Genomic DNA, 55275 nt, shown 5'->3' with positions numbered 1-55275 from the left:
CGACCGGCGAACAGCATTCTCACCGGCGGCGGGCGGACCGCGTCCTCATCAGCGGCCGAATCGCCGGCCGGCCCGCGAGCCGCGGTAAGCGGCGCGGCGGATGGCGGACAGCGCGGGGCCGGGGGTGAAGTCGCGCGCTTCGTGGGCGTAGATGTCGAAGTCAGCGCTCTCCGTGGGGCGTACGGGCAGCGGCGTGTGGACAGTCAGTACGGCGAACTCGCGCCAGCGCCGGTCGTCGGTCGCCTCGGCGCAGAGGTCGAAGACGAGCGGTCCGGCGCTCAGGGCCCGGCTCAGGCTCGCCGGGTCGCCATGCACGGGAGCATCGCGAGCCCCGCGAGCGTCGCGTGAACGACGGGGGAAGGCTGCCAGGACGGATGGACGGCCGGCGATCCGGTAGGAGAGGAGGCTGGAGTACGGTCCGCCCAGGGCGTCGGCGCGTGGCAGCGGCAGGTGCCGGGTCAGCCGGCCCCGGCCGCTGCTCGTGAGCAGCAGATCGAGGACGTTGCCCGGGCCGTCGGCCTGCTCCACGCGCACCGCGAGACCCAGCCCGTCGGGCAGCCGCCGGGGCAGGCCGGCCGCTCGGGACAGACGTACCGTCGCCTCGTAGCGACCCGGTGTGTCCAGCCACGGCACGTCCCAGCGTTCGCCGCCGTCCATGACTCGCAGCTCGGCCGCGCACGTCAGCCCGTCCGGATGCAGGGCCGGAGCCCCGCGCAGGCGAGCGAGCAGGCGGAAAGCCGCCTCGACCGCTCTGACGTGCCGTGATTCCGCCGGTGTCGCGGACCGGGCCGTCCGCACCAGGCCCCTCACCGGCCGCACCCGCACGCCTGCCTGCGGGACGGTGTCCCTTTCGGGCCGGTGGTGCGCAGCCAGGCAGCGATCCAGCCTGCCTGCATCACGGCGTCCAGCAGGTACGTGGGCCGGATCCGGCCTTTCGGCACATAGGTCAGATCGACGGCCAGCAGGGTCAGCGCGGTGCCCAGGCCGATGCGGCGGGCATGCGAAGGGCCCTGTGGGTCCGCCGCCGCGGCGAGCTGCGCGAGACCCGCGGAGGCGAGCAGTCCGCCCGTCGTCATCTGCAGCCACACATCGGTCTTCGGTCCGAAGACCCACTCGAAACTGCGCAGGTGCGCGAGCGGCCACAGCCCGCCCACGGTGTTGAAGGCACCGTGCGCGACCGCGACGCCGCGCGCGGGCTCCCGTAGTGTCGTGCCGCCCATGGCGCCTCCCTTCCACTCCACGGCTCGCCGGGTACCCCTCGGACCGGCTCCCTTCACTCCGCTTCGAGCGCCACCGTCGTGGTGACCCGGACGAGCGCGGGTCGCCTCGGCACGGAACCGAAGCCGAAGCGCACGGGCGGTTCGACGATCGCCATGACACCGAGGTCGGCGCCCGCGAAGGACGCGGAGACGGCCCGGATCGGCCGCAGGTCCTGTGCGCCGTACCACTCGCGGCGGCCCGCGCGCGCACTGCCGCGGGTCCGCACTCCGGGCAGCAGCAGGCGGGCCGGCCAGTACGTGAACGCGCTCCACGCCGGACGGCGGGCGAGCGCGCCCGGCACGGTCCGCAGCAGGCAGCCCAGGGGCCCTCGCCGCCCGGTGAGGAAGCGCAGCTCGAGCGGGCCCGCGGTGACGGTCCAGGTGCGGTCCGCGACGCCGACCCGCACGGGGACGACGCGGACCGTCTCGAAGACGTAGGTGCCGCCGATGAAGTCGGCCGTCTCCTGTGTGGGGGCCAGCAGCAGCCGTTCCCCGTCGGCCCGTTCCAGCATGACGTCGCTGAACGGGCCGAACGGTGTCCGCTGCCAGTGGCCGAGTACGACCCGCGTACCGGACGAGGTGCCCAGGCCGGCGATCCAGCCCTCGAAGCGCAGTTCCGGGCGCCGTACGGCCGGCTCGGGAACCGGCGGCACCGGCGGCCGTACCCGCTGCTCCGCTCCGTGCTCCGCCACAGGCGGCGAGTCCCCCTCGCCCGGGAGCCGGAAACGGGCGGGGCGGGCAGGCGTCGGCGGCACATGGCCCCGGCGCGGATCGGCGGGGCTGAACAGCCGAAGGGGCTGCTCGAACGGAGGGCATGTCCCGGCGTCCGGGCGTGTGAGGTGGCCGCGGTGGCGGGCCGGCTGAAACATGACGGGCGTGCCCCGGCGCCGCCACGCAGTGCGGCGACGGAGGCACTTCGCCCGCCCGGCCGTCACGAGGAGCGCTCCCCCCATGACCTTCAATCCTCTGGAGCAGCGGGGCATCCCGCTGGACCGTCAGCTGCGCAACTGGCGAGAGATGAACGTTCAGCCGATCGATCCGGACCGCTGCGACCCCTACACCCGCTGCCGCGTCATCACGATGAACGGCATCGAGGTGGAGGCGATCCTCTTCAGCCACCAGCTCGCCCGCAACACGGTCGACCCCGAGGTCAAGCGGCAACTGGCGCGTACCCGCTACATCGAGGCCCAGCAGCAGAAGGTCGTCAACTGGCTGCTGCCCGGTGTGTCCTCGGTGCTGGAGACGACGATCGCCTACGAGCAGGTGGCGGTGGACCTGACGTCGTGGGTCGCGCGCATGGAGCCGGACCCGTACCTGAAGCAGGCGTACGAGTTCGGTGTGCTGGAGGACTTCGACCACCTGTACCGGTACGCGAACCTGTACGAGATGATCGAGCACCGCAAGGCGGAGTCGATCGTCGACGGGCTGACGGAGGTCATGCCCGGCCGGCCGACGAAGTTCCACCACCGGGACCCGTACGACAACGTGCGCGACCCGTACGCCAAGGACGAGACGAACCCGCTGTCCAAGCTGCACGCGCTGACGATCATGTCCGCGGAGCAGCAGACCATGAACTTCTACATGAACACCGGCCCCACCTACATGGAGCCGATCGCCCGGCAGCTCTACCAGGAGATCGGGCTCATCGAGGAGGAGCACGTCACCCACTACGAGTCCCTTGTCGACCCGGGTGAGACGTGGTGGGAGCAACTGGTCAACCACGAGTACAACGAGTGCTACCTCTACTACTCCTTCATGGAGCAGGAGAGCGATCCCAAGGTGAAGGCGATCTGGGAGCTGCATCTGAACATGGAGCTGGAGCACCTGCACACCGCCTGCGACCTGATGCGCCGCCACGACGGCCGGGACCCGCAGGAGGTCTTGGCGCCGGAGCTGCCGAACGTGCTCACCTTCGAGCCGAACAAGCAGTACCTGCGGGAGCTGCTGGACACGCAGATGGACCTGACCACGCTGGGTGCCGGTTACGTCCGCGAGGCCCACGAGCGGTTCGAGAAGATGCAGGAGCAGATCCATGGCGGCGAGCAGCCGCCCAGCGAGCGGGTCATGGCGGAGCACGACGAGATGTTCGGCCGCGAGTACCGCGTGCAGTCCGAGGGTGAGCACCCCGACCCCGCCATGCGCGAGAAGTGAGGGGCCGAGATGAGCGAGCTGCGCACCCCGCAGGCCGGAGACGACCGGGCGAGGGACATCGACGTGGTGGCGCTGCTGATGCGCCAGCACGGTGACATCCGGAATCTGTTCGACGAGGTCGAGGCCTCAACCGGTGAGGAGCGCCGCGACGCCTTCCGCCGGCTCGTGCGGCTGCTGGCCGTGCACGAGACCGCCGAGGAGGAAGTCGTCCACCCCTTCGCGCGGCGGGCGACCTCCGGTGGCGGGCAGGTCGTCGAGGACCGCCTCGCCGAGGAACGCGCGGCGAAGGAGACGCTGGCCGCCCTGGACGAGCTCGACACCGACGACCCCACGTTCATGCCGCGGCTGATGAAGCTGCGCACGGACGTCCAGGAGCACGCGCGGGCGGAGGAGCGCTACGAGTTCACGCACATCCGCCGGAGCACCGACGTCACCAACCTCGCCGCGATGGCCCAGGCCGTGAAGGCCGCCGAAGCCATGGCGCCCACCCGCCCGCACCCGGGTGTCGAGTCGGCAGCGGCGAACGTGGCGGTCGGGCCGATCGCCGCTCTCATGGACCGCACCAAGGACACCGTGCGCAAGGCCATGGGCAAGGACGGCTGACAGGCGGGCGGCAGCCCGGTCGTCCGGCCTGGGCTGCCGCTGGGGCTGCCGCTAGGTCTGCCGCTCGGTCTGCCGCCGGGGCTCCGCGACGGTTTTGCGAAGCGGTGACCGTGGCACTCGGGGCTCGCCGAGCGAAGGGCGAGCGATGGCGACGGTCGGCGTGGAAGAGGAATACCTGCTGGTCGATCCGGTCACCGGCATTCCGGTGCCGTATTCGGAGAAGGTGCGCATAGCCGCTGACCTGGCCTGTCACATGAGCGGGCGGGAAGTGCAGTGCGAACTGCTCCAGTCGCAGGTGGAGGTCGCCACGCCGGTGTGCGACACCCTCGACGAGGTCGGAGGGCACCTTCTGCGGCTGCGGCATGCCCTGGCGACCGGCGCGGGGGCACATGGCTGCCGTATCGCGGCCGTCGCGACTCCGCCGCTGCGCGACACGGATCATCCGGTGGCCGTCACCGACCACGCCCGTTACCGGGCCATGCTCGCCCAGGCACCCCAGCTGGTGGCGGAGCAGGTGGTGAACGGCATGCACGTGCACGTGGCCGTGCCCAGCCGCGAGGCCGGCGTGCAGGTGCTCAACAGGCTGCGGCCGTGGCTGCCCACGCTGACGGCGATGTCGGCGAACTCCCCGCTGTGGGACGGCCACGACACCGGCTTCGCCAGCTGGCGCACCGTGATCTTCGGCCGCTGGCCGGTCGCCGGTCTGCCCCCGGTCTTCCAGGACGTCGAGGACTACGAGCGGCGCGTGCGGCGGCTGCTGGACTGCGGTCTGATCTCGGACACCGGCCAGCTGTACTGGCAGGCCCGGCTGTCGGACCGGTACCCCACCGTCGAGGTGCGCTGCCCGGACGTACAGCTGCGGGTCGACGGCGCGGTCATGTTCGCCGGTGTCGTCCGGGCGCTGGTGGAGACGGCGCTCGCCGAGGCGGCCACGGACGCGCCCCCGCCGGACTGCGCCCCGGAGTTCCTGCGAGCCGTCATGTGGCACGCGAGCCGTCACGGCCTGACCGGCACCCTGATCGACCCCAGCGGCACCGTGCGGAGCGCCGGCGACATGGTGCGCGCGCTGCTGCGGCACATCGCAGCCGCGCTGGAGGCGTCCGGCGACACGAGCAAGGTCACCGCCCTGGTGAACCGGCTCCTGCGGCAGGGCACCGGCGCGGACCGGCAGCGCGCCGCCCTGGCCGCGGGCGGTGAGCGAGCGGTGATCGACCTGATCGTCGGCGAGAGCACCGCTGGCTGAACCGAGTGCCGGATCGGCGGCCGGGTACTCGCGCTGTACCGGTCTCGGGACCGTCCCTCGGCGTCGGGCGTGCGCACACAGGCGGCGGAGAGAGACGATGAGAGGACCGGGGCACGGAACCGGGCTGCCGTTCCGCGGACGGCATGCCGGATCGGCGGCCGGAAGGAGCCGGGAATCATGGGTGCGACCGAACCCTTCCGGGACGATCCCGGCACGTCGGAAGTGGTTCCGTCCAGCCCCGGCGGCCTGCTGGACGTGCTGAACGTGGCCGCCGTCCTCGTCGACGCCCAGGGGAAGATCGATCTCTGGAGCCCGCAGGCCGAGATCCTTTTCGGCTACAGCGCCGAGGAGGCGCTGGGCCGGTACGCGGCCCAGCTGCTGATCGACAAGGAGCACCTGGACTCGGTGCTGGCGCTGTTCGCCCAGGTCATGGAGGACGGCGAGAGCTGGGCCGGGGTCTTCCCCATCCGGCACAAGGACGGCAGCACGCGCATGGTCGAGTTCCGCAACATGCGGCTGCAGGACGACCAGCGCGAGTACTGGGCGCTGGGGCTGGCCACGGACCAGGTCACGCTGCGCCAGGTCGAGCGGAACCTGTCGCTGTCCGCCCAGCTGGTGTCCCAGTCACCGATCGGGCTGGGCATGCTGGACACCGATCTCCGGTACGTCTCCGTCAACCCCGCGGAGGAACGGATGAACGGCGTGCCGGCCGCCGAGCACATCGGCCGCCACGCCCACGAGGTGCTGCCCTTCCTGGACGATTCGTTCGAAGCCGCCATGCGCGAGGTCCTGACCACCGGCGTGCCGATCCTGGACCACTACATCGTTGGCCGCACGGCGGCCGACCCGGACAACGATCACGCCTGGTCGATGTCGTTCTACCGGCTCGAAGCGTCCAACGGGAAGGTGCTGGGAGTGGCCACCTCCAGCGTCGACGTCACCGACCGGCACCGCGCCGTGGAAGAGCAGCGCCGCACCGCCCTCACCCTGCAGCGCAGCCTGCTGCCCCACCCGCCGCCGCGGCGACCGGGCCTCGACATCGCCTTCCGCTACCGCCCCGCGCAGGCGACCATCGAGATCGGCGGCGACTGGTTCGACGTCATCCCCCTGGCCGGCGACAAGACCGCCCTGGTCGTCGGCGACGTGATGGGCAGCGGCGTCACCGCCGCGGCCGCCATGGGACAGCTGCGCACCGCCGCCAGGACCCTGGCCGACCTCGACCTGACCCCCGCCCAGGTCCTGCACCACCTCGACCACATCACCGACGGCCTCGAGACCATCGCCACATGTGTCTACGCCGTCTACGACCCGCACGCCGCACAGTGCCGGGTGGCCCTCGCCGGGCACCTGCCGCCCGTCTTCCTGGGCCCGGACGGCGACAGCCGGCTGCTCGACCTGCCGACCGGCGCGCCCCTGGGCGGCTGCGGCGTCGCCTTCGACTCCACGACCATCGGCTTCGGCCCGGGCGACCAGCTCGTCCTCTACACCGACGGCCTCGTCGAGACCCGCGATCAGCCGATCGAGACCCGCCTGAACTTTCTCGTCGACATTCTCGACGGCTCCGACCCCTCACTGGACGCCACCTGCGACCGGCTTCTGAACACCCTGCGCTCCGAGGGCGACCACGACGACGTGGCACTGCTCATCGCGCAGGCCGCCCACATCCCCGCGGAGGAAGCGCTCACCGGGGCCGAGAACGCGGGTGGAACCGCGCAGGGCCTCCGTCGAGCCGCGCCCGGCTGGGGTCCTGACCGGCCATGACGGCAGCCCCGGAACCGGTCCACAGACGGGAGGTTGCTCACCATATGCCTGAGTACTCTGGCTTTGTGGAGCCGTATCCGACGCCTCCGGGCAGCGATGACGGCGACCGGTCGCTGCCGATCGCCGGACTGCGTCCGGAGATTCTCGCTTCCTGGGAGCGCTCACTCTCTCTCGGCATCGACCGCGAGGGGGCGGCCCTGCCGATCGAGAGCGACCTGGATCCCGACTCCCGGCTGATCAGGGCTGCCACGCCGGTGCTCGACCGCCTGTGTGAACGGTTCGCGGGCCTATCGGTGACCGTGGCTCTGGCCGACTCACGGGCGAATCTCGTGGGCCGGTGGGGCGATCCGGCGGGGCTGAGTCTGATGGACGCCGCCTCCCTGGTGCCGGGCGCCAATGTCGACGAGCGGTTCATGGGGACCAGCAGCGTCAGCATGGTGCTGAGCACCAGGGCGCCGTTCGTGGTCGTCGGCCACGAACACTTCCTGCACGGCCTCAAGGAGCTGACCTGCATGGCCGCGCCGGTACGCGACCCGGTGGGCGGCACGGTGCGGGGCGCGGTCAACCTCGCCGTGCCCCGGGCGCTGGCCGACCCCGGCATGGCGCTGGTCCTCCAGGACGCCACCGAACGCATCGGGGAACGCCTGCTGGAGCTGAGCACGGCCCGCGAACGTGAGCTGATGCGCTCCTTCCGCCAGGCCAGGGAGCGCGGCGGGCATGCCGAGCTGAACCTCGGCTCGGGAGAGCTGTCCCGGCTCGGCGGACCAGCGCCCCCGCTGGCCTCGCAGGAGCGGCTGACACTGCTGGAGCGTGCCGTCGAGTTGATCTCCTCGACCGGTGAGACGTTCGCCGAGGTGCCGCTCGCGGGCAGTCGCGTGGCCCTGCTGCGCCGCCGAGAGCTGCACCACGGCGACGCGGAGGGCGCGGCGGTCGAGGTCAGCTTCGAGGAGGCCGGTGGCACGCGGACACCGGGCCCCGCCACCGTCTCCGCCCCCGACGGCCGGCATGTGCCGCTCCTGAACTATCCCGCCGCGGCGGCGGAGGCGAGTACGCCCGACGCGACGGCGGAACCGGACCCCACCGCACCGACCGACGCGTGGCTGCTGCTGGTGGGCGAGCCCGGCGTCGGCCGGCTCGCCGCGGAGGCGCGCGGGCGGCTGTCCCTGCTGAACGAGGCGGGCGGCCGGCTCGGCACCACCCTGGACATGTGGCGCACCGCCGAGGAACTGGCGGAGATCGCCGTGCCGCGCTTCGCCGACCTGGTCGTCGTCGACCTGGTGGAGAGCGTCCTGGCGGGCGAGGAGCCACCGCCGGGACGGGTGCGCCCCGACGTGGCACTGCGCCGGGTGGCCGCCCGGACGAGCCTGGCCCGGACGGACGAGGCCCGGACGGACGAGGACTCCCGTGGCGCCGACTTCGGCGGCGTGAACGAGCCGGTCGGCTATCCCGCCGGTACGCCCCAGGCCCGCTGTCTGGATTCCGGGCAGCCGGTCATGGACTCGGTGCTGACCACCGCCCTGGCCGGACACCCCGCCGACAAGGTGCACCCCGTCGACCTGCTCGGCGAGGGCGTGCACTCCTACCTGGGCGCTCCGCTGTCCGCGCGGGGCTCCGTGCTCGGCATGGCGGGGTTCTACCGCCGTGGCAGGACGCGGCCGTACGAGGAGGACGACCTGACGCTGGCGGGTGAGCTGGCGGCCCGGGCCGCGATCAGCGTGGACAACACCCGCCGCTACTACCGTGAGCATCACGCCTCCCTCACCCTGCAGCGCAGCCTGCTGCCGCATGTCCTGCCCCAGCTGAGCACCGTCGATCTCGCCTCCCGCTATCTGCCCGCGGACGCCAGGGCGGGTGTGGGCGGGGACTGGTTCGACGCGATCCCGCTGTCCGGGATGCGCGTGGCGCTGGTCGTCGGGGACGTGCCCGGCACCGGTCTGCAGGCGGCGGCGACCATGGGCCGGCTGCGTACTGCGGTGCGGACGCTGGCCGGGCTGGACCTGCTGCCCGAGGAGGTGCTGGCCCATCTGGACGACCTGGTCAGCCGCACCCCCGACGAATCGGCCGACGAAGAGGACCCCGCGACGGGGACGACCTGCCTGTACGCGATCTACGACCCGGTGTCGTGCCGCTGTACGGCCGCCCGGGCCGGTCATCCGCCGCCCGCGCTGCTCACGCCGGACGGGGAGGCGCGGCTGATCGACCTCCCGGCCGGTCCGCCGCTGGGGCTCGGCGGCATCCAGCCGTACGAGTCCGCCACCTTCGACCTGCCGGCGGACAGCCTGCTGACGATGTACACCGACGGCCTGCTCAAGGAGAGCCGCGGCTACGGGGACACCGACGCGCGCACCGGGCAGCTGCTGGCCTCGCTGGACCTCGCCGGTCCGGAGCTGGAGGACATCTGCGACCGGGTCGCGGACACCCTCCCGCCCGGCGGCCCGCAGGACGACGTGGCCCTGCTGCTGGCCCGGGTGCACGCGCTGCCCGAGGACCGGGTGGCGTCCTGGGAGTTCCCGTCCGACTCCTCGGTCGTGGCGCGGGCCAGGGAGCTGACCCGCGCCCAGCTCGCCGCCTGGGACATGTCGGAGTTGGACTTCAACACCGGGCTGGTGGTCAGCGAGCTGGTCACCAACGCCGTGCGGTACGGCGGCTCCGGGCCGGTGGGCCTGCGGTTGCTGCGCGACGACTCACTGATCTGCGAGGTCTCCGACCGCAGCAACACCTCCCCGCGCATCCGCCGGGCGGCCACGACCGAGGAGGGCGGGCGCGGCCTGTTCCTGGTGGCGCAGTTCACCAAGAGCTGGGGCGCCCGCTTCATGCCGCAGGGCAAGACGGTGTGGGCCGAGCAGCTTCCGCAGCCGGAGCAGCCCGCGTCGGAGACGGACGAGGAGGCGCTGCTGGCCATGTTCGACGACCCCGGCTGACCCGTCCGCTCCGGGGCCGGGCCGCTCCGGGGCCGGATCACCGAGCTGTTCGCATGCCTAGAGCGCCTTCTCGATCCGGGCCACCCGGTCGGTGCCGTCGCCGGTCAGGACGGCGAGGCCGGTCCGCCACACACCGGCCTTCGCCCGCAGCTCCGCGTACTCGTCAGACCGGTGCCCGTCAAACGGGTGCCCGCCGACCGTCGCCCCATCAGCCGCGTCCCCGTCGCCCAGCGCGAGCACCGCCGTCACCGAGCGCCGCGCCTCGCCGAACGCCACCGCGGAGCGCCTGCCGGACGGTGCCGCGCTGCTGACCACCGCGAAGGACGCCTTCACCGCCGGGCTCCAGACGGCCGCCACCGCGAGCGCGGCCTTCGCCCTCGCGACGGCGGCCCTGGTGGCGGCACTGCTGCGCCACGCCCCACCGATCGGAGCGACCGCCCCGGCTGAGAAACCGGCGGCGCTCAGCCCTGGTCGGCCGAGCCGCTGAGGATCTGCTCGCGAAGGATGTCCGCGTGGCCGCAGTGCTGGGCCAGTTCACGCAGGGCGTGGAGGTAGACCCAGCGCAGCGGCAGCGGGCCCCGGCGGTTGCCCCGCAGCAGATCGTCCAGCGTGAGCTCCGCCGTGGCCCGCCGGGACGCCTCGCAGGCCTGCCGATAGGACTTCTGGACGGAGGCGATCGTGTCGGCGTCGTCGAGGTCGAACGACTCGTCCGGTGTCTCGGGAATGCCGATCTCGGCACGGGACCGGCAGGTGATCGCCTCGTCGAACCAGACCTTCTCGACGAACGTGGCGTGCTTGACCAGGCCCAGCAGTGTGGTCTTGGAGGCGACCAGCGACCGGCGCGCCTGTTCCTCGGTCAGCCCGTCGAGACTGTCGTGCAGCGCGGACCGGTGCTCTTCGAGGAACGCCTCGAACTGCTCACGCAGCGTCCCGTGGAAGACGTCGGGCTCTAGTGACGGATGGGAAGTCATGGCCGCCACGATAAGCCCGCCCATACGGAGTTTCCTATGTTTATAGGCCCAACTCGCTTGACACAGAAGGCAACTGACTCGCCCTTAGACTCTGCGCATGGCTGAGCTCATCTACAGTATGCGTAAGGCGCGCAAGGCGCACGGTGACAAGGTGATCCTCGACGACGTCACCCTCGGGATGTACCCAGGAGCGAAGATCGGCGTCGTCGGCCCGAACGGCGCCGGCAAGTCGACCGTGCTGAAGATCATGGCCGGCCTGGAGCAACCGTCCAACGGCGACGCGTTCCTGTCCCCCGGTTACAGCGTCGGCATCCTCCTCCAGGAGCCGCCGCTGAACGAGGAGAAGACGGTCCTGGAGAACGTCCAGGAGGGCGTCGCGGAGATCTGGGGCAAGGTCCAGCGCTTCAACGAGATCGCCGAGCAGATGGCGACGGACTACTCCGACGCGCTGATGGACGAGATGGGCAAGCTCCAGGAGGAGCTGGACCACGCCAACGCCTGGGACCTCGACGCCCAGCTCGAGCAGGCCATGGACGCCCTGGGCTGCCCGCCCGGCGACTGGCCCGTCACCAACCTCTCCGGTGGTGAGCGCCGCCGTGTCGCGCTGTGCAAGCTGCTCCTGGAGCAGCCCGACCTGCTGCTGCTCGACGAGCCCACCAACCACCTCGACGCCGAGTCGGTGAACTGGCTGGAGCAGCACCTCGCCCAGTACCCGGGCAACGTCGTCGCCATCACCCACGACCGGTACTTCCTCGACAACGTGGCCGAGTGGATCCTGGAGCTGGACCGCGGGCGCGCGATCAGCTACGAGGGCAACTACTCGACCTATCTGGAGACGAAGGCCTCCCGTCTGAAGGTCGAGGGCCAGAAGGACGCCAAGCGGCAGAAGCGGCTCAAGGAAGAGCTGGAGTGGGTCCGCTCCAACGCCAAGGGCCGCCAGGCCAAGTCCAAGGCGCGTCTGGCCCGCTACGAGGAGATGGCCGCCGAGGCCGACAAGATGCGGAAGCTGGACTTCGAGGAGATCCAGATCCCGCCGGGCCCCCGTCTGGGCAACGTGGTCGTCGAGGTCAGCAACCTCAGCAAGGCCTTCGGTGGCAAGGTCCTCGTCGACGACCTCAGCTTCACCCTGCCGCGCAACGGCATCGTCGGCGTGATCGGCCCGAACGGCGCCGGCAAGACCACGCTGTTCAAGATGATCCAGGGCCTGGAGGAGCCGGACTCCGGGTCGATCAAGGTCGGCGAGACCGTCAAGATCTCGTACGTCGACCAGAGCCGCGAGAACATCGACCCCAAGAAGACGCTGTGGGCCGTCGTCTCCGACGAGCTGGACTACATCAACGTCGGCCAGGTCGAGATGCCCTCGCGGGCGTACGTCTCGGCGTTCGGCTTCAAGGGCCCGGACCAGCAGAAGCCGGCCGGTGTGCTCTCCGGCGGTGAGCGCAACCGGCTGAACCTGGCGCTGACCCTCAAGCAGGGCGGCAACCTGCTGCTCCTCGACGAGCCGACCAACGACCTCGACGTCGAGACGCTGTCCAGCCTGGAGAACGCGCTGCTGGAGTTCCCCGGCTGCGCCGTCGTCGTCTCCCACGACCGCTGGTTCCTCGACCGCGTCGCCACGCACATCCTCGCCTACGAGGGTGACTCCAAGTGGTTCTGGTTCGAGGGCAACTTCGAGTCCTACGAGAAGAACAAGATCGAGCGGCTCGGCGCCGACGCGGCCCGCCCGCACCGCGCCACCTACAAGAAGCTCACGCGCGACTGAGCATGTCACGCGGTCGGCCGCCGTGCGTACACCTCTATCTCGATCCTCATCCGGGGATCGGCGAGACCGCACACGAGCATCGTGGCGGCCGGCCGCACGTCGCCGAAGCAGCGGCGCAGGACGGGCCAGCAGGGCTCGAAGTCCTCGCGGTCGGGCAGCAGGTAGCGCACCCGCACCACGTCGGCGAAGGTGCACTTCGCCTCGGCCAGCGCGGCCCCGATGTTGCGCAGGCACTGTTCGGCCTGCTCCACCACGTCGTCGGAGATGGTCATGGTGGTGTAGTCGAACCCGGTCGTCCCGGACACGTGCACCCAGTCGCCGTCCACCACGGCACGGGCGTAGCCGATCTGCTCCTCGAAGGCCGAGCCACTGAGGATCGCGCGTCGCTCTGTCATGCGCCGCACGCTAGGTGACCAGCGGGCATACGTCTAATACACGCCCAGGCATGAGTCGATACCTCCGAGCGTATGGAGGCCGACGCCGTCGGGCGTGTGGCCCTGGCCGCGGCCGGGCACTCGGGGCTGGTTCGCGGGAACCCGGAGGACGGGAGGGCGGTCACGGTGGAGGACGAGCGGTACGACGACGAGGGTGGTGTGCCCCTCGCGGGCTACGCGGGGCTGATGGGCGGCTTCGCGGCGGGTGCGGCGGCGTACACGGTGGTGTTCCGGCTGCTCGGCCGGCGGCCGCCGGAGCAGGTGCCGCCGTGGGACGTGGCGTTGCTGGGTACGGCGACGTTCAAGGTGGCGCGGCTGCTGTCCAGGGACAAGGTGACGGGCGTCGTGCGGGCGCCGTTCACCCGCCGCGAGGGGGAGGGTGAGGCCGCCGAGGTCATGGACGTGCCCCGGGAGGGCGGTACGGCCCGGCGGGCGATCGGTGAACTCGTGTCGTGCCCGTTCTGCATGGCCGCCTGGGTGGGCGCCGGACTGACCGGCTACTACGCGTGGGCGCCGCGGGCCGCCCGCCTGGTGTGCGCGGGACTGAGCGCGATCACGCTGGCGGACTGGCTGGAGTACGCCTGGACCGGGACGCAGCAGGCCGTCGAGGGCTGACGGGCGAGTGAGGACAGGAGTGCGTATGTCCATGTCTGTGTCGCTGCCGTTGACGCTGGACGCCCGGCAGCACGGGCTGGTCGGGGACGGGGTCACCGACGACCAGCCGGCGTTCGCGCGGCTGGTGGACATGGTGGGCGCGGCGTGCGCGGCGGACGGCCGGCCGCGGACCATCGAGGTGCCGGCCGGGCGGTACGTGATACGGGACCGGCCGACCGTCTGGCACAGCGGGGTGTCGCTGATCGGGGCGGGGCGGGGTGCCACCTGCTTCGTCCTGGAGAATCCCGGCGCGCCGCGCACCCCGGTGCCGCTGGCCTGGTTCACGACGGCGCAGCACGGCGCCGGCCGGGACCGTCACATCGCCGACGTCACCTTCGCGCACTTCGAGATCGACGGGTCGGGGGTGCGGACGGAGGAGTACGAGGTGCTGGCGAAGGGGCTGGGGCTGCAGTACGTGCTGCGGGGGCGCTTCAGCGACCTGTACATCCACGACACGGCGGCGACCGGGTTCGGCTGCGACTTCCTTCAGGACACGGTCGTGGAGGGCGTGCTGGCCGAGCGGTGCGGACGGCAGGACCCCGGGGAGAAGATGGGCGGCGCGGGCATCGGGATCGGTGTCGGCGGATGGGGGCCGAGCGAGCGTCTGACGATCACCTCGTGCACCGCGGTCGGCAACGGCACCAACGGCATCTTCCTGGAGTTGCAGCAGGAGCACTGGACGCCGCCGCGGGGCATCCGCATCGTCGCCTGCCACTGCGAGGACAACCGGTTCGGCATCTCCGACTGGGGGGCCGACGGACTGGTGGTGTCCGCCTCGACGATGATCGGCAACCACGAGGCGGGCTTCGACGTGTCGTCCCAGGGCACCACGAGCGTCGGCGGGCGGGGCGGCATCGTCACCGGCTGCGTCATCGACGGCAACGTCCGCGACGGTGTCGGGTTCGGCAACTCCCCCGGCCCGTACGCCTTCCGCGGCAACCGGATCAGCAACAACGGCCGGTACGGGTACTGGGATCACAACCTGGAGGGCGGGGACCAGGAGCCGGCGATGGACGTGGTGCTGGAGTCCAACGACATCTGCGGCAACGCGCTCGACGGCGTCCGCGTGGACGCCGGGCTGCGCGACTCGGCGCTGCTCGGCAACCGGATCCGTGACAACGGCCGCCGTGCCGCACCGGCGGCCTCGGGCGGCGGCGACGGGGTGCGCTGTTCCCCGTTCACGCTGGTCGACGAGGGCGCGGCCTGGCCGCCGGACGGCCATCGCGGCAAGCTGGTGACGGTCGGCGAGCAGAGCGCGCGGGTGGTGTACAACACGGGGACGGAGCTGGGGCTGGCGCCGTGGCGGCCGGGCGCGCCGACCGCCTGGCCCGACGGCACTCCCGCGCCGGGCTCGGGGTATCGCCTGCCCGGCTGTCCCGCCGTACGCGCCGGGATCACCGTGGACTCGCCGGTGTCGCGGCCGCAGCTGACCGGCAACCGGGTCTGGGACGACCGGCGGCCGCAGACGCAGACGCACGGCCTGTGGATCACGGCCGACGGCCGTATGACGGGCGGGCGGGTCACCGACAACGACTTCTCGGGCAACGCCTCGGCGGCTACGCGGTTCGACACCGCGCCGGTGGGCGGGCGGTGGCAGGACAACGACGCGTGAGCAGGAGTCAGCCCGGCTGCCGGGTGGGCGCGCCCATGCCGAGGCGCAGCCGCGCGCCCTGGCGGAGCAGTTCCTCCTGGACGAGTTCGGCGGGCACCTCGCGCGGGGTGCGGCCGTCACGGGTGGCCAGCGCGGCGCAGACCCCGGCGGCCTGGCCGGTGGCCATGGCGATGGGCATGACGCGGTACGAGGAGTGCGCGACGTGCGAGCCGGAGATGCAGCGGCCGGCGACGAGGAGGCGTTCGGTGTCGCGGGGCAGCAGGCAGCGCAGCGGGATGTCGTAGAACCGTCCCTGGGGGACGCGCATGAGGACGGTACCGGAGCCCTTGGGGTTGTGGATGTCGACGGGGTAGGCGCCGTGCGCGATCACGTCGGGGAAGGAGCGGGCCTCCATGATGTCGTGGCCGGTCAGGTGGTAGTCGCCGAGGACGCGGCGGGTCTCGCGGACGCCGATCTGGGTGCCGCTCTGCACGACGTACGACTCCTCGAAGCCCGGCACGCGCCGGCGCAGGAAGCGTTCGATCTGCTCCAGCTGCCGGCGGGCGGTGTACTCGGCGCGGGTGAGGTCCCACACGTCGATGCCGAGCGCCCCGGTGACGCGGGTGCTGTTGACGCTGACCTCGCCGGGGTGCGGGGTGCCGAAGAACAGCATGTCCTCGCGGGGCAGGTCGAGTTCGCCCGCCTTGGTGGCCTCCTCGACGAGGTCCCACAGGCCGTGCACGCCCTTCCACTGGTCGGGGTGCTCGCGGACGTACTCGGAGAAGCGCGGCCGCAGGAAGTCCACGACCCGGAACATCAGCGTCATCGGCTGCACCAGCCCGTCCTGGGGGCGGCCGATCTCGCAGGGCGCGCCGCAGGCCACGGCCACGTCGCCGTCGCCGGTGCCGTCGACGACGATGCCCGCGTCGATGACGACGGGGCCCGACTTGCTCTCGAACACCACCCGCCAGCCGTCGTCGAGGGGCAGCGCGGTGGAGGCGAAGGCGTGGAACAGCATGCGCACGCCGGCCTCGTCGAGCAGGTCGAGGAGGACGAGTTTGTAGATCTCGGGGTCGAACGGCACGGTGTAGCCGGTCTTCAGGGACGGCTGGACGCAGCCGCCGCGGGTGCCGAGCCGGTCCAGGAGCTGCCACAGGAACCCGGCGACCACCGCCTCGCCCTCGCCGTGGTCGGTGGGCAGGAGCTGGTCGCCCTGCTGGCCGGGCTCGGTGAACACGGCCTGTTTTCGCTCGTTGTGGAACGACATCAGCGGCATGACGAGGGCCGCGGTGGCGTTGCCGCCGAGGAAGCCGTAGCGCTCGACGAGGACCACCTCGGCGCCGGCCTCGGCCGCCGCGCAGGCCGCGGCGGTGCCGGCCGGTCCCCCGCCGACGACCAGGACGTCCGTCCGGCCGCCGTGGCGGGCGGGGCGCGGCGGCAGGGTGACGGTCCGGGACTGTGCGGGTGGTTCCAGGATCGGCATCGCTTCTTCCCGTCGGCAGGTGGATCCGGTGCGGAGGGCCCGGCGTCCGGCGCGGCGGGGCGGCGTCCGGGACGACGGCGGGCCGTCCGGGCGTCAGGTCGCGGTCCCGGTACCCGGCCTGAGCAGATGCAGGCCCGGCTCGCCGACGTCCGCGACGCCCGCGATGCCGGTGTCGAGGGAGTCGAGTACGGCTCCGACCCGGGCGCAGGTCTCCCGCGCCCGGCCGCGCAGCCGCCGTACGCGCTGTTCGAAGTCGTCGCGCCGGTCGGGGAACTCGTCCCAGAGCCGGTCCACCTCCGCCAGCAGCAGCCCGGCCTGCTCGCGGGCGACGCCGACGAGGGCGGGGGCGCCGAGGCGGCGGGCGAAGTCGAAGACCTTGCCGGAGTAGGGCAGCGGCAGCACGGGCAGCCCGGAGAGCGCGGCGAAGATCAGGAAGTGCAGGCGCATGCCGACGACGAGGTCGAGGTGGTTCATGAAGCCGAGGACCTGGCCGGGGCTGTAGACGCTGTGCAGGATGCGGCCCCGGTCGGGCGCGGTCATCCGGGAGAGGACGCCGTGGGCGTGGTGCACGTCCTGGCGTTCCATGGGGACGAAGACGACGTGGGCGTCGAGTCGTCGTACGAGGAAGTCGGCGACGTCGGCGAGGAGGGCGTGGTAGTCGCCCTCGTCGAGTTTCTCGGCGGCGCGCCCGGGTTCCCGGACCGACATGCCGACCAGCCGGTTGGCGTCGGCGGGGATGCCCTCCTGGCGCATCATCTGGTCGGTGAACGGCTCCGGCGGCAGCAGCAGGGCGGGGTCGGCGGTGACGGTGATGTCCCGGTCGACGCCGGCCTCCTCCAGCACGAGGTGCGACTCCTCGTCGCGGACGACGACCTCGTCCATGGCCGTCAGCACCGAACGCACCGCCTCCCGGTCCTCCGCCTCGCGCAGCGGGCCCGCGCCGATGGCGTAGGCGAAGGTGCGGACGCCCCGGGCCTGGGCGGCACCGGTCACCCGCAGGTAGCGGCGGGCCTCGCCGTCGTAGAGGATGCCGCCGCCGCCGAGGACGAGCAGGTCGAGGCGGGACAGCACGTCGAGCACCTGCCTCTGCGGGACGCCCTCCCAGTCGACCACCTCGTCGAGGGTGGGGTGGTGGGCGCGGGTGTGCTCCGCGTTGCGGCTCAGGGCGATCAGCCGCGCCTGCGGCCGGTGGGTGCGCAGACAGCTCAGCATGCAAGTGAGGATGGCCTCGTCGCCGAGGTTGTAGCCGCCGTAGGAACCGAGCAGGCCGATGCGCGGGCTCGTCCCGGTGGCGCGGGGAGGCTGTGCGGTGGTGGTCATCCGGAACTCCTGTCCGAGGCGGGTCGCTGCCGCGGGTTCGGGCCCGAGTTGCCGTCACAAGTCGGGAGAAACCCCTGCTGAGGCACTTTTCGGCGGACGGTGTCCGGGCTGGTCCGTGAGGGCGGCGGACGGCCGGGACGCCGTCGATGTCATGCGCACAAGGACCGCGAGGTGCGTCGCGGCGGAGCCCGTGACCGCCGGGACCGGGCCGGGCGGTCCTGCTCCGGAACCGGACCGGCCGCCGGTCGGCGGCCGACTCCCGGCGCCCATCCTTCCACGGGACCCGAAGGGCCACCATCGCAGCGGACCGGCCCCGCTCGGCCGCGTGTGCGGTTCCCGGCACGTGCCGGTGCCAGGCGGGGAGCCGGGGCCGCGTCCCGCGCCGTCCGGCGCGGCACGGAGCCCGTCACGCTCCGTACGTCACTCCGATGCCGTACACCACCGAGCCCCGCGGGCCCGGGCGTCGGAGGCTGTTCGGGTGTGGGCGGTCCGCCGCCGCACCCCTGCCGTCCCTCTGACGAGGAGGCCTGAATGAGCAACCCTTCTTCCCGCACTTCCCGCACTTCCCGCACTTCGCGGACCTGGCGGACCTCGCGGACCTCGCGGACCTCGCGGGCCGCCGCGGAGACTTCCCCGCGGGCCTGGCGGCACGCGGTCGTCACCGGCGGCGCCGGCTTCGTCGGCTCGCACCTGTGCGCCGCGCTGCTGGAGTCGGGCGCCGCGGTCACCTGCGTGGACGACTTCAGCACGGGACGGCCCGAGAACGTGACGCCGCTGATGGACCGGCCCGGGTTCACGCTGGTGCAGGCCGACGTGTCCGAGGGCCTGCCCGTCGACCGGCCGCCCGACCTCGTCCTGCACTTCGCCTCCCCGGCGTCCCCGGCCGACTATCTGCGGCTGCCGCTGCACACCATGGACGCCGGCAGTCTCGGCACCCGGCACGCCCTGGAGCTGGCGCACCGCTTTGGCGCCCGCTTCCTGCTCGCCTCGACGTCCGAGGTGTACGGCGACCCGCAGCAGAACCCGCAGGACGAGCGGTACTGGGGCCACGTCAACCCGGTCGGCCCGCGCAGCGTCTACGACGAGGCGAAGCGCTTCGCGGAGGCGCTGACCACCGCGCACGCGGACGGCGAGGGCACCGACACCTGCATCGTGCGGCTGTTCAACACCTACGGTCCCCGGATGCGCGGCCACGACGGCCGGGCCGTGCCGACCTTCGTCCGGCAGGCGCTGGACGGCGAACCCCTCACGGTCACCGGCGACGGCGGCCAGACCCGCTCCCTGTGCTACGTCGACGACACCGTGCGTGGCATCCTCGCGGCCGCGGCGCACGGGCTGCGCGGCCCGGTCAACATCGGCAACCCGCACGAGATCACCATGCTCGACCTGGCCCGCCTGGTGGTCGAACTGACCGGCTCCGCCTCCGACATCCGCTTCATCGAACGGCCGACCGACGACCCGGCCGTGCGCTGCCCGGACATCACGCTGGCCCGCGACAAGCTCGGCTGGGAACCGGAGGTGGACGCCGAGGAGGGCCTGCGGCGGACCATCGCCTGGTTCCGCTCCGGCGCCGACCACTGACCCGTCGTCCCTCCCCGGGAAGCCGACCGCCCCTTCGCCGAAAGGCCTGGCATCCATGCGCATCCTCGGAATCAACGCCCTCTTCCACGACCCCGCCGCCGCCCTGGTGATCGACGGCCGTACCGTCGCCGCCGCCGAGGAGGAGCGGTTCTCCCGGCGCAAGCACGGCAAGCGGCCGGTGCCGTTCTCCGCCTGGGAGCTGCCGGAGAAGGCCGCCGCGTGGTGCCTGCGCCGGGCGGGTCTGCGCCCCCAGGACCTGGACGCCGTCGCCTACTCCTACGACCCGGCGCTCGCCCGGCCCGCCTCGGACATGGGCCTGGACGATCCCTGGGACCACCTGCGGCAGACGTACGCCCGGGAGGCGCCGGGCTTCCTGAAGGCGGCGCTGCCGGGCCTCGACCCGGACATCGTGCGGTTCGTGCCGCACCACATGGCGCACGCCGCGTCCGGCGCCTACTGCGCGGACGGCGCCGAGGACTCCTCCGTGCTGGTCCTGGACGGACGCGGGGAGCGTGCCTCGCATCTCGCCGCGCGCCGGGTCGGGGACCGGCTGGAGGCGCTGTACGCGCAGGAGCTGCCGCACTCGCTCGGCCTGGTCTACGAGGAGCTGACCGAGCATCTCGGATTCCTGCGCTCCTCCGACGAGTTCAAGGTGATGGCGCTGGCCTCGCACGGCACCCCGCGGATGCTGGCGGAGCTGCGCCGGTACGTGCATCCGACGGGTGACGGCGGGTTCCGGGCCACCGGGGTGCCGTGGCACGAGTTCTGCCCGCGGCGCGGCGCTGAGGAGCCGTGGACCCAGGAGCACGCGGACGTGGCCGCGAGCGCCCAGGCGGTGCTGGAGGAGACGCTCCTCGATCTGGTGCGCTGGCTGCACGGCCGGACCCACGACAGCGTCCTCACGCTCGCCGGGGGTGTCGCCCTCAACTGTGTCGCCAACTCCCGCATCGCCCGCGAGGGCCCGTTCTCCCGGGTGTGGGTGCAGCCCGCCGCCGGTGACGCGGGCACCGCGCTGGGCGGCGCGCTGCTGCTGGCCGCCGGGAAGGGGGACTCGCCGGAGCCGATGACCGGCGCGGACCTCGGCCGGGACTGGTCGGACGCTGAGCTGGGGGCGTGGCTGAAGACGGCCGCCGTACCGTTCGAGCGGCCGCCGGACATCGCCGGGACGGTGGCGCGGACGCTCGCGGACAACGGGATCGTCGCCTGGTTCCAGGGCCGCTCGGAGTACGGCCCCCGGGCGCTCGGCCATCGCTCGCTGCTGGCCCACCCCGGGCACGCGGGCAACCTGGAACGGCTCAACGACGTGAAGGGCCGCGAGCAGTTCCGGCCGGTGGCGCCGATGGTGCTCGCGGATCGCGCCGCCGAGATCTTCGACGGGCCGCTGCCGAGCCCGTACATGCTGTTCGTGCACGACGTGGCACCGGCCTGGCGGGAGCGGATCCCCGCCGTCGTGCACGTGGACGGCACGGCCCGGATCCAGACCGTCGACGCGGCGCGGGAGCCGCTGGTGGCGCGGATGCTGAGCGAGTTCGAGAAGCTCACCGGGCTGCCGGTCGTGGTCAACACCAGCCTGAACACGGCGGGGCGCCCCATGGTGGACGACCCCCGCGACGCCCTGGAGTGCTTCGGCTCCTCACCCGTCGACCTGCTGGCCATCGGCCCGTACGCGATCCGGCGCGGCGACTTCTTCCGCGCCTCGGCCGAGGGGCGGGTCTGATGAACGGGCAGTACGTCACCGGGGAGCCCGGCGAGACCACCGGGTACGCGATCGTCGTCCCCACGGTCGGCCGGCCCAGCCTGCGCACGTGTCTGCGCGCGCTGGCCGCCGCCGGTGGTCCCCCGCCGGCGCGGGTGGTCCTCGTCGACGACCGGCCCGCGACGGCCGGCGGCGCGCCCCTCACGGACGTCGTCCCCGAACCGCTGCGGCCCCTCACCACGGTTGTCGCGGGCGGCGCCCGAGGGCCTGCCGCGGCCCGCAACGCCGGGTGGCGGGCCGCCGGACCGGTGCCCTGGGTCGTCTTCCTGGACGACGACGTGGTGCCCGGGCTGACCTGGGCCGCCGATCTCGCCCGCGACCTGGCCGCGGCGACGCCCCGGACCGCCGCGGTGACCGCGCGCATCCACGTGCCGCTGCCTGCCGACCGGCGCCCCACCGACTGGGAGCGCAACACCGCCGGGCTCGCCACCGCCCGGTGGATCACCGCCGACATGGCGTACCGGCGGACCGCGCTGGAGGCGGCCGGGGGCTTCGACGAACGGTTCCGGCGGGCCTTCCGGGAGGACGCGGACCTGGCCCTGCGGGTGACCGGCGCCGGATGGTCGGTGGCCGAGGGGTCCCGTACGACGACCCATCCGGTGCGGCCCGCGGACCGCTGGGTCTCGGTACGGCTCCAGGCGGGCAACGCGGACGACGTGCTGATGACCCGGCTGCACGGCCGCGCCTGGTGGCGCCGGGCGGACGCGCCACGGGGGCGGCTGCCCGGGCATCTGGCGGTGACCGGGGCGGCGGTGGCCGCGCTGACCTGCGCGGTGCTGCGCAGGCCCCGGGCCGCCGCGGTGTGCGGCGGGCTGTGGCTGGCCGGGACGGCCGAGTTCGCGCTGGCCCGGATCCGGCCGGGGCCGCGCACCCGGGACGAGATCGTGACGATGGCGCTGACCAGCGTGGCGATCCCGCCCGCCGCCGTACGGCACTGGCTTCGGGGGTGGTTCGCGCACCGGCGTACGCGGCCGTTCGACGCGTCCCGGGTCGCGGGGCCGCCGTCGGCGCGGCCGGAGCCGGAGTGGGAGCGGGTGGGGTCATGAGCGACCGCCCCTGGCTCTTCGAGGGCCGCCCGCGCCAGTCCGAGGGGCCGGCCCCGCCCGCCCGCTCCCCCGCCGGCGCCCTGCCCGCCGCCGTGCTCTTCGACCGCGACGGCACCCTCGTCGTCGACGTCCCGTACAACGGCGACCCGGCGCGGGTCGAGCCCATGCCGACGGCGCGCGAGGCGGTCGACGCCGTCCGGGCGGCGGGGATACCGGTCGGCGTGGTCAGCAACCAGTCGGGGGTGGCACGCGGGCTGCTCACACGGCCGCAGGTCGAAGCGGTGCAGCGCCGGGTGGAGGAGCTGCTCGGTCCGTTCGACGTGTGGGCGGTGTGCCCGCACGGTCCCGACGACGGCTGCGGCTGCCGCAAGCCCGCGCCGGGACTCGTCCTGGCCGCCTGCGCCCGCCTCGGCGTCGACCCGGCCCGCAGCGTCGTCGTCGGCGACATCGGCGCCGACCTGACCGCGGCTCGGGCCGCGGGCGCACGGGCCGTACTGGTCCCCACACCGGTGACCCGCCCCGAGGAGACCGCCCTCGCGGAGGAGACGGCGGAGACCGCCGTGGACCTGCTCGGGGCGGTACGGCTGGTCCTGGGCACGAGGCCCGCGGACGCCGTGGCCCGGCAGGAGAGGGCGCCACGTACCCCGGCCGCCGCCCGCACACCGGGCCATGAGGCGAACGGCTCCTGCCGTCAAGCGACGCGAACGGCGGCCCCGTCATGACCGCCGCCCCCCGCACCCTCGTCGTCCGGCTGGACAGCGCCGGTGACGTGCTGCTGGCCGGGCCCGCCGTGCGGGCGGTGGCGGCCGGTTCGTCGTACACGGCGATGCTGTGCGGGCCGCAGGGTGAGCAGGCGGCGCGGATGCTGCCGGGCGTGGACGAGGTGCTGGTGCACGACGCGCCGTGGGTGGGGCTGGAGCCGGCGCCGGTGTCCCGGGAGGAGACGCGGCGGCTGCTCCAGACGCTGGCCGGGCGTCGCTTCGACCGCGCCCTGATCCTGGTGTCGTTCCATCAGAGCCCGCTGCCCGCGGCCCTGTTGCTGAAGCTGGCCGGGGTCGGCTGGGCGGCGGCGGACAGCGTGGACTATCCGGGCGCGCTGCTCGATCTGCGCCACCGCCGGCGGCCGCACCGGCACGAGGCGCTGGCCGCCCTGGACCTGGCGGAGGCCGCCGGGTTCGCGCTGCCGGCGGGTGACGACGGCGCGTTGCGGGTGCTGCCGCCGCCGGACACGACCCGCCTGACCGGCCCCGAGCCGTATGTGGTGCTGCATCCGGGTGCCGCCGTGCCGGCCCGCGCCTGGAGCCCGGACCGGGCGGCGCGGGCCGCGGCGGCGCTGGCCGCCGAGGGCTATCGGGTGGTGGTGACCGGCGGTCGCGGGGACCGGGAGCTGACCGCGCGGGTGGCCGGTTCGCACGCTCTGGACCTGGGTGGGGTGACGGATCTGCGGCAGCTGGCGGGGGTGCTGGCCCGCGCGCGGGTGGCGGTGACCGGGAACACCGGCCCCGCGCATCTGGCCGCGGCGGTCGGCACGCCGGTGGTGTCGCTGTTCGCGCCGGTGGTGCCGGCCGAACGCTGGCGGCCGTACGCGGTGCCGTCGGTGCTGCTGGGCGACCAGGAGGCGGCCTGTGCGGGGACCAGGGCCCGGCGTTGCCCCACGCCGGGACATCCGTGTCTGGACGGGATCCGCGACGCGGAAGTGCTCGCGGCGGTGGCCGCGCTCAGCACCGGAGGAAGGGCGGACCGAGGGGAAGACCGACCGGTCGGGATGAATGACTTGACTGAGACAAGGAAGACGGCGGACCGGACAAACGAACCAAAAGGGGCCAGTGAGCGAGGAGTGGCGTGGTGAACATTCTGCTGTGGCATGTGCACGGCTCCTGGACGACCGCGTTCGTCCAGGGTCCGCACACCTACCTCGTCCCCGTGCTCCCCGACCGCGGCCCGGACGGGCGCGGCCGGGCCCGGACCTTCCCCTGGCCCGCCTCCGTGCGCGAGGCGACCCCGGACGAGCTGCGGGACGCGGAGGTCGACCTGGTCGTCCTCCAGCGGCCGCACGAGATCGAGCTGGCCGAACGCTGGCTCGGCGGCCGCCGCCCCGGCCGGGACGTCCCCGCCGTCTACCTGGAGCACAACGCCCCGGACGGCGACATCCCGAACACCCGGCACCCGTTCGCCGACCGCGACGACCTGACCCTCGTCCACGTCACCCACTTCAACCGGCTGTTCTGGGACAACGGCGGCACCCGCACCGAGGTCGTCGAGCACGGCGTCGTCGACCCGGGCCACCGGTACACCGGCCGGCTCGCCCGCGCGGCCGTCGTCGTCAACGAGCCGGTACGGCGCGGCCGCCACACCGGCACCGACCTGCTGCCCGCCCTGGCCGAGGCGGCGCCCCTGGACGTCTTCGGGATGCGCACCGAGGGCCTCGCCGCGCACCTCGGCCTGCCCGAGGAGCGGTGCCGGTCCGCGGACCTGCCGCAGAGCGAGCTGCACGCCGCGATGGCCGAGCGGCGGCTGTACCTGCACCCGGTGCGCTGGACCTCGCTCGGGCTGTCCCTGCTGGAGGCCATGCACCTGGGCATGCCCGTGGTGGCGCTCGCCACCACGGAGGCGGTGGAGGCCGTCCCGCCCGGCGCGGGCGTGGTGTCCACCCGCCCGCGGGTGCTGGCGGAGGCCGCCCGCCGCTATCTGGCGGAGCCCGACGCGGCGGCCGAGGACGGGGCGCGGGCCCGCCAGGCGGCCCTCGGACGGTACGGGCTGAAGCGCTTCCTGAACGACTGGGAGCGCGTGATGACGGAGGTGCGCTCATGACCGCATCGGTCGGTTCCCTGACCGCCGCCCCGGACGCCGGCCACCCCGGCTCCCTCGACATCGCGCTGGTCTCCGAGCACGCCAGTCCGCTGGCCGCGCTCGGCGGCGTCGACGCGGGCGGGCAGAACGTGCACGTCGCCTGTCTCGCCGGCGCCCTCGCGGACCGCGGGCACCGGGTCACCGTGCACACCCGCCGGGACGGCCCGGACCTGCCCGACCGGGTGCCGCTGCGCGACGGGGTGGAGGTCCACCACGTGCCCGCCGGGCCGCCCGAGCCGCTGCCGAAGGACGAGCTGCTGCCCCACATGGACGAGTTCGGGCGGCAGCTGGTCCGGGCCTGGCGGGGCCGGCCGCCCGACGTGGCGCACTCGCACTTCTGGATGTCCGGGCTGGCCTCGCTGCACGCCGTGCGCGCGCTGGACCTGCCGCTGCTGCACACCTATCACGCGCTCGGCACGGTCAAGCGCCGCCACCAGCGGCTCGCGGACACCAGCCCGCCGCAGCGCGTGGCGCTGGAGACCGAGGTGGGCCGGGGCTGTGACCGGGTGATCGCCACCTGCCGGGACGAGGTCGTCGAACTGACCCGGATGGGCATCCGCGCCGACAAGGCGAGCATCGTGCCGTGCGGCGTCGACACCGGCCTGTTCACCCCGCAGGGCCCGGCCGCCCCGCGCGGCCCCCACCCCTACCGGCTGCTCCAGCTGGGCCGACTGGTGCCGCGCAAGGGCGCCGCCGTGTCCATCGCCGCGCTGGCCCTGCTGCCCGACACGGAACTCGTCGTGGTCGGCGGCCCCCCGGCGGACCGGCTGGACGCGGACCCGGAGGTGCGCCGGCTGCGGGAGATCGCCCGCCGGGCCGGGGTCGCCGACCGGGTCCGGTTCACCGGCGGGGTGCCCAGCGAGCAGGTGCCGCCGCTGCTGCGCGGCTCCGACGTGGTGCTGTGCCCGGCGGACTACGAGCCGTTCGGCATCGTGCCGCTGGAGGCGATGGCCTGCGGCGTCCCGGTCGTGGCCAGCGCGGTCGGCGGCCAGCTGGACACCGTCGCGGACCCCGGCACCGGACGCCTGGTGCCGCCGCGCGACCCGCGGGCCCTCGCCCGCGCGGTCGCCGGCCTCCTCGCCCACCCCGAGACCCGTCGGGCGTGCGGCGCGGCCGGGCGCCGCCGGGTGCTGCGCCGCTACACCTGGGCGCGGGTCGCCGCCGAGACGGAGGCGGCGTACTGCGCGGTCCTGGAGGCCGCGCCGGCCGTGACGGGGGTGGTGTGAGGCCGTCCGTCCCCCCGTCACCGCTGCGAGCCCCGACGTTCGAAGGAGGTGCGGGTCCCGCCGCCGTCGCCGCGACGCGGTACGCCCGACCAGCATGAGCGAATCCCCTGCACTCGCCGCCGCCCGGCTGCACTGCCGTTCCCTGGAACAGGCACTCGTCCGGCTGCGCACCGACGGCCTCGGCCGGATCGCGGACTGGGGCGACCGGCTCGCCGCCGTCCTGCCGACCGGCGGAAGGCTGCTCGCCGCCGGCAACGGCGGCAGCGCCGCCCAGGCCCAGCACCTGACCGCCGAACTCGTCGGCCGCTACCGGCAGGAACGGCCCGCGTTCTCGGCGATCTCCCTGCACGCGGAGACCTCCAGCCTGACCGCCATCGGCAACGACTACGGCTTCGACCAGGTGTACGCCCGTCAGGTCGCCGCCCACGGCCGGCCCGGCGACGTGCTGATGCTGATGTCCACCTCCGGGCGCAGCGCCAACCTGATCAGCGCGGCCGTCGCGGGCCGCCGGGCCGGGCTGCGGGTCTGGGCGATGACCGGACCGGCGCCGAACCCGCTCGCCGAGGCCGCCCACGAGGCGCTGTGCGTCGACGCCGACACCACGGCCACCGTGCAGGAGACCCATCTGGTCGCCGTGCACCTGCTGTGCGAGGGCTTCGACGCGGCCCTCGGCACGCCGGCCCCCGTCCGGGACCGGGCCACCGCCGCCGGGAGGGTGTCGTGACCGGGCCGCGGCCGCTGGTGGTCGTCGGGGACGTGCTGCTCGACGAGGACGTCGAGGGTGTCGCCACCCGGCTGGCCCCGGACGCGCCCGCGCCGGTCGTGGACGTCACCGACGACCGCCGTCACCCCGGCGGGGCGGGCCTCGCCGCCGCGCTGGCCGCCCGGGGCGGACGCGAGGTGGTCCTGGTGACCGCGCTCGGCGACGACGCCGCCAGCGAGGCGGTACGGCGGCAGCTGCGCGGCCGGGTGCGGCTGGTGGAGATCCCGCTGCGGGGCAGCCTGCCGGTGAAGACCCGGGTGCTGGCGAGCGGGCGACCGCTGGTCCGCATCGACCGGGGCGGCGGCGAGCCCGGGGAGCCCGATGAGGCGGTGCGGGACGCGCTGACGCAGGCCCACGCCGTGCTCGTCGCCGACTACGGGCGGCACACCGCGGGTGCGGTACGGCAGCACCTGGAGGCGGTCGTCCCGCGCACCCCGCTGGTGTGGGACCCGCACCCCAGGGGCGAGGCCCCGGTGCCCGGCGCCCGGCTGGTCACGCCGAACGCGGCCGAGGCGCGCAGCCTGTACCCCGGCGACGGGGGCGAGTCGCTGCGCGCGTACGCCGAGCGCGGGGCGCGGCTCGCGGACCTGTGGCAGGCCGCGGGTGTCGCCGTGACGCTCGGGGAGCGCGGGGTGCTGCTGACCCGGCCCGCCGCCGGTACGCCGATGCTGGTGCCGCCGCCGTACCGGGCGAGCGGCGATCCGTGCGGTGCGGGCGACTGCTTCGCCGCGACGACCGCCACCGCGCTCGCCGACGGCGCGCTGCCGGAGGAGGCGTTGCAGCGGGCGGTCGCGGAGGCCGCCGCGTTCGTGGCGGCGGGCGGTGCCGGGAATCCGGCGCTGTGGCGGACCGAACCCGACACCCCCTCCGGTCCGGCGCCCGGCGCGGACGCGTTCGCCCTCGCCGAGCAGGTGCGGGCGCGCGGCGGCACGGTGGTGGCGACCGGCGGCTGCTTCGACCTGCTGCACGCCGGGCACGTGGGGCTGCTGGAGAGCGCCCGGCGGATCGGCGACTGTCTGATCGTGTGCCTCAACTCGGACGACTCCGTGCGCGGGATCAAGGGCCCCGGCCGCCCCATCAACACGGTGGCCGACCGGGCCCGGGTGCTCCAGGCCCTCGGCAGCGTCGACGCCGTCGCGGTGTTCGACGAGGCCACCCCGCAGGCTCTGCTGAGCCGGCTGCGGCCGGACGTGTGGGTGAAGGGCGGCGACTACTCCGTGCAGGAGCTGCCCGAGGCGGAGACGCTGCGCGCGTGGGGCGGTCAGGCGGTCGTCCTGCCGTACCTCGACGGCCGGTCCACCACGCTGCTGGCCCGGCGGGCGGCGCGCGCCGCGGTGCCGCTGAAGCCGGGCGGGACGGCGGCGTGAGCGGGGACCCCGCCCGGTCCGCCCGGCCGGGTGTCCTGGTGCTGCGCGCGCTCGGCCTCGGCGACCTGCTGACGGCCGTCCCCGCCCTGAAGGCGCTGCGGCGGGAACTGCCGGGCCACGAGCTGGTGCTGGCCGCGCCGGGGCGGCTGGCCGGGGCCGCGGCGGCGACCGGCCTGGTGGACCGGCTGCTGCCGGCCGAGGCGCCGGGACGGGCCGTACCGTCCGGGCTGGCCTGGTCCGGGCCGCCGCCCGACCTGGCCGTGGACCTGCACGGCAACGGCCCGCCCAGCCACCTCCTCCTCCAGCGGCTCGCACCGCGCCGCCTGTTCGCGTACGCGCATCCGGGGACGCCCGGCATCCCCGGCCCGGTCTGGCGGGAGGACGAGCACGAGCGGGAACGCTGGTGCCGGCTCCTCGCCTGGTACGGCATCCCCGCCGACCCCGCGGACCTGACGATCCCGGCGCCCGCGGCGCCCTCCCCCGCGCCCGGCGCGGTCGTCGTCCACCCCGGCGCGGACGCCCCCGCCCGGTGCTGGCCGAGCGAGCGGTTCGCCGCCGTGGCACGCGCGCTGCGCGAGGCGGGTCACCGGGTCGTGGTGACGGCGGGCGCGGGCGAGGCGGTACTGGCCCGGCGGGTCGCGGAACGGGCGGGGCTGCCCCCGTCCGCAGTGCTGGGCGGCACCCGTGACGTGCCGTTCGACCGGCTCGCGGCACTGGTCGCCGGCGCGCGCTGCGTGGTGGTCGGCGACACGGGCCTGGCTCACCTGGCCACGGCTCTGGGCACCCCGTCGGTGATCCTGTTCGGCCCGGTGGCCCCCCGTCTGTGGGGCCCGCCCCCCGACCCCCGGCACCGGGCGCTCTGGCATCCCGGCGACACCGTCTCCGCCCGCCCCGGGGACGCCCACGGACGCGAACCGGACGAACGGCTCCTGCGGATCTCGGTGCGGGAGGTCCTGACGGCGGTACGTGACCTCCCGGTCGGCCGGGCATCCCGGACACCCGGACACGGTTCGACCGACCGGGCCCCGGCGGAAGCACGGCTCCGCCGCTGAGAAGGAACAGAACGAGGGTGCCCGCGACGCCGCCCACCTCAGCCGCGATCCACGCGAGCGAGCCGACGCCCGCGACTTTGCCCGGCCACGGCGGCCCGAGCCCGGCAAGCCACCGACCGCAGCTCCGCCGCGGCGCCCAGGCCGGCCCCGGCCCGCGCGGCGGCTCAGGCCGCGGTTTCCAGTTCCGCGTGCCGCTCCCCCGTACGCAGTGGTGTGACCGGCAGCGCGGTGCGGCGTTCGCGGAGGAGGTGGCCCGTGCCGATCGCGCCCGCGATGATCAGGCCGCCGGCGACGAGGGCGCCCCGGGCGCCGGCGAGTTCCATGAGGAGGCCGAGGGCGGGCGGGCCGGCCAGGCCCCAGCCGGTGCTGATGCTGCCCCACACGCCGAGGACGCGGCCCCGCATGTGGGCGGGCGGGTCGGTCTGCAGCACGGTCGTCCCGGCGGTGTCGGAGACCGACTCCACGACGGCCATGGGCAGGACCAGGACGAGCAGCACGGCGAGCGACGGCGACAGGCCGGCCACCACCTGGAGCAGCCCGCCGGTCGCGGCCAGCGCGCCCACGAGCCGCACGGACGGCTTGCGCAGCCGGGCGCCGAGCACCGCGCCGACGATGCCGCCGACGGCGAGGACGGTGGAGACGGTGCCGAAGGCCCCGGCGCCGCCCGCGAGCGGACCGGTGACGAGTACGGCGAGGGTGAGGCCGTAGTTCCGGCCGAAGACCGCGCTGATGCCGGTCACGCCGGCGAGGGCGACCAGCCGGGGCCGCCGCGCGAAGAACGCCAGGCCCTCGCGGACGGTCAGGTCGCCGTCCTTGCCCCGCGCGCCCTTCGCGCGCGAGCCGCGCCGGGCGGGGACCCCGGCGCGCGTGGCCGCTCCGGCGACGGGTTTGAGGAACGGGACGACCGAGGCGACGAAGAGGAAGGACAGGCCGTTGGCGGCGTACGCGGCGCCGGTGCCGAGGAAGCCGACGGCCACTCCGGCGAGCCCGGTACCGGCGAGCCGTCCGGCGCTGTGCACGAGGGAGCCGACGCCGATGGCGGAGGGCACGTCCTCGGGCCGCACCAGGTCGTTGCCGAGCAGCGCGCAGGCGGGCCCGTCCACGGTGGCGATGGTGCCGGTGACGGCGGCCAGCACCAGCAGGACGGTCAGGTCGAGCCGGTCGGTCGCCACCAGCACCGCCGTGATCAGGGCGACGACGCCGAGCAGCGCCTGGCTGACCATGGCGGTCAGCTTCCGGGGCCAGCGGTCCACGGCGGCGCCGCCCGCCAGGCTGACCAGCAGCGCGGGCGCTGCCTGCACGGACACGGACAGGCCGGTCGCGGCGGCGGACCCGGTGATCTGCAGCACCAGCAGGTTCTGCACGGTGAGCTGCATCCACGTGCCGGCGTTGGACACGAAGTTGGCGAGGGACCACCAGCGCATGCTGCGGTAGCGCAGGGACCGCCACGGTGAGCTGGACGCGTCGGGCGGCGGGGGCGCGGAGGTGGCGGAATCAGGCACGGCGGAGGAATCAGGCACGGCGGTTCTCGGCAGGTGTCCGGGGACTCGGGGGATCGGGAAATCCACGGGAGTCGGGATCACCGGCTGCACTGCGCGGTCACTCCACGGGATCTTCGGGACGAGCGCCGCCCATCGTGGCAGACGGGCCGCCCGAGTCCTGACCGGGCGCCCTCGTCGCGGGTGGCCCGAATGGGGCAAGTTCCGCCCCCGCCAATCGACTTGCCGCATCCTGTGCACTTGCTCACAGGCGCTCCGGGGACCCCCGCATTCCCACCCGTACGGCCGCGTTACGCCCCGCCCCGGCACGGGCACCCGGGAGTCCGGGACGGACGGACCCCTCCGAGGGCCACCGCAGCGACGATGGAGGTACGACATGGGACATGGAGGAAACGTCATCGACGAGCTGATGACGGACCACCGCGAGGTGGAGGAGCTCTTCGGCAAGATCGAGGGCCTGCCGATGGGCTCCAAGGACCGCAAGGTCTACGCGGACCAGGTCACCATGGAGCTGGTGCGTCACTCGGTCGCCGAGGAGGCCCACCTCTATCCGGCGGTGCGCGAGCACCTGCCGAACGGGGACGCGCTGGCCGACAAGGAGATCGAGGACCACTCCAAGGCCGAGCGGATCGTGAAGGACCTGGAGGGCTGCGAGGCCGACGACCCCGAGTTCGACCGGCTTATGGGCATGCTCATGACCGAGATCCGCTCGCATGTGGCGGACGAGGAGCAGAACCTCTTCCCGATGCTGCGCGAGACGTGCCCCGCGGCGGCCCTCGACGAGCTCGGGGACAAGGTGCGGCAGGCGAAGAAGATGGCGCCGACGCGCCCGCACCCGGCCGCTCCCGACAGGCCCCCGGCCGACAAGCTGCTCGCACCCGGCATGGGACTCGTGGACCGGATGCGGGACGCGCTGACGGGCCGTGGCAAGAAGGACTGAACCGGTCCTTCGCCCAACCCCCCACACATCCTCGACGCCATGGAGGAATCATGGCCGGAATCACCCCTCCCGACCTGCAGAAGGCCCTGTCCGGCGCGGAGTACCCGACGGACAGCAAGAAGCTGGCGAAGGTCGCCCGGGACAATCACGCGTCCAAGGAGATCACCGACCGGATCGAGCACCTGGGCAAGAAGGAGTTCCAGAACCCGGCCGAGGTGAGCAAGGCCGTGTTCCGCGAGGAATGACCTCCCGCACACCGCGGACGGCGGCCGTGGCGCGCAAGCGCCACGGCCGCCGTCGTCATGTGATCTCTCAGCCTCAGCCGATGTACCGCCGCGCGGGCGAGGACCGCCGGGCCTTCTCCAGCGCGACCAGCCGCGCCTCCAGGTCGGGCGGCACGGGGTCGCGCTGCCGCAGCACCCAGGGCAGGCCGGCCGCCGCGTGCGCGAAGGCCCGCGCCGAGGCGCGGTCGTGCGGGACCGTGCGCAGCAGGTACCAGGTGCGGCGCAGCGCGGACGGCCAGGGGCGGCGCAGCCAGGTGAACCACAGGGTGTTGCGCAGGCCGAGGACGCGCCGGTGGGTGCTGTCGCGGACCGGGGAGGCGGCGTGATGGATGGTCAGCTCGGGGGCGTAGCTGAGCCAGTGCCCGCGCCGCAGCAGGTCGGTGGCGAGCAGTTCCTCCTCGCCGCCGAGCCACAGCCCGGGGTGGAAGCCGCCGACCGCGCGGAAGGCCTCGGTGCGCATCACGGTGGCGGCCGCCAGGAAGGAGCCGAGGGCGGGTCCGGGCAGCCACTCGGGGCCGCTGAGCGGCGAGTCGCGCAGTTCGGCGACCACCGGGTCCTCCTCCCCCGACGGTTCGACGAGGATCCGGGCGGTGACGGCGGCGAGCCGGGGCCGCGTGTCGAGGAGGTCCGCCGCCCGGCGCAGTGAGCCGGGCTCCCACCAGGTGTCGTCGTCGCAGAAGGCCACGTAGGGCGTGCGGACGCGCCGGACGGCGAGGTTGCGGCCGACGGCGCCGAGGTTGCGGCCGGGGCGCAGCAGCAGCACCTCCGGGTGGTCCCGGGCGACCGCGTCCGCCGTGCCGTCGGCCGATCCGTTGTCGGTGACGATCACGGGCGGGCGTTCCGGCAGGTCGCGCAGGGTGCGCAGGGTGCGCAGCAGTTCGGGGCGGCGGTCGCGGGTGATCACCACGACGGTGGTGCGGTCGTCCGGGCCGAGCGTGTCGCCGGTCATGTGTGCCTCCCGTCCAGGAGCCGGGCCGCCCGTTCGACGCGGCCGGGCAGCGGTGCGCGGTGCCTGAGGGCCGCGGGGAGCCTGGCGAGCGCCCCGCGCAGCGCCGCGGCGGCCGCCGGGTCGCCCCGGGCGGCGTCGGCGGCGAGCCGGGCGGTGTCGCGCAGGGCGACGCCGGCCGGGCGCCGCAGCCAGGCGGTGAGCAGCGCGTTGCGGCGTTGCACGGCGGAGCGGCCGGGCCGCCGGCCGGGGTCGGGGTGGTGCAGGGCGGTCACCTGGGGCACGTAGGCCACGCCCCAGTCGCGGGCCGCGAGATCGTAGGCGAGCAGGGTCTCCTCACCGCCGAAGAACAGCACCGGGTGGTAGCCGCCGGCGTCGAGGAAGGCCCGGCGCCGCACCACGGCCGCGCAGGCGAGGAAGCCGAGGACCGGGGGGCCGGGGAGCCCGGGGTCGGCGGGCAGCGGGGAGCCGGCGAGGACGGCGTTCAGCGGGTCCTCGGCGGCTTCCGGGCCGACCAGGGTGCGTGCGGCCAGCAGCCCCAGGCGGGGGTGGGTGTCGAGGACGTCGGCGGCGGTGGCCAGCGCGCCGGGCGCCCACCAGGAGTCGTCGTCGCTGAAGGCGACGTAGGGGGTGGTGGCGTGCCGGACGGCGAGGTTGCGGCCGAGGGCCCCGGTGTTGCGGGGCAGGGCGATGACCCGCGCGCCCACCGGGTGGGCGCGGGCGGCGGCGGCCGTGGCGTCGGCGGAGTCGTTGTCCACGACGATCACCGGGGGCCGTTCGGGCAGCGCGGCCAGCCGGTCCAGGGTGCGCAGCACGCTCTCCCGGCGGTCGCGGGTGATCACGGCGACGGTGATCCGGCCCGGCGCGGGGGTCCGGGCCGGGGCCTGCTGGGTCAGTGGCTGCTTGCGCACGGGCATCGCCTCATGTCCTTTCGTCGAGCAGCCGGTGCACGGCGGCGGTGACGTCCCGGGCGGTGCCGTGGTCCGGCTCCAGCAGGACCCCGGGCACGCCGTGCGGGCGGCGCGGTCCGTCCGGCGGGGCGAGCGACACCACCGGTGTGCCGGTGGCTGCGGCCAGCTGGGCGGGGCCGGGGGCGCCGGTGACGGCCACGTCGGCGGCGCGCAGTACCCCGGCCAGCCGCCGGGCGTCGGTACGGCCGCCGAGGTCGACGGCGGTGTTCCCGCTGACGTACCGGGTCAGCGCGCTCTCCGCCGGGTCGCCGGTGACGACGACACGGTGTCCGGCGTCGGCGAGCGCGGCGACCGCCGCGGCGCAGCGGTCGGGGTCCCAGGCGCCGTCGGGCGGTGCGGCGCCGGGGTGGACGACGACGTAGGGGCCGTTGCCGGTGAGGGCGGCGGTGTCCGGGGTGGGCAGCACCCGCAGGCGTCCGTCGTCGCCGGGGCGGGGGCGGAAGCCGAGGGCGGCGGCGGTGTCGAGGGCGTCGTCGGCGCCGGGGCCGCCGCAGGCGCCGACGCGGCCCACGCGGGCCTCGCGCAGCAGTCGCCCGGCGGAGTGGGGGCCGGGCCCGTCCGGGTCGAGGACGAGGGCCACGTCGTAGGCGTCCGCCCGCAGCCGCCGTACCAGCGCCTCGTCGTCCGCCTCCGGTGTGCCGGGCGGGTCGCGTACGACGATCTGGTCGACGTGCGGCAGCAGCCGGGCGGCGGGGGCGCCGCCGGGGCCGCACAGCACCGTCACCGGGTTCGCGCGGGTGGCGAGCGCGCGGACCGCCGGGCCCGCCAGGAGCACCTCGGCGAAGCCGTCGAGCCGTACGACGAGTGCCTTCACAGCCACCCCACCCCCGGGCAGCCGGCCGGTGTCCGCTCGGTGAAGTGCGCGATGGTCCGCTTGAACCCCTCTTCCCACGGGACCCGGGGCCGCCAGCCGTACAGCTCGCGGGCGAAGGTGGTGTCGGGCCGGCGCCGGGCGGGGCCGCGGGCCCGGCCGGGCCGGTACTCCAGGCGGGAGGGGGAGCCGGTCAGGTGGATCACCCGGCGGGCGATCTCCTCGACGGTGGCCTCGTCGTCGCCGCCGATGTTCACGGGCCGTACGGAGCGGCTGGCGGCCACCAGCAGCACGCCCTCCACGATGTCGTCGACGTAGGCGAGGGACCGGGTCTGGCTGCCGTCGCCCTCGACGGTCAGCGGGGCTCCGGCGAGCGCCTGCCGGACGAAGGTGGGCAGGACCTGCCGGCCGTCGGCGCGCATCCACGGACCGTAGGTGTCGAACACCCGCACGATGCCGGCGTCGGTGCCGTGGGCGGTCGCGCAGGCGGTGGTCAGGGCCTCGGCGAAGCGCTTGGCCTCGTCGTGGGCGCTGCGCGGGCCGACCGGGTCGACATGGCCCCAGCAGTCCTCGCGCTGCGGATGCCCGGCCGGGTCGCCGTAGACCTGGCAGGCGGAGCCCAGCAGGAACCGCGCCCCGTCCCGTTCGGCGACGGCGAGCGCGTTGCGGGTGCCGGGTCCGGCGGCGTCCAGTGCGGCCAGGCGGCGGTCCCGGCAGTCGGCAGGTGAGGCGGGGCCGGCGAAGTGCAGGACCAGGTCGTAGGGGCCGGGCAGCGCGTCGCGGCAGCCGGGGGCGCTCACGTCCTGGCGCAGGAACCGGAATCCGGGGCGTCCGGCCAGCCGGCGGACGGTGTCCGCGGAGCCGGTCGACAGGTCGTCCGCACAGTCGACCTCGATCCCGTCACCGAGCAGGCGTTCGCACAGATGGGAGCCCAGGAACCCGGCGCCCCCGGTGACCAGGGCGCGCCGCCAGCCCGGCCGGGACAGCGGCAGCGGTATCGCGGAGTACGCCGTCGGCGTCATGAGCGCGGCCTCCCTTCCGCCGAATGGTGAAGCACTTGCCGTTGAGGAGGGGTGGTCGGCGACCGGCGCCCGAGTGCCCCGCGGGGCCGCATTTCATACTGCGCCGTCCGGGGCGGGTGTGCCACATGGGTCCGCCGAGGCTGCTGTGATCGCTCACCGACCGCCCGCCGGGGGTTCCGTCTCGCCGGCCCGACCCATGTCCCGCCGCCGGCCCGACCCCGGCCCGCCGCCGGCCCGACCCCGGCCCGCCGCCGGCCCGTCGCCGGCCCGTCGAGTCCCGCCACCCGATCGGACATCGCCGTCTGGTGCACTTCCCGTCGTTCCTGGGACAGTTGACGGGACCTCAGGGGGGAAGTGTGACGCTTCGTCAAAGGCGGTTCCACGCAGGCAGAACGGTTCTGGCACTCCTCATGACCCTCGGCTCGCTTGCCGGTGCGGCCCTCGCCGGGGCGGCACCGGCCGGTGCCGTTCCCACGGCCGTCGACCTCGCACCGGGCGTGCGCTACGAGGAGTTCGACCTCCAGGCGGCGGGCGGCCCGGCCCGCGCGCACGTGCTCGACATCGACCTGAGCGATCCGAGGGTGCGCCTGGACCTGCTGTATCCGGGGGCGGTGGCCGCGCGGTCCGCCGTGTCCCGGCTCGCCGACGCCCAGGGGGCCGTCGCGGGCGTCAACGGCGACTTCTTCAACATCACCGAGACCCAGCACCCGGGCGTGGAGGCCACCGGCGCGAGCGTCGGACCCGCCGTCGCGAACGGCCGGACCCTGAAGGCGGCCGTGCCGGACGGGCAGCGCTTCGGCCCGGCGCTGCCGCCCGGCACCTCCACCCGTGACGTGTTCGGGGTGGGCGTCGACCGGCGCGCCCGGCTGGACGGCCTCGCCCTGGACGGGTCGGTCACCACGGCGCAGGAGGTGCTGCCGCTCGGCGGCCTCAACCAGTACGCGCTGCCGGTGGGCTCCGTCGGCGCGTTCACCGCGGACTGGGGCAGCGCCTCCCGGGTGCGCGCCACCTGCGGCACGGACACCGAGCGGGCCGCGCCCTGCAGCGCGGACACCTATGAGGTGACGGTCCGCTCCGGCCGCGTGGTGGCGGCGGCACAGACCCCGGGCCGCGGACCGATCGCCGCGGGCACGACCGTGCTCGTCGGCCGGGAGGCCGGGGCGCGGTGGCTGCGGGGACTCGCCGTGGGTGAGGCCGTACGGGTGCGGCACCGGCTGGTGGCGGCCCGGACCCGGGTGCCGTACCGCTTCGCCGTCGGCGGGTATCCGGTGCTGTCCGGCGGGCGGGCGCTGCCGGGCCTGGACGACCGGACCACGGCCGTGCGCTCCGCGGCGGGCCTGGCGGACGGCGGGCGGCGCGTGCTGCTGCTCTCGCTGGACGGCGCGCCCGAGTACCGCACCGGGCTGACGATCGCCGAGCTGGCGGCCGTCATGCGGCGCCTGGGCGCGGTCGACGCCTTCAGCCTGGACGGGGGCGGCTCCTCCACCCTGGTTGCGCGGGGGCCCGGCGAGACCGCCGTGACCGTGCGCAACCATCCGGCGGGCGGCGCCGAGCGGCCCGTGCCGAACGGGATCGGGGTGTTCTCGAGGCGGTGACCCCACGGCCCTTACGGCGGGCCGCCCTTACGGCCTGAGGCTGCTGACGATGTCCGCCGTCGCCGTCAGTCCGCTGTGGATCGTCGGGGCGATGCTCGTGCTCGCCAGGTAGAAGCCGAGCAGCAGGCAGACCAGCGCGTGGGAGATCTTCAGACCGCCGTTGCGCAGGAAGATCACCGCAAGGACCAGGAGCAGCAGCACCACCGAGATGGAAATGGCCATCGTCAACCTCCTCCGCCACGCCGTCACGCGTCCGGTTCACGGCGTTCGGCCGCAAGTGTGGCGTAGCGGAGGGTTCGTCCGGGCGGCTGACCTGTCCGCCGAACGTGTGGTGTCTACGCGGGCCGGTGAGCGTCGAGGAAGGCTTCGAGGCCGGCGAGGTCGTCGGTGTTGAGGTGGTCGACGCCCGCGGCGAGCAGTTCGGTCCACACCGCGTCGCGCTCCGGGCCGGGCTGGTCGGGGGTGGCCCAGAACCGCACCCGCTGCCCGCGCGCGTGCGCCGCCCGCACGATGCCGTGCAGCTTGTCCCGCTCGGCCCCGGGGAAGGCACCGGCGCCCCGCCAGGTGAACTGCTGGGTCCAGTTGTCGCTGATCAGCGGCGCGAAGGAGGCGGGTGCGGGGCCGCCGAGGTCGGTGAGCCGGCCGTCGTAGAAGGCCCGGCGGACGGTCTGGGCCTCCATGGGGGCGCGGGCCGCGCGGTCGCCGGAGATCACGGCGGTGACCGGGCCGGGCAGGACCCGGCCGTGGGCGTACGTGGTGAACAGGTGCCGGTAGCGGCGCAGGTGGCGGTCCAGTTCCGCGTAGGTCGAGGAGCCCTCGGTCTTGAGGTCGACGAGCAGCTGGAGGGAGCCCCGGTGCCCCCGGTACACGGAGCCCTTGTGGGCGCGGACGCGGGCGGCGAGCGGGTCGAGGTACAGGGATTCCAGGGTGCGGGCCGGGTCGAGGTCCTGCGGGTCGTGGGCGACGAGGAGCTGGTCGCCGACGAGGAAGATGTCGGCCTCGACGCTGCCGAAGCGGTGGTCGAGGGCGTCGAGCAGGGGGCGGGGGTGCTCGTAGTCGTTGTGGGCGTGGGCCCGCCACAACGGGCGCGGCCGGTGCCGCCGTTCACCGGCGAGGGCGCTGCCGGCGGGCAGGGCGGCGGTGCCCGCGAGGGCGGCGCCGAGGGTGGTGAGGGCTCTGCGGCGGGTGGTGAGGGCCATGTGCGCTGCCTCCCTTGAGGTGCCGGACGGATCGCAGTGAGTATGCGGTCGTCGGGGGCTCAGGAAGCAGTGCCGTGCGGTGAGTTGGCCGGAGTGCCGTCAGGTGTTCACTTCGCCGGGGCGGCGCGCACGGAAAAGCCCGCCCCTGGTGGGGCGGGCTTCTTCCAGGTGTCCGTCAGGGGGCCTGGAGGTCCACCAGTTCGGCCAGCGCCGCGCGGTGGGCGCCCGCGGTGCCGTAGGCGATCGAGTCGGCCTTGGCGCGCTTGAGGTACAGATGGATGGGGTGCTCCCAGGTCATCCCGATACCGGCGTGCAGTTGCAGTGCCTCCTCGGCGGCGTGCACGGCGACCGGGGCGGCGTAGGCCTGGGCGACCGCGACCGCCACGTCGGTGTCGGCGCCGGTGGCGAGCGCGTCGGCCGCGCCGCGGGCCGCGGCCCGCAGGTTGACGACCTCCAGCCACAGCTGGGCGAGCCGGTGCTTGAGCGCCTGGAAGCCGCCGACGGGCCGGTTGAACTGCTTGCGTTCCTTGAGGTAGCGGACGGTCTCGGTCAGCGTCCAGTCGGCGACGCCCAGTTGCTCGGAGGCGAGCAGACCGGCCGCGGCCCGCAGGGCCCGGCGTACCGCGGGCTCCGCGTCGCCCAGCCGCCGTCCCGGCGCCCCGTCGAGGACGACGGTGGCCACCGGCCGGGTCAGGTCGAGGGAGGGCTTCGCGGTGACGGTCGCGGCGCCGGCGGCCACCGCGTACAGGCCGCCGTCGTCCGCGGGGACGAGCAGCACGTCGGCGGCGGCCGCGTCCGCGATGCCGGTCAGCTCCCCGTGCAGGGTGCCGTTCTCCACCCGTACGGTCCGGAAGGCGCCGCCCGGGGCCGTGCTCAGGGCGACGGCGAGGGCGCCGATCGTGGTGGCGGTCGCCAGCTCGGTGAGCAGGTCGTCGGCGCCGCACTCCAGCAGCGCCTCGGTGGCGACGACCGCGCTCGTCAGGTACGGCACGGGCGCGACCGCCCGCCCCAGTTCCTCCAGGACGACGGCGGCCTCCCGGTGGGTGGCGCCCTGGCCGTCCAGCTCCTCCGGGATCAGCAGGCCGGCCAGGCCCATCCCGTCGGCGAGCGCCTTCCACAGCGCGATGTCGTGCGGGGTCTCCGACTCGGTGCGCGCGATGACGCCCGCCGGGTCGCAGTGGTCGGCGAGCAGACCCCGGACGGCGGCGCGCAGCGCCTCTTCCTCCTCGGAGTACAGCAGGTCGAGGTCGGTCATCGGGCGAGGTCCTTCCAGGCGACGTCCTTGTCGGTGCGCGGTTCGGAGGGCAGGCCGAGGACGCGCTCGGCGACGATGTTCAGCAGGACCTCGCTGGTCCCGCCCTCGATGCTGTTGCCCTTGGCACGCAGGTAGCGGTATCCGGCGTCCCGGCCGGTGAAGTCGACCAGTTCCGGCCGGCGCATGGTCCAGTCGTCGTACAGCAGGCCCTCCTCGCCGCGAAGTTCCACCTCCAGGCCGCTGATCTCCTGGTTGAGGCGGGCGAAGCCGAGCTTCATGCCGGCGCCCTCCGGGCCGGGCTGCCCCGCGACGAGCTGCTGGCGCAGGCGTTCGCCGGTGAGGCGGGCGACCTCGGCGTCCACCCACAGCTTCAGCAGCCGCTGGTGCAGGTCGTGGGTGCGCAGTTCGGGGCGTTCGCGCCAGGTCTTCGCGACGGGGCCGATCATGCCGCCCTCGCGGGGCAGCCGCATGCCGCCGATGGCGACGCGCTCGTTGTTCAGCGTGGTCTGGGCGACCCGCCAGCCGTCGCCGATCTCGCCGAGGCGGCAGGAGTCGGGGATGCGGACGTCGGTGAGGAAGACCTCGTTGAACTCGGCCTCGCCGGTGATCTGCCGCAGCGGCCGGACCTCGACGCCGGGGTCCGTCATGTCGCAGAGGAAGTAGGTGATGCCCTTGTGCTTGGGCACGTCCGGGTCGGTGCGGGCGATGAGGATGGCCCAGCGGGAGTTGTGCGCGCCGGACGTCCACACCTTCTGCCCGTTGACCACCCAGTCGTCGCCCTCACGGACGGCCCGCGTGCCGAGCGCGGCCAGGTCGGATCCGGCGCCCGGCTCGCTGAACAGCTGGCACCAGACCTCCTCACCGGTCCACAGGGGCTTGAGGAAGCGCCGCTTCTGCTCCTCGGTGCCGTAGTGGAGGATCGTCGGTGCGGCCATGCCGAGCCCGATGCCGTTGCGGCGCGCGTCGTTGTCGGGAGCGCCCGCCGCCTCCAGTTCGGCGTCGACGACGGCCTGGAGGGAGCGCGGGGCGCCCAGTCCGCCGAGGCCCTCCGGGAAGTGCACCCAGGCGAGTCCGGCGTCGAAGCGGGCCCGGAGGAATTCCATCCGGTCGGTGTCGGCGGGCGGGTGCGCGGCCAGCAACTCCTGGGTGCGGCGGCGCAGTTCGGCGGCGTCGGTCATCGGGCCTCCTCCATCACTACGGCGATCCGGCCCGTGCTGCGGCCGTCCGCCACCTTCTGCACGGCGGCCGCGGCCTCGCCCAGCGGGACGCGCTCGCTGATCAGCGGCTTGATCGCGCCCCGGGCGGCCAGGTCGGTGAGCTGGTCGTGGCAGTGCCGGACCAGCTTCGGGTTCTTGGTGTTGTACAGGCCCCAGTGCAGGCCGAGGATCGAGTAGTTCTTCACCAGGGCGTGGTTGAGCGCGGGGCTGGGGATGGTGCCGCTGGCGAAGCCGACGACCACGATCCGCCCCTCGAAGGCGACGGTCTTGGCGGACTGGGCGTAGGCGGCGCCGCCGACCGGGTCGTAGATCACGTCGGCGCCCCGGCCGCCGGTGGCCTCCTTGACGGCGGCGACCACGTCCTCGGCGTGCCGGTCGATCACCACGTCGCAGCCCAGCTCGCGGGCGACGGCGGCCTTGTCGGCGCCGCCGACGACGCCGATGACGGTGGCGCCGGCGGCCTTGCCGAGCTGGACGGCGGCGCTGCCGACGCCGCCCGCGGCGGCGTGCACCAGCAGGGTCTCGCCGGCCTCCAGACCGGCCCGCCGGTGCAGACCGAACCAGCCCGTCTGGTAGCCGATGTGCAGGGCGGCCGCCTCGGCGTCGTCCAGCGACTCGGGCGCGGGCAGCAGGGCGGCGGCGTCCGCGACGGCGTACTCGGCGAAACCGCCGTACGGCAGCGCCGGGTTGCCGATCACGCGGCGCCCGTCCTCGGTCTCGCCGCAGATCTCCACGCCCGGGGTGAACGGCAGCGGCGGCCGGATCTGGTACTGGCCGCGGCACAGCAGCGCGTCCGGGAAGTTGATGTTCGCGGCGCGCACCCGCACCAGGACCTGGCCGTCTCCGGGCGTGGGCCGCTCGACTTCCGCGAGGCGCATCACCTCACTCGGCTCGCCGTTCTCGTGCACGTGCCATGCCTGCATGCGCTGCCTCCACGGGACTGCGTCGTCTGACCGGGGTCGACGGCATACTAAGCGGTCGCTTGCCCATCAGGGAACAGTTGCGTGGGTCACCCGTTCGGTGCGCTCTTCGGCCGTGCCCGCACATGCATCCGCTCGCCCTGCGGCCCGAAGAGACTGAGGAACTCCACCGGGCCCTCCCCCGTCGACCCGAACCAGTGCGGCACCCGGGTGTCGAACTCCGCCGCCTCGCCGGCCGAGAGCACCACGTCGTGCTCTCCCAGCACCAGCCGCAGCTTCCCCGAGAGCACGTACAGCCATTCGTAGCCCTCGTGGGTGCGCGGGTCCGGCTCCTGTCTGCGCTGCGGCTCCAGCACCTTGAACGCCTGGAGGCCGCCGGGCTGCCGGGTGAGCGGCCAGTGGGTGCGCCCGCCCCGCGTCACCGGCTTCGCCCGCACCCGCGGGTCGCCGACCGGAGGGGCGCCCACCAGCTCGTCCAGCGGCACCTGATGGGCCTGCGCGATCGGCAGCAGCAGCTCAAGCGACGGCTTGCGCAGCCCCGACTCCAGCCGCGAGAGCGTGCTGACCGAGATGCCGGTCGCCTCGGAGAGGGCGGAGAGGGTCACCTCCCGCTCCTTGCGCAGCCGCCGCAGCCTCGGACCCACACCCGCCAGCACGTCATCGGTACTCATGACCGCCATTGCAGTTTCGGCAAACATGTTTGTCAATACGGCACCGCTTCGGCGACCGTCGGGCGTGGAGGTGGTCACCATGACCGAGAACACCGGGAACACGGAGAACACCGGGAGCACCGAGGGTGCGAGCGACCGGTACGAAGTGATCGTCGTCGGCGGCGGCGCCGCCGGCCTGTCCGCCGCGCTGGTGCTGGGCCGCGCCCGGCGCCGCACCCTGGTCGTCGACGCGGGCGAGCCCCGCAACGCCCCGTCCGGCCACATGCAGGGCTATCTGACACGGGACGGCATGCCGCCCGCCGAGTTCCTGGCGGCCGGCCGCGAGGAGATCGCCCGTTACGGCGTCGAACTGCTCCGGGACCGAGTCGTGGACGCCGTCCGCGACGGGGACTTCGCGGTGACCCTCGCGGGCGGGCGGACCCTGCGCGCCCGGCGTCTCGTCGTCACCACCGGCCTCAAGGACGAGCTGCCCGACGTCGAGGGCGTCGCCGAGCGGTTCGGACGCGATGTGCTGCACTGCCCGTACTGCCACGGCTGGGAGGTGCGCGACCGCGCCTTCGGGGTGCTGGCCGCCTCGCCGCTGAGCGTGCACCAGGCGCTGATGGTCTCCCAGTGGTCCGACGACGTGACGTTCTTCCCGCACACGGTCACCGAGGGGGACCTGTCCGACGACGACCTGCGCCGCCTGGCCACGGCCGGCGTGAAGGTGGTGCCCGGCGAGGTGGCGGGCCTGGTTGCCGAGGACGACCGGCTCACCGGGGTACGGCTCGTGGACGGCACGGTGCACCCCCGCGAGGTGCTGTTCGTCTCGCCGCGCCCGGTGCCGCGGACGGGGCTGCTGGAACGGCTGGGCGCCGAGCTGCACGACACCCCGTTCGGCAGCTACCCGGTGGTCGACGCGACGGGCCTGACCAGCGTGCCCGGCGTGTGGGCGGCGGGCAACGCGGTCGGCTTCGCCGAGCAGGTCGTCCACGCGGCGAGCGGCGGCTACCGGGCGGCCGCCACGATCAACGGGGAACTGCTGATGTCGGACCTGGACGCGGCCGTGGGGGTGTAGGCCCGACGCCGCCGGTGCACCCTGAGGGCATGCTGCTGGCCAGGCTCGCCCAGGTTTCCCGGGAGGTCGCCGCCACCTCGGCGCGCTCCCGCAAGACCGCCCTGCTCGCCGAACTGTTCCGCGAGGCGGAGCCGGACGACGCGCCCGTGGTCATCCCGTATCTGGCGGGACGGCTGCCCCAGGGGCGGCTGGGCGTCGGCTGGAAGGTGCTCGGCCGCCCGGTCGCCCCGGCCGCCGGACCCACCCTCACCGTGCGCGAGGTGGACGCCCGGCTCACCGAACTCGGCAAGGTGTCCGGGCCCGGCTCGCAGGCGGAGCGGGCCCGGCTGGTCGGGGAGCTGATGGGCGCGGCCACCGAGGAGGAGCAGCGGTTCCTGCTGGGGCTGCTCACCGGGGAGGTCCGGCAGGGCGCGCTGGAGGCGGTCGCCGTCGAAGGCCTGGCGGAGGCGACCGGCGCGCCGCCGGAAGACGTGCGCCGCGCGGTGATGCTTGCCGGCTCGCTGCAGACGGTGGCCGAGGCGCTGCTCACCGAGGGTCCGGCCGCCCTGGACCGGTTCCGGCTCACCGTCGGCCGCCCGGTGCTGCCGATGCTCGCGCACAGCGCGTCCTCGGTCGCGGAGGCGGTCGGCAGGCTCGGCGCGTGCGCGGTGGAGGAGAAGCTGGACGGCATCCGCGTCCAGGTCCACCGGGACGGCGACACCGTACGGCTCTACACCCGCACCCTCGACGACATCACCGACCGCCTGCCGGAGGTGACGTCCGCCGCGCTGGAGCTGCGCGGATCGCGGTTCGTGCTGGACGGCGAGGTCATCGCGTTCGACGGGGCCGGCCGGCCGCGCTCGTTCCAGGAGACCGCCGGGCGTGTGGGCTCCCGGGTGGACGTGGCGACCGCCGCCGAGGCGGTCCCCGTCTCCCCCGTCTTCTTCGACGCGCTCTCTGTCGACGGCCGCGACCTGCTCGACCTGCCGTTCGCCGAGCGGCACGCCGAGCTGGCCCGGCTGGTGCCGGAGCCGATGCGGGTGCGGCGCGCGCTGGTGTCCGGCCCCGACGACCTGCCCGCCGCCGAGGAGTTCCTGGCCGGGACGCTGGCGCGCGGCCACGAGGGCGTGGTGGTCAAGGACCTCGCCGCGCCGTACAGCGCGGGCCGGCGCGGCGCGTCCTGGCTGAAGGTGAAGCCGGTGCACACCCTCGACCTGGTGGTGCTGGCCGCCGAGTGGGGCCACGGCCGCCGCACCGGCAAGCTGTCCAACCTGCACCTGGGCGCCCGCCGCGAGGACGGCTCGTACGCCATGCTCGGCAAGACCTTCAAGGGCATGACCGATGTGATGCTGGCCTGGCAGACCGAGCGGCTGCGGGAGCTGGCGGTGTCCGACGACGGCCATGTGGTGACCGTCCGCCCGGAACTGGTCGTGGAGATCGCCTACGACGGTCTCCAGCGCTCCACCCGCTACCCGGCCGGCGTCACCCTCCGCTTCGCCCGCGTGATCCGCTACCGCGAGGACAAGCGGCCGCAGGACGCCGATACCGTCGAGGCCCTGCTGGCCGCGCATCCGGAGGTACGGCGGTGACCGGGCGCCGCAGCGCGGGGCTGCTGCTGTTCCGCCGCACCGAGCGGGGGCTGGAGGTGCTGCTCGGCCACATGGGCGGCCCCTACTTCGCCCGCAAGGACGCCGGGGCGTGGACGGTTCCGAAGGGCGAGTACGAGGCGGACGAACCCGCCTGGGAGGCGGCCCGCCGGGAGTTCCGGGAGGAGCTGGGGGTGACCCCGCCGGACGGGGCGGCCGTACCGCTGGGGGAGGTCCGTCAGACCGGCGGCAAGACCGTCACGGTGTGGGCGGTGGAGGGGGATCTGGACCCCGGCTCCGTCGTCCCGGGGACGTTCACGATGGAGTGGCCGCCGAGGAGCGGCCGCACCGCCGAGTTCCCCGAGCTGGACCGGGTCGGCTGGTTCGGCCTGGACGCCGCCCGGGCCGTGATCGTGCGGGCACAGGCCGCGTTTCTCGACCGGCTGGCTGAGCACTCGCCCTGAGGAGGCGCCCCGCGTTGCGGCCCCCGCCGCCGCGCGCGAAGGTCGAAGCACAACCCTTGCCAGGAGGTCAGCCATGCCCATCGCGACGGTGAACCCGGCGAACGGCGAGACGGTCAAGACGTACGAGGCCATGGGCGAGGAGGAGATCGAGCGCCGGCTCCAGCTCGCCGAGGCCACCTTCCGCACCTACCGGACGACCGACTTCGCCGAGCGCGCCCGGCTGATGCACCGGGCCGCCGACCTCCTCGACGAGGACCAGCAGGACATCGCCCGGGTGATCACCACGGAGATGGGCAAGCCGGTCAGGCAGGCCCGCGCAGAGGCCGCGAAGTGCGCCAAGGCGATGCGCTGGTACGCCGACCACGCCGAGGAGCTGCTGGCCGACGAGGAGCCCGCCGAGGCCGATGTGAAGGACTCCGGCGCCTCCCGCGTCCTCGTCCGCTACCGGCCGCTCGGGCCGGTGCTCGCGGTGATGCCGTGGAACTTCCCGCTGTGGCAGGTGATCCGGTTCGCGGCGCCCGCGCTGATGGCGGGCAACGTCGGGCTGCTCAAGCACGCCTCGAACGTGCCGCAGACCGCCCTCTACCTGGAGGACCTGTTCCACCGCGCGGGCTTCACCGAGGGCTGCTTCCAGACCCTGCTGATCGGCTCCGCCGCGGTGAACGACATCCTGCACGACGAGCGGATCAAGGCGGCCACCCTCACCGGCAGCGAGCCCGCCGGCCGCGCGGTCGCCTCCACCGCCGGCGAGATGATCAAGAAGACGGTGCTGGAGCTGGGCGGCAGCGACCCGTTCGTCGTGATGCCGTCCGCCGACCTGGACCGGGCCGCCGAGGTCGCGGTGAACGCCCGCTGCCAGAACGCCGGGCAGTCCTGCATCGCCGCCAAGCGGTTCATCGTGCACACGGACGTCTTCGACACCTTCGCGGAGCGCTTCGTCGCCGGGATGCGGGCGCTGAAACTCGGCGACCCCACCGACGAGGAGACCGAGGTCGGGCCGCTCTCCAGCGAACGGGGGCGGACCGACGTGGAGGAGCTGGTGGACGACGCGGTGCGCGGCGGGGCGACCGTGCTGTGCGGCGGGGAGCGCCCCGACGGGCCCGGCTGGTACTACCCGCCGACCGTGCTCGCCGGGATCACCCGGGAGATGCGGATCCACCGCGAGGAGGCGTTCGGGCCGGTCGCCACGCTGTACCGGGCGGGTGACCTGGACGAGGCGGTGCTGATCGCCAACGACTCGTCGTTCGGGCTGAGTTCGAATGTGTGGACCCGGGACGAGAACGAGGTCGACCGGTTCGTCCGGGACCTGGAGGCGGGCGGTGTCTACGTCAACGGGATGACGGCCTCCCACCCGGCGTTCCCGTTCGGCGGAGTGAAGCGGTCCGGGTACGGGCGTGAGCTGTCCGGGCACGGAATCCGCGAGTTCTGCAACATCACCACGGTTTGGCACGGTGCGTGAGGGCCGCACGGATACGATCCCGATTGTGAACCGCGAAGTGACTCTGCCTCTGATCGTCGACGACCGCGGGACCCTTCAGGTGGCCGCGGCCGATGTGAGCAAGCTGCTCCGCGTGGTGGGCGGGCGGTGGCTGCGTCTTGTCGAGGCCGGTGAGGAGGGGCTCGACGAGGACACCGTCGCGGCGCTGACCATCGAGCTGGCGAAACTGGCCGATCGCATCGACGTGGCCTGCATCGCGCACAGCAGCGGGGCAGGCGTGGACTGAGCGGCGGACTGAGCGCCTTTCAGGCGCGACGCCTCGCCCGGCACTCCTTGTGGAACTCCCGGACGATCCAGACGCCTGCCGTGAACACGGTGAGCAGTACGGCGACGCCGCCCAGGAACGGATAGATCATGCCGTCAGCATGACAGACGTCCGTCCCGGGCGGCGCACCGGATTCCCGCTAGCGGATCGGCATGCCCGACAGCGTCCGGGCGATCACCAGGCGCTGGATCTCGCTCGTACCTTCGAAAATGGTGTAGATGGCGGCGTCGCGGTGCATGCGCTCCACCGGGTACTCCCGGGTGTAGCCGTTGCCGCCGAGGATCTGGATGGCCTGGGCGGTGACCTTCTTCGCCGTCTCGCTGGCGAACAGCTTGGACATCGAGCCCTCGGCCGCGGTGAACGGCCTGCCGTTGACCGCCATCCAGGAGGCACGCCACACAAGGAGGCGGGCGGCGTCGATCTGGGTGCGCATGTCGGCGAGCTGGAAGGCGACGCCCTGGTTGTCGATGATCGGGCGGCCGAACTGCTCACGGGTCCGCGCGTAGTCGAGGGCGACCTCGTACGCGGCGCGGGCGGTGCCGACCGCCATCGCGCCGACCGCCGGGCGGGACGCCTCGAAGGTGGCCATGGCGGCGTTCTTCACGCGCTCCCCGCCGGCTTTGGCCTTCTCGCGGGCCCGTGCCAGCCGCTCGTCCAGCTTCTCCTTGCCGCCGAGCAGGCAGGAGCCCGGGACGCGCACGTTGTCGAGGATGACCTCGGCGGTGTGCGAGGCGCGGATGCCGTGCTTCTTGAACTTCTGCCCCTGGGAGAGGCCCGGGGTGTCCGGCGGGACGATGAAGGAGGCGTGGCCCTTGGAGCCCAGCTCCGGGTCGACGACGGCGACGACCACGTGGACGTTGGCGATGCCGCCGTTGGTCGCCCAGGTCTTCGTGCCGTTGATCACCCACTCGTCCTTGGCCTCGTCGTACACCGCACGTGTGCGCATGGAGGCCACGTCGGAGCCGGCGTCCGGCTCGGAGGAGCAGAACGCGGCGACCTTGACGTCGTTCGCGTCGCCGTACATCTGTGGGATCCAGGTGCCGATCTGCTCGTCGGTGCCGTTGGCGAGGACGCCGACGGCGGCGAGGCCGGTGCCGACGATGGAGAGGGCGATGCCGGCGTCGCCCCAGAACAGCTCCTCCATGGCCATGGGGATGCCGAGGCCGGTGGGGTCGAAGTACTGCTGGGCGTAGAAGTCGAGGGAGTAGATGCCGACCTTCGCGGCCTCCTGGATGACCGGCCAGGGAGTTTCCTCACGCTCGTCCCATTCGGCGGCCGCGGGCCGGATGACATCGGCGGCGAAGCCGTGCAGCCAGTCCCGGACCTCCTTCTGTTCGTCGTTGAGCTCCATGGTGAACTCGGCCATGTCCCCTCCAGCGGCGCACATGCGTGTTACTTGCGGTAACCGCAGTCTGTTACCGGCGGGTAGGAAAAGTCAACTCACCGGCTGCCCCCGGCAGCCCGTTCGATGCCCGGCCCGCGTTGAGTGTTAGTTTGCGCAGGCGTCACCGAATGAACACGGGTGGGGAGAGCACATGGACACCACGCAGCGGACCGAGCAGCAGCGGTCCGCCGACCGCCGACGGCGCGAGCTGCTGGAGGCCGCGGACCGGGTCGTGCTGCGCGACGGCCCACAGGCGTCCATGAACGCCATCGCCGCGGAGGCGGGCATCACCAAGCCGATCCTCTACCGCCACTTCGGTGACAAGGGAGGCCTCTACGCGGCGCTCGCCAAGCGGCACACCGACGCCCTGCTGGACTCGCTGCGGGCGGCCCTGGACGCGCCGGCCGACCGGCGCGAGCGGGTCGAGGCCACCCTGGACACCTACCTGGCGGCCATCGAGGCACGTCCCCAGGTGTACCGGTTCCTGATGCACCCGGCGGAGGGCGGCCAGGCCGGCGACCAGGGCTTCGACGTCGGCAAGCACTCGGCGCCGGTGCTGCGGCGGATGGGCGAGGAACTGGGCAAGGTCATCGAGGAGCGGCTGGACCTCGGGCCGGGCAGCGAGCAGCTCGCCAGGGTGTGGGGCCACGGCATCGTCGGGATGATGCACGCGGCCGGCGACTGGTGGCTCGGGGAGCGCCCCTGTTCCCGGCAGGAGCTGGTGCGCAGCCTGGCCGACCTGCTGTGGGGACGGCTCGCCGCGGCCGGGGACAAAATGGGAGGTCCGGGGTTCTGAGGCGGTCTCCCGCTCACCGGCGCCAGGGAGCTCTGGCCACCTGGCGCATCAGCCGGCGGTGGCGCCGGCCCGTCAGACGGTCGGCGTACACCTGGCCCTCCAGGTGGTCGCACTCGTGCTGGAGGCAGCGCGCGAAGAACCCCGTGCCGTGGATCGTGACCGGCTCGCCGGTCGCCGTGAACCCCTCGACCACGGCGTGGTCGTAACGCTCCGTGCCCGCCTCCAGCCCCGGAAGGGACAGACATCCCTCGGGTCCCCGGACCACGAGTCCGTCCGTCTCCACCAGCCGGGGGTTCACCACATGACCGAGGTGCCGCACGTCCTCGTCGTCCGGGCAGTCGAAGACGAACACCCGCAGCGACTCCCCCACTTGGTTCGCGGCCAGGCCCACCCCCTGGGCCGCGTACATCGTCGCGAACAAGTCCTCCACGAGCCGGGACAGTTCGGGACCGAAGTCGGTGACCTCCGCGCAAGGGGTGCGCAGAACGGGGTCGCCGAGCAGGGTGAGAGGCCGGACGCGCCCGTGGGCGCCCGGGATCGAGCCGTGTCGCATGGGCGCAAGGGTACGGTTCCCTCAGCCCGCGCAGGTCGCCCGGGCATGGGCCGGGATTCGGGAGTGCGAATGGATCTCGATAGGCTGACCACCACCACGTTGCCGGCAGGCCCCAGGCACGGCGCGTACGCAAGGAGGATCGAGAACTGATGGCAGGCAACTCGGACCCGCTCACGCCGCGGGCCAAGCTGGCCGTGACCGCGGGCAAGGCGGTCGCTGCGGCATCGCGCGCCGCGGGACGCGGCAGCGGTTCGGTGATCGGTGGCCGGGTGGCACTCAAACTCGACCCCGACCTCCTGGCCAGGCTCGCCCAGAACCTGGACGTCGTCCTGGTCTCGGCGACCAACGGCAAGACCACCACCACCCGGCTGATCGCCGAGGCCCTGCGGGCCGCGGGCCCGGTGGTGTCCAACGCGCTCGGCGCCAACATGCCGGCCGGCATCACCTCGGCGCTCGCGGGCGGCTCGGACGCCCGGTACGGCGTCATCGAGGTCGACGAGAAGTACCTCGCCGGCGTCGCCCGGGACACCGACCCCAAGTGCATCGCGCTGCTGAACCTCTCGCGCGACCAGCTCGACCGCGCCGCCGAGACCCGCATGCTCGCGGAGAACTGGCGCGAGGGCCTGGCCGGGTCCAAGGCCGTGATCGTCGCGAACGCCGACGACCCGCTGGTCGTGTGGGCGGCGTCGTCGTCCCCGAATGTGATCTGGGTCGCAGCCGGGCAGATGTGGAAGGACGACGCCTGGTCCTGCCCCGCCTGCGGCGGTGTGATGCAGCGCCCCGGCGACGACTGGTTCTGCGGTGAGTGCGGCTTCCGTCGGCCCACCCCGACCTGGGCGCTCTCCGGCGACCATGTCCTCGACCCGCACGGCTCCGCCTGGCCGATCCACCTCCAGCTGCCGGGCCGCGCCAACAAGGCCAACGCCGCCAGCTCGGCCGCCGTCGCCGCCGTGTTCGGCGTGCCGCCGCAGGTCGCCCTGGAGCGGATGTACCAGGTGCAGGCCGTGGCCGGCCGCTACGACGTCGTCCAGTTCCAGGGCCGCGACCTGCGGCTGCTGCTGGCGAAGAACCCGGCTGGCTGGCTGGAGACGTTCTCGCTGATCGACCCGCCGCCCGCCCCGGTGATCCTGTCCGTGAACGCGCGCAGTGCCGACGGCACCGACACCTCGTGGCTGTGGGACGTCGACTACACCCGGCTCACCGGCCACCCGATCTTCGTCGTCGGCGACCGCAAGCTGGACCTGGCGGTGCGACTGGAGGTCGCCAACCAGCACTTCCAGGTGTGCGAGAACCTCGACCAGGCCGTGCAGATGTGCCCGCAGGGCCGGATCGAGGTCATCGCGAACTACACCGCGTTCCAGGATCTGCGCCGCCGCGTCGGCAACTGAGTGAGTCGGAAGGACAGTGACTATGAGCGACAACGGTCTGCGGATCGTCTGGATCTACCCCGACCTGCTCAGCACCTACGGCGACCAGGGCAACGTCCTCGTCGTGGAGCGCCGGGCGCGGCAGCGGGGCCTGGACGTGGCCCGGCTCGACGTGCGCAGCGACCAGCCGATCCCGACCTCCGGTGACATCTACCTGATCGGCGGCGGCGAGGACCGGCCGCAGCGGCTCGCGGCCGAGCGGCTGCGCCGCGACGGCGGTCTGCACCGGGCGGTGGGCAACGGAGCGATCGTCTTCTCCGTGTGCGCCGGCTACCAGATCCTCGGCCACGAGTTCATCAACGACCTCGGCCAGCGCGAGCCCGGCCTCGGCCTGCTCGACGTGGTCTCGGTGCGCGGCGAGGGCGAGCGGTGCGTCGGTGACGTGCTCGCGGACATGGACCCGCGTCTCGGGCTGCCGCCGCTGACCGGCTTCGAGAACCACCAGGGCGTCACCCACCTCGGCCCCACCGCCCGCCCGCTGGCGCAGGTGCGGCTCGGCAACGGCAACGGCACCGGCGACGGCACCGAGGGCGCGTACAACGACACCGTGTTCGGCACGTACATGCACGGCCCGGTCCTCGCCCGCAACCCGCTGATCGCGGACCACCTGCTGAAGCTGGCCCTCGATGTGAACGCGCTCCCGCCGGTGGACGACCGCTGGTACGACGCGCTGCGCAACGAGCGCATCGCGGCCGCGCAGCAGCCCGCGTGAACCGGGAGTAAACCCGCGGTTCACCAGCCCGTCTGACGGTACGTCCGCACAGGTGAGCGGGGTCGTCCAGCAGGCGGACGCCTGCTACGGCCCCGCCCCCCGAAGCCGCTAGGGTGGCGGGGATTCCAGCCGGACAACGTGGTCCGGTCCCCGGCCCACGTTGAGAAGGTATTTCGGGCTATGCGCATTGGTGTCCTCACGTCCGGCGGCGACTGCCCCGGCCTGAACGCCGTCATCCGGTCCGTCGTGCACCGTGCCGTCGCCGACCACGGCGACGAGGTCATCGGTTTCCGGGACGGCTGGAAAGGCCTCCTGGAGTGCGACTATCTGAAGCTCGACCTCGACGCGGTCGGCGGCATCCTGGCCCGCGGCGGCACCATCCTCGGCTCCTCCCGGGTCCGTCCCGAGCACCTGCGGGACGGCGTGGAGCGCGCCAAGGGGCACGTCGCGGAGCTGGGCCTCGACGCGATCATCCCGATCGGCGGTGAGGGCACGCTGAAGGCGGCCCGGCTGCTGTCGGACAACGGCCTGCCCATCGTGGGCGTGCCGAAGACCATCGACAACGACATAGCGGTCACCGACGTCACCTTCGGCTTCGACACGGCCGTCGGTGTCGCCACGGAGGCGCTGGACCGGCTGAAGACCACCGCCGAGTCCCACCAGCGGGTGCTGATCGTCGAGGTCATGGGGCGGCACACCGGCTGGATCGCGCTGCACTCCGGAATGGCGGCCGGCGCGCACGCCATCGTCGTGCCGGAGCGGCCGTTCGACATCGACGAGCTGACCGCGCGGGTCGGCGAGCGGTTCGAGGCTGGCAAGCGGTTCGCCATCGTCGTCGCGGCGGAGGGGGCCAAGCCGAAGCCCGGCACCATGGCCTTCGACGAGGGCGGCAAGGACATCTACGGGCACGAGCGGTTCGCCGGGATAGCCCGTCAGCTCTCCGTCGAACTGGAGCAGCGGCTCGGCAAGGAGGCGCGTCCGGTCATCCTCGGACACGTCCAGCGGGGCGGTACGCCGACGGCGTACGACCGGGTGCTGGCGACGCGGTTCGGGTGGCACGCGGTGGAGGCCGCGCACCGCGGCGAGTTCGGGATGATGACGGCCCTTCGGGGGACCGACATCGTGATGGTGTCGCTGGCGGAGGCCGTGGAGTCGCTGAAGACCGTGCCGGCGGAGCGGTACGCGGAGGCGGAGACCGTGCTGTAGCGGGCGAGCGTCCGATCCCCTGCCCCCGGTCGAAAGCTCGGCCGGGGGCAGCTCTACTCTTGTGGGCGGACATCAGCACAAACCCCCCACGAATCAGGAGCCGGCGGATGGATCACAGCGGGCACGGCATGATGACGGATCTGCCGCCGTTCACGCTGGGGCGAGGGCTTCAGTGGTCCGCGGACCCGTTCTTCCTCGTCGCGTGTCTGCTGGGGCTGGCGCTCTACACATGGGGCGTCGTCCGGCTGACCCGGCGGGGTGACAAGTGGCCGGTCGGCCGGACCGCCTTCTTCTTCGCCGGTGTGCTGAGCATCGGGCTGATGATGAACACCAAGCTGAACGACTACGGAATGGTCATGTTCAGCGTGCACATGGTGCAGCACATGGTGATCAGCATGCTGTCGCCGATCCTGATCCTGCTCGGTGCTCCGGTCACGCTGGCGCTGCGCGCGCTGCCGCCGGCCGGACGGGGCCGCAAGGGGCCGCGCGAGCTGCTGCTGATGCTGCTGCACAGCCGGTACATGCGGATCATCACCCACCCGGTGTTCACGATCCCGCTGTTCATCGCCAGCCTGTACGGCCTGTACTTCACCCCGCTGTTCGACTTCCTGATGGAGTCCAAGCCGGGGCACATCGCGATGATGGTGCACTTCCTCGCCGTCGGCCTGGTGTTCTTCTGGCCGATCATGGGCGTGGACCCGGGTCCGCACCGGCCCGGCTATGTGATGCGGATGCTGGAGCTGTTCGCGGGCATGCCGTTCCACGCGTTCTTCGGCATCGCGCTGATGATGGCCTCGCAGCCGATGGTCGGCACCTACACCGACCCGCCCGCCTCGCTCGGCATCGACGCCCTCTCCGACCAGAACGCGGCCGGCGGCATCGCCTGGGCGTTCAGCGAGATCCCGTCCGTGCTGGTGCTGATCGTGCTGCTGTTCCAGTGGTACGGCTCGGAGCAGCGGCAGGCCAAGCGCAAGGACCGGGCCGCCGACCGGGACGGCGACAAGGAACTCGAGGCTTACAACGCCTATTTGGCCTCACTGAACGCACAAAGCCGCTGAACTTCTTTTCCGGTCGGTTCGGTTCAGTAGCATGAAACCCGTCGGGGGGACCGCCGGGGGGAGCGGTGATGACCGTTCGTGTTTTCATGCGCAGGACCGCGATCGCGCTGGTATTCGTACTGGCATTGGGCGGATGCGATCGCGACGCACAGGTGTTCGTGGTGAA

At 73.7% G+C, this 55275-nt stretch carries 53 protein-coding genes (1 of these 53 running past the window's edge); 32 read left to right on the top strand and 21 right to left on the bottom strand.

All coding sequences use genetic code 11. The annotated features are described in order from the left end of the window. Window positions 1-48 precede the first annotated feature (48 nt). From AMK31_RS28650 to AMK31_RS28640, 3 genes are read right to left on the bottom strand one after another with little or no spacing between them, the layout of a single operon-like run. Window positions 49-810 (bottom strand): phosphodiesterase, encoded by a 762-nt coding sequence (locus tag AMK31_RS28650; protein WP_241842741.1) that lies wholly within the window; start codon window positions 808-810, stop codon window positions 49-51. Next, complete coding sequence (locus tag AMK31_RS28645) at window positions 807-1220, bottom strand: hypothetical protein (protein ID WP_073943566.1); 414 nt, start codon at window positions 1218-1220, stop codon at window positions 807-809. Before AMK31_RS28645 ends, AMK31_RS28650 begins: the two co-directional genes overlap by 4 nt. A gap of 53 nt (window positions 1221-1273) precedes the next feature. Next, the gene (locus AMK31_RS28640; RefSeq protein ID WP_107468756.1) at window positions 1274-1873 is read right to left on the bottom strand and encodes a hypothetical protein; all 600 of its coding nucleotides are present in this window, start codon (window positions 1871-1873) and stop codon (window positions 1274-1276) included. A gap of 337 nt (window positions 1874-2210) precedes the next feature. Between AMK31_RS28640 and AMK31_RS28635 the strand changes: the two genes are divergently transcribed. From AMK31_RS28635 to AMK31_RS28615, 5 genes are all read left to right on the top strand, one after another. Continuing rightward, window positions 2211-3410, top strand: a complete 1200-nt coding sequence (locus tag AMK31_RS28635; protein WP_073943565.1) for a hypothetical protein — start codon at window positions 2211-2213, stop codon at window positions 3408-3410. A gap of 9 nt (window positions 3411-3419) precedes the next feature. Further along, on the top strand, window positions 3420-4013 hold the full coding sequence (locus tag AMK31_RS28630; protein WP_073943564.1) for a hemerythrin domain-containing protein: 594 nt from the start codon (window positions 3420-3422) through the stop codon (window positions 4011-4013). Window positions 4014-4158: 145 nt separating this feature from the next. After that, window positions 4159-5256: a carboxylate-amine ligase gene (locus tag AMK31_RS28625; protein WP_073943563.1), complete on the top strand. Its 1098-nt coding sequence runs from the start codon at window positions 4159-4161 to the stop codon at window positions 5254-5256. 177 nt (window positions 5257-5433) lie between these two features. Next, window positions 5434-7017, top strand: coding sequence for a SpoIIE family protein phosphatase (locus AMK31_RS28620; RefSeq protein WP_079186967.1), 1584 nt, complete (start codon window positions 5434-5436; stop codon window positions 7015-7017). Window positions 7018-7061: 44 nt separating this feature from the next. Then, window positions 7062-9938: a SpoIIE family protein phosphatase gene (locus AMK31_RS28615; RefSeq protein WP_241842740.1), complete on the top strand. Its 2877-nt coding sequence runs from the start codon at window positions 7062-7064 to the stop codon at window positions 9936-9938. 57 nt (window positions 9939-9995) lie between these two features. Here the strand turns inward: AMK31_RS28615 and AMK31_RS40755 are convergent, their stop codons facing one another. Beyond that, a complete protein-coding gene (locus tag AMK31_RS40755) occupies window positions 9996-10295 on the bottom strand; it encodes a hypothetical protein (protein WP_158074557.1) in 300 nt (99 codons plus the stop codon). Window positions 10296-10399: 104 nt separating this feature from the next. Further along, window positions 10400-10909, bottom strand: a complete 510-nt coding sequence (locus tag AMK31_RS28605) for a DinB family protein (RefSeq protein ID WP_073943561.1) — start codon at window positions 10907-10909, stop codon at window positions 10400-10402. 97 nt (window positions 10910-11006) lie between these two features. Here AMK31_RS28605 and ettA point away from each other — a divergent pair, with 97 nt between their 5' ends. After that, window positions 11007-12671 carry an energy-dependent translational throttle protein EttA gene (gene ettA / locus AMK31_RS28600; RefSeq protein ID WP_073943560.1) on the top strand — a complete coding sequence of 555 codons (1665 nt, stop codon included), beginning with the start codon at window positions 11007-11009 and terminating at the stop codon, window positions 12669-12671. Between the two features lie 5 nt (window positions 12672-12676). Here ettA and AMK31_RS28595 read toward each other — a convergent pair whose 3' ends face one another. Continuing rightward, window positions 12677-13066, bottom strand: a complete 390-nt coding sequence (locus tag AMK31_RS28595; protein ID WP_073943559.1) for a RidA family protein — start codon at window positions 13064-13066, stop codon at window positions 12677-12679. 72 nt (window positions 13067-13138) lie between these two features. On the opposite strand from AMK31_RS28595, the gene AMK31_RS28590 reads away from it, so the two are divergent. Both AMK31_RS28590 and AMK31_RS28585 read left to right on the top strand, forming a co-directional pair. Next, window positions 13139-13720 carry a DUF1360 domain-containing protein gene (locus tag AMK31_RS28590; protein WP_079186966.1) on the top strand — a complete coding sequence of 194 codons (582 nt, stop codon included), beginning with the start codon at window positions 13139-13141 and terminating at the stop codon, window positions 13718-13720. A 25-nt stretch (window positions 13721-13745) separates the two neighbouring features. After that, the gene (locus AMK31_RS28585; protein WP_073943558.1) at window positions 13746-15371 is read left to right on the top strand and encodes a right-handed parallel beta-helix repeat-containing protein; all 1626 of its coding nucleotides are present in this window, start codon (window positions 13746-13748) and stop codon (window positions 15369-15371) included. A gap of 7 nt (window positions 15372-15378) precedes the next feature. Here the strand turns inward: AMK31_RS28585 and AMK31_RS28580 are convergent, their stop codons facing one another. Both AMK31_RS28580 and AMK31_RS28575 read right to left on the bottom strand, forming a co-directional pair. Continuing rightward, window positions 15379-16833: an FAD-dependent oxidoreductase gene (locus tag AMK31_RS28580; RefSeq protein WP_073943557.1), complete on the bottom strand. Its 1455-nt coding sequence runs from the start codon at window positions 16831-16833 to the stop codon at window positions 15379-15381. A gap of 93 nt (window positions 16834-16926) precedes the next feature. Beyond that, window positions 16927-18153: a polysaccharide pyruvyl transferase family protein gene (locus AMK31_RS28575; protein ID WP_073943556.1), complete on the bottom strand. Its 1227-nt coding sequence runs from the start codon at window positions 18151-18153 to the stop codon at window positions 16927-16929. Between the two features lie 531 nt (window positions 18154-18684). Between AMK31_RS28575 and AMK31_RS28570 the strand changes: the two genes are divergently transcribed. The 10 genes from AMK31_RS28570 (at window position 18685) to AMK31_RS28525 (ending at window position 29794) form a co-directional block, all read left to right on the top strand. Continuing rightward, on the top strand, window positions 18685-19734 hold the full coding sequence (locus AMK31_RS28570) for an NAD-dependent epimerase/dehydratase family protein (protein ID WP_079186965.1): 1050 nt from the start codon (window positions 18685-18687) through the stop codon (window positions 19732-19734). A gap of 55 nt (window positions 19735-19789) precedes the next feature. Further along, a complete protein-coding gene (locus tag AMK31_RS28565; protein WP_073943555.1) occupies window positions 19790-21451 on the top strand; it encodes a carbamoyltransferase family protein in 1662 nt (553 codons plus the stop codon). After that, window positions 21451-22536 (top strand): glycosyltransferase family 2 protein, encoded by a 1086-nt coding sequence (locus AMK31_RS28560; protein WP_073943554.1) that lies wholly within the window; start codon window positions 21451-21453, stop codon window positions 22534-22536. The genes AMK31_RS28565 and AMK31_RS28560 overlap by 1 nt, the downstream gene beginning before the upstream one ends. After that, the gene (locus AMK31_RS28555; RefSeq protein ID WP_079186964.1) at window positions 22533-23258 is read left to right on the top strand and encodes a D-glycero-alpha-D-manno-heptose-1,7-bisphosphate 7-phosphatase; all 726 of its coding nucleotides are present in this window, start codon (window positions 22533-22535) and stop codon (window positions 23256-23258) included. The genes AMK31_RS28560 and AMK31_RS28555 overlap by 4 nt, the downstream gene beginning before the upstream one ends. Next, window positions 23255-24385, top strand: a complete 1131-nt coding sequence (locus AMK31_RS28550; RefSeq protein ID WP_079186963.1) for a glycosyltransferase family 9 protein — start codon at window positions 23255-23257, stop codon at window positions 24383-24385. The genes AMK31_RS28555 and AMK31_RS28550 overlap by 4 nt, the downstream gene beginning before the upstream one ends. After that, complete coding sequence (locus tag AMK31_RS28545) at window positions 24382-25347, top strand: glycosyltransferase (RefSeq protein ID WP_073943553.1); 966 nt, start codon at window positions 24382-24384, stop codon at window positions 25345-25347. The genes AMK31_RS28550 and AMK31_RS28545 overlap by 4 nt, the downstream gene beginning before the upstream one ends. Beyond that, window positions 25344-26612: a glycosyltransferase gene (locus AMK31_RS28540; RefSeq protein WP_073943552.1), complete on the top strand. Its 1269-nt coding sequence runs from the start codon at window positions 25344-25346 to the stop codon at window positions 26610-26612. The genes AMK31_RS28545 and AMK31_RS28540 overlap by 4 nt, the downstream gene beginning before the upstream one ends. 94 nt (window positions 26613-26706) lie before the next feature. Next, window positions 26707-27336: a D-sedoheptulose-7-phosphate isomerase gene (locus AMK31_RS28535; protein WP_073943551.1), complete on the top strand. Its 630-nt coding sequence runs from the start codon at window positions 26707-26709 to the stop codon at window positions 27334-27336. Continuing rightward, on the top strand, window positions 27333-28742 hold the full coding sequence (gene rfaE2, locus AMK31_RS28530; RefSeq protein WP_073943550.1) for a D-glycero-beta-D-manno-heptose 1-phosphate adenylyltransferase: 1410 nt from the start codon (window positions 27333-27335) through the stop codon (window positions 28740-28742). Before AMK31_RS28535 ends, rfaE2 begins: the two co-directional genes overlap by 4 nt. Further along, entirely contained in the window at window positions 28739-29794 is a 1056-nt protein-coding gene (locus tag AMK31_RS28525) for a glycosyltransferase family 9 protein (protein WP_079186962.1), read from the top strand. The genes rfaE2 and AMK31_RS28525 overlap by 4 nt, the downstream gene beginning before the upstream one ends. Window positions 29795-29958: 164 nt before the next feature. On the opposite strand, the gene AMK31_RS28520 is transcribed toward AMK31_RS28525, so the two are convergent. Then, a complete protein-coding gene (locus AMK31_RS28520) occupies window positions 29959-31218 on the bottom strand; it encodes an MFS transporter (protein WP_241842750.1) in 1260 nt (419 codons plus the stop codon). A gap of 451 nt (window positions 31219-31669) precedes the next feature. On the opposite strand from AMK31_RS28520, the gene AMK31_RS28515 reads away from it, so the two are divergent. Continuing rightward, window positions 31670-32233 (top strand): hemerythrin domain-containing protein, encoded by a 564-nt coding sequence (locus AMK31_RS28515; RefSeq protein WP_073943548.1) that lies wholly within the window; start codon window positions 31670-31672, stop codon window positions 32231-32233. Window positions 32234-32283: 50 nt separating this feature from the next. Next, entirely contained in the window at window positions 32284-32478 is a 195-nt protein-coding gene (locus AMK31_RS28510) for a DUF2795 domain-containing protein (protein ID WP_073943547.1), read from the top strand. Between the two features lie 73 nt (window positions 32479-32551). Here the strand turns inward: AMK31_RS28510 and AMK31_RS28505 are convergent, their stop codons facing one another. The 4 genes from AMK31_RS28505 to AMK31_RS28490 are packed head-to-tail and all read right to left on the bottom strand — an operon-like array spanning window position 32552 to window position 36267. Continuing rightward, the gene (locus tag AMK31_RS28505; RefSeq protein WP_073943546.1) at window positions 32552-33466 is read right to left on the bottom strand and encodes a glycosyltransferase family 2 protein; all 915 of its coding nucleotides are present in this window, start codon (window positions 33464-33466) and stop codon (window positions 32552-32554) included. Then, window positions 33463-34380 (bottom strand): glycosyltransferase family 2 protein, encoded by a 918-nt coding sequence (locus tag AMK31_RS28500; RefSeq protein ID WP_073943545.1) that lies wholly within the window; start codon window positions 34378-34380, stop codon window positions 33463-33465. The genes AMK31_RS28505 and AMK31_RS28500 overlap by 4 nt, the downstream gene beginning before the upstream one ends. A 4-nt stretch (window positions 34381-34384) precedes the next feature. After that, window positions 34385-35248: a glycosyltransferase family 9 protein gene (locus AMK31_RS28495; RefSeq protein WP_073943544.1), complete on the bottom strand. Its 864-nt coding sequence runs from the start codon at window positions 35246-35248 to the stop codon at window positions 34385-34387. Continuing rightward, on the bottom strand, window positions 35245-36267 hold the full coding sequence (locus AMK31_RS28490) for an NAD-dependent epimerase/dehydratase family protein (protein ID WP_073943543.1): 1023 nt from the start codon (window positions 36265-36267) through the stop codon (window positions 35245-35247). The genes AMK31_RS28495 and AMK31_RS28490 overlap by 4 nt, the downstream gene beginning before the upstream one ends. Window positions 36268-36677: 410 nt before the next feature. On the opposite strand from AMK31_RS28490, the gene AMK31_RS28485 reads away from it, so the two are divergent. Continuing rightward, window positions 36678-37862 (top strand): phosphodiester glycosidase family protein, encoded by a 1185-nt coding sequence (locus tag AMK31_RS28485; protein WP_073943542.1) that lies wholly within the window; start codon window positions 36678-36680, stop codon window positions 37860-37862. A 27-nt stretch (window positions 37863-37889) separates the two neighbouring features. Here the strand turns inward: AMK31_RS28485 and AMK31_RS28480 are convergent, their stop codons facing one another. The 6 genes from AMK31_RS28480 to AMK31_RS28455 form a co-directional block, all read right to left on the bottom strand. Further along, window positions 37890-38084 carry a hypothetical protein gene (locus tag AMK31_RS28480; protein WP_073943541.1) on the bottom strand — a complete coding sequence of 65 codons (195 nt, stop codon included), beginning with the start codon at window positions 38082-38084 and terminating at the stop codon, window positions 37890-37892. A 113-nt stretch (window positions 38085-38197) separates the two neighbouring features. Next, window positions 38198-39061 carry a phosphatidylinositol-specific phospholipase C/glycerophosphodiester phosphodiesterase family protein gene (locus tag AMK31_RS28475; RefSeq protein WP_073943540.1) on the bottom strand — a complete coding sequence of 288 codons (864 nt, stop codon included), beginning with the start codon at window positions 39059-39061 and terminating at the stop codon, window positions 38198-38200. A 175-nt stretch (window positions 39062-39236) separates the two neighbouring features. Next, a complete protein-coding gene (locus AMK31_RS28470) occupies window positions 39237-40316 on the bottom strand; it encodes an acyl-CoA dehydrogenase family protein (RefSeq protein WP_073943539.1) in 1080 nt (359 codons plus the stop codon). Beyond that, window positions 40313-41494, bottom strand: a complete 1182-nt coding sequence (locus tag AMK31_RS28465; protein ID WP_073943538.1) for an acyl-CoA dehydrogenase family protein — start codon at window positions 41492-41494, stop codon at window positions 40313-40315. The genes AMK31_RS28470 and AMK31_RS28465 overlap by 4 nt, the downstream gene beginning before the upstream one ends. Then, complete coding sequence (locus AMK31_RS28460; RefSeq protein WP_073943537.1) at window positions 41491-42456, bottom strand: NADPH:quinone oxidoreductase family protein; 966 nt, start codon at window positions 42454-42456, stop codon at window positions 41491-41493. Before AMK31_RS28460 ends, AMK31_RS28465 begins: the two co-directional genes overlap by 4 nt. Before the next feature lie 86 nt (window positions 42457-42542). After that, complete coding sequence (locus AMK31_RS28455; RefSeq protein ID WP_073943670.1) at window positions 42543-43124, bottom strand: helix-turn-helix domain-containing protein; 582 nt, start codon at window positions 43122-43124, stop codon at window positions 42543-42545. Window positions 43125-43203: 79 nt separating this feature from the next. Here AMK31_RS28455 and AMK31_RS28450 point away from each other — a divergent pair, with 79 nt between their 5' ends. The 5 genes from AMK31_RS28450 to AMK31_RS28430 all read left to right on the top strand — a co-directional run bounded on the left by AMK31_RS28450 (window position 43204) and on the right by AMK31_RS28430 (window position 47934). Continuing rightward, a complete protein-coding gene (locus tag AMK31_RS28450) occupies window positions 43204-44181 on the top strand; it encodes an NAD(P)/FAD-dependent oxidoreductase (RefSeq protein ID WP_073943671.1) in 978 nt (325 codons plus the stop codon). Between the two features lie 29 nt (window positions 44182-44210). Continuing rightward, the gene (locus AMK31_RS28445) at window positions 44211-45749 is read left to right on the top strand and encodes an ATP-dependent DNA ligase (RefSeq protein ID WP_073943536.1); all 1539 of its coding nucleotides are present in this window, start codon (window positions 44211-44213) and stop codon (window positions 45747-45749) included. Further along, window positions 45746-46210 (top strand): NUDIX domain-containing protein, encoded by a 465-nt coding sequence (locus AMK31_RS28440; RefSeq protein ID WP_073943535.1) that lies wholly within the window; start codon window positions 45746-45748, stop codon window positions 46208-46210. Before AMK31_RS28445 ends, AMK31_RS28440 begins: the two co-directional genes overlap by 4 nt. 73 nt (window positions 46211-46283) lie before the next feature. Further along, window positions 46284-47669 carry an NADP-dependent succinic semialdehyde dehydrogenase gene (locus AMK31_RS28435; RefSeq protein ID WP_073943534.1) on the top strand — a complete coding sequence of 462 codons (1386 nt, stop codon included), beginning with the start codon at window positions 46284-46286 and terminating at the stop codon, window positions 47667-47669. Between the two features lie 25 nt (window positions 47670-47694). Further along, on the top strand, window positions 47695-47934 hold the full coding sequence (locus AMK31_RS28430) for a DUF6213 family protein (protein ID WP_073943533.1): 240 nt from the start codon (window positions 47695-47697) through the stop codon (window positions 47932-47934). A 178-nt stretch (window positions 47935-48112) separates the two neighbouring features. Here the strand turns inward: AMK31_RS28430 and AMK31_RS28425 are convergent, their stop codons facing one another. Beyond that, window positions 48113-49339, bottom strand: coding sequence for an acyl-CoA dehydrogenase family protein (locus tag AMK31_RS28425; protein WP_073943532.1), 1227 nt, complete (start codon window positions 49337-49339; stop codon window positions 48113-48115). 169 nt (window positions 49340-49508) lie between these two features. Between AMK31_RS28425 and AMK31_RS28420 the strand changes: the two genes are divergently transcribed. Beyond that, entirely contained in the window at window positions 49509-50153 is a 645-nt protein-coding gene (locus AMK31_RS28420; RefSeq protein WP_073943531.1) for a TetR family transcriptional regulator, read from the top strand. Window positions 50154-50166: 13 nt separating this feature from the next. Here the strand turns inward: AMK31_RS28420 and def are convergent, their stop codons facing one another. Continuing rightward, window positions 50167-50706 (bottom strand): peptide deformylase, encoded by a 540-nt coding sequence (def, locus tag AMK31_RS28415; RefSeq protein WP_073943530.1) that lies wholly within the window; start codon window positions 50704-50706, stop codon window positions 50167-50169. 149 nt (window positions 50707-50855) lie between these two features. Here def and AMK31_RS28410 point away from each other — a divergent pair, with 149 nt between their 5' ends. From AMK31_RS28410 to AMK31_RS28390, 5 genes are all read left to right on the top strand, one after another. Continuing rightward, entirely contained in the window at window positions 50856-52094 is a 1239-nt protein-coding gene (locus tag AMK31_RS28410; protein WP_073943529.1) for a MurT ligase domain-containing protein, read from the top strand. 22 nt (window positions 52095-52116) lie between these two features. Then, window positions 52117-52845: a type 1 glutamine amidotransferase gene (locus tag AMK31_RS28405; RefSeq protein ID WP_073943528.1), complete on the top strand. Its 729-nt coding sequence runs from the start codon at window positions 52117-52119 to the stop codon at window positions 52843-52845. 180 nt (window positions 52846-53025) lie between these two features. Then, window positions 53026-54051 carry a 6-phosphofructokinase gene (locus AMK31_RS28400; protein WP_073943527.1) on the top strand — a complete coding sequence of 342 codons (1026 nt, stop codon included), beginning with the start codon at window positions 53026-53028 and terminating at the stop codon, window positions 54049-54051. A 107-nt stretch (window positions 54052-54158) separates the two neighbouring features. Further along, a complete protein-coding gene (locus AMK31_RS28395) occupies window positions 54159-55109 on the top strand; it encodes a cytochrome c oxidase assembly protein (RefSeq protein ID WP_073943526.1) in 951 nt (316 codons plus the stop codon). Between the two features lie 68 nt (window positions 55110-55177). After that, a protein-coding gene (locus tag AMK31_RS28390) for a PASTA domain-containing protein (RefSeq protein WP_079186960.1) crosses the window boundary here: on the top strand, window positions 55178-55275 show its 5' portion. It continues 1405 nt past the right edge of the window; the window shows 98 of its 1503 coding nt (coding positions 1-98); it begins with the start codon at window positions 55178-55180; the stop codon falls past the right edge of the window.

Source organism: Streptomyces sp. TSRI0107, assembly GCF_001905845.1.
GTDB lineage: Bacteria > Actinomycetota > Actinomycetes > Streptomycetales > Streptomycetaceae > Streptomyces.
The sequence above is the reverse complement of the archived record's forward strand: the minus strand, read 5'-3'. Positions and strand labels throughout refer to the sequence as shown.

Coding starts and splice junctions, on each gene's coding strand:
- AMK31_RS28645 (WP_073943566.1), bottom strand. CDS start 1,220: ATGGGCGGCACGACACTACGGGAGCCCGCGCGCGGCGTCGCGGTCGCG.
- AMK31_RS28635 (WP_073943565.1), top strand. CDS start 2,211: ATGACCTTCAATCCTCTGGAGCAGCGGGGCATCCCGCTGGACCGTCAG.
- AMK31_RS28630 (WP_073943564.1), top strand. CDS start 3,420: ATGAGCGAGCTGCGCACCCCGCAGGCCGGAGACGACCGGGCGAGGGAC.
- AMK31_RS28625 (WP_073943563.1), top strand. CDS start 4,159: ATGGCGACGGTCGGCGTGGAAGAGGAATACCTGCTGGTCGATCCGGTC.
- AMK31_RS28620 (WP_079186967.1), top strand. CDS start 5,434: ATGGGTGCGACCGAACCCTTCCGGGACGATCCCGGCACGTCGGAAGTG.
- AMK31_RS28615 (WP_241842740.1), top strand. CDS start 7,062: ATGCCTGAGTACTCTGGCTTTGTGGAGCCGTATCCGACGCCTCCGGGC.
- AMK31_RS28605 (WP_073943561.1), bottom strand. CDS start 10,909: ATGACTTCCCATCCGTCACTAGAGCCCGACGTCTTCCACGGGACGCTG.
- ettA (WP_073943560.1), top strand. CDS start 11,007: ATGGCTGAGCTCATCTACAGTATGCGTAAGGCGCGCAAGGCGCACGGT.
- AMK31_RS28595 (WP_073943559.1), bottom strand. CDS start 13,066: ATGACAGAGCGACGCGCGATCCTCAGTGGCTCGGCCTTCGAGGAGCAG.
- AMK31_RS28590 (WP_079186966.1), top strand. CDS start 13,139: ATGGAGGCCGACGCCGTCGGGCGTGTGGCCCTGGCCGCGGCCGGGCAC.
- AMK31_RS28585 (WP_073943558.1), top strand. CDS start 13,746: ATGTCCATGTCTGTGTCGCTGCCGTTGACGCTGGACGCCCGGCAGCAC.
- AMK31_RS28580 (WP_073943557.1), bottom strand. CDS start 16,833: ATGCCGATCCTGGAACCACCCGCACAGTCCCGGACCGTCACCCTGCCG.
- AMK31_RS28575 (WP_073943556.1), bottom strand. CDS start 18,153: ATGACCACCACCGCACAGCCTCCCCGCGCCACCGGGACGAGCCCGCGC.
- AMK31_RS28570 (WP_079186965.1), top strand. CDS start 18,685: ATGAGCAACCCTTCTTCCCGCACTTCCCGCACTTCCCGCACTTCGCGG.
- AMK31_RS28565 (WP_073943555.1), top strand. CDS start 19,790: ATGCGCATCCTCGGAATCAACGCCCTCTTCCACGACCCCGCCGCCGCC.
- AMK31_RS28560 (WP_073943554.1), top strand. CDS start 21,451: ATGAACGGGCAGTACGTCACCGGGGAGCCCGGCGAGACCACCGGGTAC.
- AMK31_RS28555 (WP_079186964.1), top strand. CDS start 22,533: ATGAGCGACCGCCCCTGGCTCTTCGAGGGCCGCCCGCGCCAGTCCGAG.
- AMK31_RS28550 (WP_079186963.1), top strand. CDS start 23,255: ATGACCGCCGCCCCCCGCACCCTCGTCGTCCGGCTGGACAGCGCCGGT.
- AMK31_RS28540 (WP_073943552.1), top strand. CDS start 25,344: ATGACCGCATCGGTCGGTTCCCTGACCGCCGCCCCGGACGCCGGCCAC.
- AMK31_RS28535 (WP_073943551.1), top strand. CDS start 26,707: ATGAGCGAATCCCCTGCACTCGCCGCCGCCCGGCTGCACTGCCGTTCC.
- AMK31_RS28520 (WP_241842750.1), bottom strand. CDS start 31,218: ATGCGCTGGTGGTCCCTCGCCAACTTCGTGTCCAACGCCGGCACGTGG.
- AMK31_RS28515 (WP_073943548.1), top strand. CDS start 31,670: ATGGGACATGGAGGAAACGTCATCGACGAGCTGATGACGGACCACCGC.
- AMK31_RS28510 (WP_073943547.1), top strand. CDS start 32,284: ATGGCCGGAATCACCCCTCCCGACCTGCAGAAGGCCCTGTCCGGCGCG.
- AMK31_RS28505 (WP_073943546.1), bottom strand. CDS start 33,466: ATGACCGGCGACACGCTCGGCCCGGACGACCGCACCACCGTCGTGGTG.
- AMK31_RS28500 (WP_073943545.1), bottom strand. CDS start 34,380: ATGCCCGTGCGCAAGCAGCCACTGACCCAGCAGGCCCCGGCCCGGACC.
- AMK31_RS28490 (WP_073943543.1), bottom strand. CDS start 36,267: ATGACGCCGACGGCGTACTCCGCGATACCGCTGCCGCTGTCCCGGCCG.
- AMK31_RS28485 (WP_073943542.1), top strand. CDS start 36,678: ATGACCCTCGGCTCGCTTGCCGGTGCGGCCCTCGCCGGGGCGGCACCG.
- AMK31_RS28480 (WP_073943541.1), bottom strand. CDS start 38,084: ATGGCCATTTCCATCTCGGTGGTGCTGCTGCTCCTGGTCCTTGCGGTG.
- AMK31_RS28475 (WP_073943540.1), bottom strand. CDS start 39,061: ATGGCCCTCACCACCCGCCGCAGAGCCCTCACCACCCTCGGCGCCGCC.
- AMK31_RS28470 (WP_073943539.1), bottom strand. CDS start 40,316: ATGACCGACCTCGACCTGCTGTACTCCGAGGAGGAAGAGGCGCTGCGC.
- AMK31_RS28465 (WP_073943538.1), bottom strand. CDS start 41,494: ATGACCGACGCCGCCGAACTGCGCCGCCGCACCCAGGAGTTGCTGGCC.
- AMK31_RS28460 (WP_073943537.1), bottom strand. CDS start 42,456: ATGCAGGCATGGCACGTGCACGAGAACGGCGAGCCGAGTGAGGTGATG.
- AMK31_RS28455 (WP_073943670.1), bottom strand. CDS start 43,124: ATGAGTACCGATGACGTGCTGGCGGGTGTGGGTCCGAGGCTGCGGCGG.
- AMK31_RS28450 (WP_073943671.1), top strand. CDS start 43,204: ATGACCGAGAACACCGGGAACACGGAGAACACCGGGAGCACCGAGGGT.
- AMK31_RS28445 (WP_073943536.1), top strand. CDS start 44,211: ATGCTGCTGGCCAGGCTCGCCCAGGTTTCCCGGGAGGTCGCCGCCACC.
- AMK31_RS28435 (WP_073943534.1), top strand. CDS start 46,284: ATGCCCATCGCGACGGTGAACCCGGCGAACGGCGAGACGGTCAAGACG.
- AMK31_RS28425 (WP_073943532.1), bottom strand. CDS start 49,339: ATGGCCGAGTTCACCATGGAGCTCAACGACGAACAGAAGGAGGTCCGG.
- AMK31_RS28420 (WP_073943531.1), top strand. CDS start 49,509: ATGGACACCACGCAGCGGACCGAGCAGCAGCGGTCCGCCGACCGCCGA.
- def (WP_073943530.1), bottom strand. CDS start 50,706: ATGCGACACGGCTCGATCCCGGGCGCCCACGGGCGCGTCCGGCCTCTC.
- AMK31_RS28410 (WP_073943529.1), top strand. CDS start 50,856: ATGGCAGGCAACTCGGACCCGCTCACGCCGCGGGCCAAGCTGGCCGTG.
- AMK31_RS28405 (WP_073943528.1), top strand. CDS start 52,117: ATGAGCGACAACGGTCTGCGGATCGTCTGGATCTACCCCGACCTGCTC.
- AMK31_RS28400 (WP_073943527.1), top strand. CDS start 53,026: ATGCGCATTGGTGTCCTCACGTCCGGCGGCGACTGCCCCGGCCTGAAC.
- AMK31_RS28395 (WP_073943526.1), top strand. CDS start 54,159: ATGGATCACAGCGGGCACGGCATGATGACGGATCTGCCGCCGTTCACG.